This is a genomic window from Marinobacter sp., from assembly GCF_033722735.1.
In the GTDB taxonomy this organism is placed as follows: domain Bacteria; phylum Pseudomonadota; class Gammaproteobacteria; order Pseudomonadales; family Oleiphilaceae; genus Marinobacter.
Window position 1 is genome coordinate 1 of the sequence record NZ_JAWVYN010000010.1, and the last position, 57671, is coordinate 57671.

The following is a 57671-nucleotide window of genomic DNA, read 5'->3' on the forward strand; positions in this document are numbered from 1 at the left end:
AGGTGGTCGTTGGCCTGGATATGGCCGAGGCGGTCGTTCTCCACCGTCAGGTGGCTGTCGTGCCTGATGACTTCGGTGCGGTCGTGCTCGGTGAGCAGGTCCAGGTCTTTCTGGGCGTGTACGTAGATCTGTTCCTGGCCGGCCTCGTCCTCGAAGCGAAGTTCGTTGCTGCCTTCGCCCTTGTGGGTCTGGGTTTTCAGCACGGTGCGGGTCTTATGCTCCGGCAGCGCGTAGGGCGGTGTGTTGGTGGCGTGGTAGGTGCGGCCGGTGATGATGGGCTGGTCCGGGTCGCCGTCGAGGAAGCTGACGATGACCTCGTGGCCGATGCGCGGCAGAGCCATGAAGCCGTACTGGCCACCGGCCCAGCCCTGGCTGACTCTTAACCAGGCACTGCTGTGTTCATCGTTCTGGCTGTAGCGATCCCAGGGAAAGCGAACTTTTACTCGTCCATGCTCGTCGCAGTGGATCTCTTCGCCGGCAGGGCCGGTGACGGTGGCCATCTGCGGGCCGTCCATCATTGGCCGTTCCACCGAGGCTGGGTGGGGCCGCCAGGTGCGATCCGCTGGGATGGCCTCGAAGGTGTTGCTGTAGCTGGTGGGCTCGGAGCCGCCCTCCTCTTCCAGGGCCTGGGGCTGTTTGCCAGTGTGGACGATGCCGGTGAGCAGCCAATCGCGGTTGAGCGGATCTTGCTGGTGGCCGGTCAGGGGCAGCTTGGCGCCGGCGGCGAGGTCCGGACGGTTGCTCTTGCCATGGGCCTCGCTGGCGTCGTTGCGCAGGGCGTCCAGCCGGGCCTGGGTGAAGGCGGTGCCGCTGGCATCGGCCTTGAAGCGGCCGGGGTAGTCGTAGTGCTGGTAGTCGTCGCGCTGGTGGTCGATGCCGGACGCGGCCTGTTCGTGCATCAGGGCGTAGGCGGGGTTCTTGAAGGTGTAGTCCTTCATCGCCACCGAGGCGGCGCGGACCCGCTCCCGATAGCTGAACTCGAGCACCGCCGGTTGCCGGCTGCTGCCGCCGGCGGTGGCGTTGTAGGTGGCCTCCGGCAGGGTCACGGTGTCGCCGTGGTGGTCTGAGATCACCAACGGCTGGCTGTCCTGTTCGGTATCAAACCGGTAATGCCAGCCTTCCTCGGCGGCGAGGCGCTGCAGGAAGCCAAGGTCGCTCTCCCGGTGCTGGACGCAGTACTCCCGCTCCTGCGGGGTGCGCCTGAGGTCGAACACCGTGTCGGCGATGCCGCGCTCCTCCAGCAGGGTCTTGAGGATGGTGTCCGGGGTCCGGGTCTGGAAGATGCGGCTGTTGCGCATCAGCCCCAGGCGCCACAGCGGTGGCTCCACCACCAGCTCGTAGCGGGTGCGGCGGTGGCCGGTGTCGCCGCGGGCGAATTCGGAGACCACGCCGGTGAAGCGGCGCAGCAGCTGGCCGTCCTGCCAGACGGCCAGTTCCACCGGTTGTTCGAGGACCTCGGAAACGCCGATCCCCGGATCGGTGCTGGCCAGTTCCAGCTTGCCGCGGAACAGCTCAGAGAGGGCTTCAGTGAATTCGAACCCGACCACGGAGAACAAATCGTCGGGAAGGCTGCCCACACGGGCAGTGAACTGCAGTCCCGCTGCAGCGGGGCGATTGGCCTCGGGCATGTCTTCGATCCTTGAAGTTCGATGTACGCGTGATCCCAAGGACAGACATTAAACCTATCGCTATCGCTGGGACCGACTTACTCATCCTGAGCAGCCCCTGATTATACCGCTGAAAAGAGGGTTTGAAACCCAGCAGGGGGAAGCTTGGTCAAATTTCGACCAGCTCGGTCGTAGAAAACCCTTCCCTTATAAATATTGTGTAAGCTGAGTTAGATGCCCCGCATATTGAGCAAGAGTCATTTGGTCAGGAACGCAGTCGAGAGAAGGTGATATCACCAGTTAAATGCTCCCCCGGTAAGCGTTAGTACACAGGCCCCGGGGTGCCTGGCTTCCCGGGCTAGGCCCCTTATCCCTTCAAAACCAACGGCAACCCCGCCACACTCATCAACACCCGATCACACCGCTGCGCCAGCGCCTGGTTGAGCCAGCCCAGCTCGTCGCAGAACCGGCGGGTCAACGAATCCATGCCGATCGTCCCCAGCCCCACCTCGTTGCTGACGATGATCAACCCGCCCGGGTAGGCAGTCACCGTTTCCAGGAAGGCCGTGCGCTCCCGCTCGAACACCGCGTCCCCGGCGTGCAGCAGATTGCTCACCCACAGGCTCATGCAGTCGATCAGCAAACACGGCGGCTCGTCCCGCATTGCCTCATCCGCCAACACCTCTGCCAGGGCCAGCGGCGCTTCCCGTAAGCCCCAATGCCCGGGACGGGCCTGTTGGTGCCGACGGATCCGCGCCGCCATCTCCTCATCGCCCGCCGTCGCCGTGGCCACATAGACCACCTCACCCTCATGGGCCTGCGCCGTGCGCTCGGCCATGCCGGTCTTGCCCGACCGGATGCCTCCCAGAACCAAGGTACGAACTGCCAAATCCATCACTCCTGCACAGTGCGACAGCCCACCGGACCACGCTGATTAAAATCTGGCCCAATGTGACGCAGCTCACACAACGCCATTATGCTACAAACTGTCACGTATTAAATGGAACCTCGTGAGAGTTTCTCACGTTTAGTCCAGACAACAACAAAAACCGAGGCACCAATGACACACTCAAACCATCCCTGTTTCAAGGCGTGGCTGCTCGGCAGTGCGTTAACCCTGTCCGGCTGTCTGGGTGGCGGAGGCTCCTCCGATCAATCCGACACCGAAACAACGCCAACCGACACCTCCTCCCCCGCTACCGTGGCTGCCGATCCGCCGGGACAAGTGGGTGGCGACCGGGTTGAGCGGCAGCAGCCCTATGGTCGCTACCAGTTTGCCAATCGCTGTTACCTGATCCAGCAGGGCAGTCACTACCTCGCCACCAGCCCGGCCAATGACGGTTATCGAACCACCACCGACGCCAGCCAGGCTGCGTCCTTTTACTTCAAGCCCACCGGGCTGGGCAGCTACCTGCTGCTGTCGGACTACCAGCGTGGCGAAGGCGAGCAGGGTCTCAAGTCGCTGCTGGGCATCACCGATCCGATGGGCGAGTTCCTCGACGATTCCGGCAACTTCATTGGCGAAGTCAGCTATCTGGTGGCGGGCCTGGGGGATATGGCCAACTTCTTCCTGGACCCGGTGTCGCCACTCGGCGATGCCGTCCGGGCCCTGGGTGAGAGCCTGGAAGACAGCGGCGACCAGCTCGCCGAGATCTCGGTCAACCCGGCACTGGGGCTGGTCACCGAGGCCAGCGACCTGGCCGTCTGGGATGCGCTCCCCGCCAGCGACGACCGTTTCCAGCTTGCCGCCAGGGTCACCGGCTTGCTGCTGACGGCCTCGGACCAGGGCCTGGGGCTGTCATCGCCCACCATTGCCGGCGCCGACAGCGAGTTCACCATGGTGCCTGCCAGTGATTGTGCCGCCTACCCCGAGGCAGAGCTGAACGCCACCGTCGCTTCCCAGGGGCCGGCCATCTACCTGAAAGACGTGGACCGCTTCCGTGGCATTCGCGGCATCGACAAAAACGACCTGTACGGTTATGTGGACGTGCACAGCCACATCTCCGCCTACGAGTTCATTGGTGGACGGGTGAACTACGGCGATCCGTTCCACAAGTTTGGCATCGACCATGCCCTGCACGACTGTGAAGCGAACCACGGGCCCCAGGGCATGACCGGCATCGTGGAGCATGTCACCAGCACCCTCGGCCCTCACGAGACCCAGGGTTGGCCTACCTTCAATTACTGGCCCCGCAACGACTCCCTGCAGCACCACCAGAGCTACTACCGCTGGCTGGAACGGGCGCATCTCTCTGGCCTGAAGATTCTGGTCAATGACCTGGTGCACAACGAGATTCTCTGCCAGCTCAATCCGCAGAAACAGAACGACTGTGACACCATGCCCGCCATCGAAATGCAGGCACGACTGATGCAGGACATGCAGGACTACATCGACGCCCAACACGGCGGCCCCGGCCTGGGGTGGTTCCGGCTGGTGACCAGCCCCGCCGAGGCCCGGGAGGTGATCGAAGCCGGCAAGATGGCAGTGATCCTGGGGGTCGAGACCTCCAAGGTGTTCAACTGCGGCGAGTTCCAGGATCAGCCGGAGTGTACCCGGGAGCAGATCGTCGAGCGCCTGGACCGGCTCTACGACCTGGGCGTGCGCAACGTCTTCCCGGTGCACAAGTTCGACAACGCCTTCGCCGGCCACCTGCCCGATCTGGGGGTGGGCTTCGGCATCGGGCCCATTCTGTACGCGGGCAACCTGGCCGAGACCGGCCACCCCATCGAGTTCGAGACCTGCCCGGCCGAACTGCAGGAATACACCGGACAGGAACCGGACCAGAACCCGGAGCCACTGGGACCGTTCGGCTTGATGGAACAGTTGCTGTTCCAGCTCGACTACCTGGGCGACCGCTTCCCGGAAAGCCCCGAGGAGTTTGCCGAGTACGATCCCCGCGCAGGCACCGAACACCTGTGCAACCGGCGTGGCCTCACCGACCTGGGCCACTTCCTGATCGAGGAGCTGATGAAGCGGGGCATGCTGATCGAAACCGATCACATCAGCCGCAAGGCCTCCGCCCGCATCCTGGAGATCACCCAGGAACACGGTTACCCGGTGATCAACAGCCACGGTGGCTGGGGCGGCACCGAGCGGCTGCGGGATCGCATCGCCGCCCAGGGGGGCGTCACCGGTTCCTTCGCCTCGGTCCGTGACCACTGGGTGCGCCAGTTGACCCGGGACGGCGGCCGCCCCCGGGACGATGCCTACCGGGTTGGCCCTTTCGGTGGCGCCGGCATGGCCTCGGACGTCAATGGCATCGCGGCCCTGGCCGGCAACCCCGGCAGCCCGGAGCTGGCAGACCAGCTCTATCCGTTCAGCTCGGTGGACGGCCGGGTGACCTTCGACGTCCAGCGCACCGGCGACCGGTCATTCAGCCTGTACGACGGCCGCGGCGTGGCCCACTACGGCCTCTACCCGGACCAGATCGAGGACATGATCCGCTTCAGCGACGCCCCCCGCGAGCAGGTCGACGAGGCGGTGAACCAGCTGTTCACCTCCGCCGAGGCCTACCTGCGCATGTGGGAACGGGCGGAACAGGCGGCGCGTTGATCCGGCCGTTCACCAACCTTTCCAGCGGCCCCCGGGAGGGGGCCGACAACCTCAGGCATCACCCACAAACACAGTGCACAACACAACAAAGAGAACGAGACGATGAGACACTACCCGACAACCTCCGGTCTGGCGGCGGCCCTGTCCGCCGTCCTGCTGGCCGGCTGCTTCGGCGGCGGGGGCGGCAGTGACAGCGATGCTCCCCGGCCACCGGCCACCGACAACGTCGTCGCCGGCGACCAGGTCAACCGCGGCAAGCCCGACCGTTTCTCCGAGGGCCGCACCTTTATGATCAACCCCGGCCCCGACGCCACCACCGACATGGTGTCGGCGATGATCCAGATGCGGCCGGGCGATGTCATGGAGTTCGGCTGTGGTTTCTTTGAGCTGGACCAGGGCCTGCTGCTGCAGGCCACCGAGGACATCCGCATCGAAGGCTGCGGCAAGGACGAGACCGTTCTCTCTTTCCGGGACAGCGTGAATGTCACCGGCCTGGAAGCGCTGAACGTTCGGGGCATCACCGTGGAGGGCCTGACCATCCTCGACTCCCCGGGCGACGCCTTCAAGCTCAAGGGGGTCAAGTGGGGCACCCTGCGGGACGTGCGGGCCCTCTGGTCCGGCGGTGGCGAGCCGATCACCGCCGACAACTACCCCAGCCGGCTGCACGTGGCCTGTACCGCGCCGCCCTACAACGAGGGCGACCCCACCCCGGATTACGTGCCCAGCTCCGCCAGCGGCCGCTACGGCATCTACCCGGTGGAGTCGGAAAACATCCTGGTGGAAAACTCCGAATCCGTGGGCGCCTCGGATGCCGGCATCTACGTGGGCCAGACCAACACCGCCATCATCCGCGACAGCCGCGCGGTGTACAACGTCATGGGGTTCGAGATCGAGAACGTCCAGGGTGGCGAGTACGACAACAACCTGGCCGAGTGCAACACCGGCGGCTTCCTGATCTACGACCTGGAGAACATCACCCAGTACGGCGACACCTCGGTGATGCTCAACAACCTCGCCCGCAACAACAACACCTACAACTTCGCTCACAGCGGCCTGGTGTCGGCGGTGCCCCGGGGCACCGGTTTCATCACCCTGGGCTACGACAACATCGAGGTCTACAACAACACCTTCGAGGACCACAGCACCGCCGCGGTGATCTACACCAGCTATGAGCTGATCGACGGCGAGGGCAAGACCTCGGACAAGAAGCTGGACCCCTACACCGAGGGCCTGCACATCCATCACAACGTGATGCGCAACTCCGGTTACGATCTGCCGCCGCCGGACTTTGAGGCGGTGATGGAAGGCCAGGTGGAGACGGTGCTGCCCACCCTGATCGGCCTGAAGAACGTCACCAACCCGGGCAAGGGCGCCCACATTGTCTGGGACGGCCTGCTGGACGAGCTGGACGAGGAGTGCCCCTACCCGGTGGATGCCAACGGCGAGCCGGTGCCCCGGGATGAGAATGGCAAGCCGATCCACACCAACGAGCACCCAAACCCGTCGTGTCACTACAACGCCTACAAGTTCGATGCCGCCGGCAACCGCAAGCTGCCCCAGTGGGGCTCCTGCTTCAACAACAACGACCTGGGCGGCGAGAGCCAGGCTTACATGAACTTCCACGGTACCGAGGGCATGGAACTGGTGCTGGCCGCCGCCGATCAGGATGCCAGCATCCTCAGCCCGGAAGGCGTACGGTCCATCCTGGAAGGGCTGCCGGGGGCGGTGGCGGACACCGACAAGTCCGTCCACGACTGCCAGGCCCGCTTCGGCAAGCTGCTGGAACCGCTGCCGCGGGTGGTGATCCCACCCTTCGAGCGCAGTGGCGAGATCGATCCGGCGCCAACCGAGGAGTACGTCAACCGACTCTGTGGCCGCAATGTCGGCCCCAACCAGGTCAACCGCCGCGCGCTGGCGGTGAACTGTCCGCGTTTGGATCAGTACAATCTGTTCGCCGATCCCCACGACCCGCGCAGCACGCCCAATGAAGGCGGTGTGCCGTTCGTGCTCAACAGCAAGCTGTTCTCCGACTACGCTACCAAGTACCGGGTTGCCTTCATCCCCCCCGGCACCAAGGCCATCTATTACGACGGCCAGGACGGCGGCAACCTCAACGGCGCCCTGCATTTCCCCAACGGCACCGTGATCAGCAAGACGTTCACCTTCACCAATGAGGCCGAGGGCACCGAGGAGCTGGTGGAGACCCGCCTGCTGATCCGCCGGACCGGCAAGAGTGGCAAGCCGTTCTGGGACGGCCTGACCTACATCTGGGAGACCGGCAGCGACGGCAAGCCGGTGGCCAAACTGGCCATGGGCGGCGGCACCCGCGCGGTGAGCTGGCACTATCAGGACAGCCGCACCGGCAACCTGCTGGCCGGCTCCACCGACAGCTACGCCATTCCCAACGCCAACCAGTGCATTACCTGCCACAGCAACGACGATGTGGCCTCCGGCAGCGCCCCCATCGGGCCCAAGCCCCGTAACCTGAACCGTCGTTACGCGCCGGAGTCCAGCTTCATGGGCAGCCGGGGCCAGGGCGGTTTCCCGCGGGTGAACCAGCTCCAGTACTGGGTGGACCAGGGTATCCTCACCGGCACTCCGGCCCTGAACATCGACGGTCATGGCGTGGCCACCAACATCGAGCGCCTGCCCCACTGGAACCTGCCGGGAGACAGCGGCGAGGTGGCCGGCTCGGAGGCCGACATCGAGCAACGCCTGCGCGCCTACCTGGAGGTCAACTGCCAGCACTGCCACAACGACCGCGGCGCCGCCTCCAACACCGGCTACTACCTGGACCACTTCCGCGAAGTGGACGCCAGCTACGGCATCTGCAAGAAACCCACCGCTACCGGCGGCGGTTCCTGCGGCCGCCAGCACATCGTGGTACCGGGGGATCCGGACGCCTCCATCGTGTCCTGCCGCCTGGGGGCCGAGCACGATCCGCAGCGGATGATGCCGCCCATCGCCCGCAGCGTGACCCACACCGAGGCGGTGACGCTGCTCAATGACTGGATCGCCAACGTGGTCACCACCGATTACGAAAACGGCGATGCCTGCGGCGGCGGCTCCATCTTCCAGTCCCTGGTTCAGTAGGGGCATTCGGACCATGCGGGCAACCCGCATGGTCCATCCTTTTCCCCACCTGCTATATTGCCTCTGAACAGCGTACTTCCAAGGACGACCGCCAGAGGCCCTGCATGCAAGCCGAACTGATCGAAATTCGCAATCACCTGGCCCAACACCCGCCCTTCGACGAGATGGCCGAAGAGACCCTGGACCAGGTGGTCGCACAGATAGAAGTGGCCTACTACCGGGCCGGCAGTTCGATCGTCCAGCAGGGTGACCCCAGCAGCCGTCTGTACTACGTGCGCAGCGGGGCGGTGGAGATCTACCGGCGATCCGGCGAGCTCTACAACCGCCTCGGCGAAGGTGAGGTGTTTGGCCAGTTCGGGCTGATGATGAACAAGACCGTGCGGTTCCCGGCCACGGCCCTGGAAGACACCCTGCTCTACCTGATCCCGGCGGAGGTCTTCCAGCACCTGTGGGAGACCGACGAACAGTTTGCCGACTACGTCGAGATCGAGGATCGCACCCGCCTGCGGGCGGCAGTGTCCCGACGGGAGAAGAGCAACACGCTGATGACGGCACGGGTAACCCGGCTGATCTCCCGCAAGCCGGTCACCGCCCCCACCACGGTTCGCCTGCAGGAAGCCGCCCGCATCATGACCGAAGAAGGGGTCTCCTCCTTGTTGCTGATGGACGAGAGCGGGGACAAACCGACCCTGGCCGGCATCATCACCGACCGGGACCTGCGTACCCGGGCCCTGACCGAAGCCCTGCCCTCGGAGACCCCGATCCAGGACATCATGTCCACGGGACTGATCACCCTCCGCGCCCGGGCGTTCATCTTCGAGGCCATGCTGACGATGCTGCACAACAACGTCCATCACCTGCCGGTGATGGACAAGGATGAGCCCCGCGGGGTGATCTCACTGGCGGACGTGATCAAGTACGAGAGCCAGAGCAGTCTGTTCCTGGTCAGTAACATCTTCCACCAGCAAACGGTGAAAGGGCTCAAGAAGGTCAGTCAGGACGTGGCGCCCACCTTTGTCCGCATGGTCAACGAAGACGCCAATTCCCACATGATCGGCAGCGCCATGGCCGGCATCGGACGCAGCTTCACCCAGCGGCTGTTGGAACTGGGGGAAGAAAAGCTGGGCCCGCCGCCCATCCCCTACTGCTTCATGGCGCTGGGCTCCATGGCCCGGGACGAACAGTTGGTGGTGACCGACCAGGACAACGCCATGATTCTGGATGACAGTTTTGATCCGGAACAGCACGACGAGTACTTCCTGGAACTGGCCCGGTTTGTCTCCGACGGCCTGGCCGCCTGCGGTTACAAGTACTGCACCGGCGACATCATGGCCACCAACGAGAAGTGGCGTCAGCCGCTGCGGGTGTGGAAGGGCTACTTCACCGACTGGATCGAGAACCCCAAGGCCGAGGCCCTGCTCAACAGCAACATCTTCTTCGACCTGGACGGCATCTACGGCGACACCCAGATGGCCGAGGAGCTGAAGACCCTGATTGCCCACAAGGCCAGCCAGAGCCAGCGCTTCCTGGCCTACCTGGCCAAGAACGCCCTGAATCGAACACCGCCGCTGGGTTTCTTCCGCACCTTCGTGATGGAGGAGGACGGCAAGCAGAAGAACACCTTTAACCTCAAACGGCGGGGCACCGCTCCTATCTCCGACCTGATCCGGATTCACGCCCTGGCTTGCGGCTCACGGGCGCAAAACTCCTTTGAGCGGCTCAGGGCCATTGGCGAGACCCACCTGCTGCCGGACAGAGGCGTGGAGAACCTGCGGGACGCGCTGGAATTCATCGCCATCGTCCGCATCCGTCACCAGGCCCTGGCCATCGAGGATGGCCGGGAGCCGGACAACAACGTTCGCCCCGAGGACCTGTCGCCGTTCGAGCGCAATCACCTCAAGGACGCCTTCCAGGTGGTCAGCAATGCCCAGAAGTTCCTGCGCTACCGCTACCAGGCCTCCGTCGGCCGTACCCTGCCCTGACCGCAACGTTTACGGGACATCCATGGTTCATCGCAAACAACCCAACCCGCCGCAACCCCAGATGGCCGACTTGCCCTGGCCCGAGCGACTCGCCCATTACGCCGCGCGGGCCCGGGACCCCCGGCTGAAGGCCTTTTTTGAGGCCGGCTGCCCGGCACCGGACACCCCCATCGGCGAGGTGCCCATGGTGGCCGTGGATTTCGAGACCACCGGCCTGGACCCGGACAGGCACTCCATCGTCAGCATCGGCCTGGTGCCCTTCACCCTGTCCCGCATTCACTGCCGCGACGCCCGCCACTGGGTGGTCCACCCCCACCTGCCGCTGAGCCAGGACTCGGTGACCATCCATGGCATTACCCACTCGGACATCGATCACGCCCCGGACCTGGGCGAGATCCTGACCGAGCTGCTGCAAGCATTGGCGGGGCGTATCGTGGTGGTGCACTACCGGGAGATCGAACGCCCCTTCCTGAACGTGGCGCTGCAATGGCGGCTGAAGGAGGGCATCACCTTCCCGGTGATCGACACCATGGCCATCGAGGCGCACCTGCACCCCAAGCGCCGGCCCAACTGGCTGCAGCGTTTGAAAGGCGAGCGCTCGGTCTCCATCCGCCTGGCCGACAGTCGCACCCGCTACAACCTGCCCCATTACGCCCCCCATCATGCCCTCACCGACGCCCTGGCCACGGCGGAACTGCTGCAGGCGCAGATTCAGCATCATTTTGGGCCGGAGACGCCGGTCAAGGATCTGTGGTTGTGAAACGTAACGCAGCAGCGTCACCACAAAGAATGAACGCCTCTACAATCAATTCCTACAATTGAATTCCCCGCTTTTCGCTATATGCAAACCAACGAACAGGCACTGGAAGCCAGCATCGAGAAATAACTCACCGGCACCAGCCTGGAGGAGCAACGGGGCATTCAGGAGCAGGTGCCCTTCAGCCAGCACCATGGTTACCGGCAGGGTCTGGCGGCTGACTTCAATGCCCGTTATGCCATCGACCTTCGCTTCCTGTGGCAGTTCCTGGAAACCGCTCAGGGCGAGCAACTGGACCGGCCGAAAGAACGTTATGAGCAATGGCAGCCCCGAATCCTCGACCGTTTTGACCGGTTGGCGAAAAAACACGGCATCCTGCACCTGATGTACCCGGCGCCCCTGGCCAGCAGTTCCGACAAGGCCAAACGCCAACAGCTGCGCTTCGTCAAGACGCCCGGCGGTGGCTATCGAGTCATCAACCACGACAGAATTGGGTGCCTGATCGACTCTCATGGCGCTACCTCTCGGCGAAGAAATGCCCACACTCACCGAGCTGCCCCCAACCCCACGGCCAGCCGATCCTTCTCAGGATAGCCCAGCCGCGGCCACCCTCGGGGGCCACGGCAAAGTCAACGCATGCCGGGGGATGCGTTCCCCAAACTTTGAACAGCTTCGTGGTTTACAGGCTCTCCCCCCAATCCGACAGTACATAAATCGGGGAAGTTGCTAGACTTAGGGAGCTTCTGGCAACAAAACAAGAAACCGAAAATCGACGACGGGGTTAGCTGTCCGTGAACCATCACCTGGCGTTGCGAATTGTCCTGGCCGCTCTCCTTGTGTGGGCCTGCATGCCTGCCCACGCCGGAACCCCACAGGTTCTGGTTAACCCTGGGGCGCCCATCCAGGCCCATTTCGAGTATTGGGAAGAACCCACGGCGCAGGCCAGTATTGATGAGGTAACGGCGCTACCCCAGGACCAGTGGCAACTGCAGGCCGAGGGCGAAGGCACCTTCGGCATTACCTCCTCGGCCTATTGGCTGCGTTTTTCCGTCAGCAACCGCACCGACGACCGGCAGAACCTGATTGCAGAACTGGCCTATTCCCAGCTCGACGACGTCGTGTTCTACGTCTATTCCGGCGACACCCTTGTTCGCCAGGTCCGCACCGGGGACACCCGGCCCTTCTATCCCCGGGATGTGGATCACCCCAACATGCTGGCCCGCTTCACACTGGCGCCGAACGACGCCCGGACCGTGTATATCCGGATCGAGACCGCCGGCTCGATGATCCTGCCGCTGCGTGTCTGGCGTGAGCACGCCTTTTACGAAGCGGCCGCCGATGAACAGAAACTGCATTTCTTTTTCTACGGTTGTCTGACGGTCATTATCCTGATCAACCTCGCGGTGTTCCTGAGCCTGCGGGAGCGGCTCTACCTCTATTACGCGCTGGCGATATCGGGCTACCTGTTGTTCTTCACGTCCATCACCGGGTTCAGTTTCCAGCACTTCTACCCCCGGGCGCCCGTGTTGCATGGCAACGTGTTACTGCTGTCCATGCCCACCCTGGCGCTGTTCTCGATCCTGTTCTGCCTGGAGTTCCTCCGCATCAAGGCCCATAGCCCAAGGCTGTACAAGGCGCTGCTGGCGATGCTGGGGTTCGAGCTGGTCTACTTCGCGACCATCCTGTTGGTGAGCTACAACACCGCCATCCTGTTGGGCGCGGTGTCGGCCTTCGTGTTTTTCTCACTGCTGTTTATCGCCGGCCCCATCAGCTGGGCCGAAGGTATCCGCGCCGGTGCGTTTTTCACCGTTGCCTGGATACCGCTCACGGTGGGCGTGCTGGCCACGGCCGGTCGTGCCCTTGGCTTTTTCCCCGAGAACTTCTTCACCGAGCACGCCATGCAGATTGGCTCCGGACTGGAAGCCTTTATCCTCACCCTGGCCCTGGCGGATCGGCTCTACCGGGAGCGGGAGCAGAAATTCCGGGCGCAGGCCGACACCCTGCGCGAAGAAAAGGCCCGCAGCGAGGCCCAGAACCGGCTGAACGACGCCATGACCCACGATCCGGTGACCTGCCTGCCGAACCGCAACCGCTTCGAATGGATGATCGACCGCCAACTGGCCGAAGACCCCGACGGCCACTACATGGTGGGCGTCGCCCGCATTACCCGGCTGGATGAAATCAACCGCACGCTGGGCCTGTCCCGCAGCGAACGACTATTAAAAACGATTGCCCAGCAGATGATGGAGCTGGCGGCCAAACTGCCCATCACCCACGCCATTCACGACAGCCAGGGCCGGATAGAACGGGTCTACCAGTTGTCCGGCGACAGCTTCGGCATACTGGTGGATGTCCGCAAGGCCAGCGGCGACTTCACCGCCCTGGACAAAGCCCTCAAGCAGTTGTCCGATCCGGTGCAACTGGACAACCTGGCCATCGAGACGCACCCCCGATTCGGCGCCGCCAGCTACCCCCAGCACGGCGACACCGCCGCGCTGCTGATCCGCAATGCCCATGTCGGCATGGAAATGACGCCTCACGGCCGCTTTCGCACCGGGATCTACTCCCCGGATCATGACATTTACAACGAGAGCCGGCTGACGCTGCTGACCGACCTGCGGGAAGCGCTGAACCAGAACCAGACACAGCTGCATTACCAACCCAAAGTGAACCTGACCAGCGGGGAGGTCGTCGGGCTGGAAGCGCTGGTGCGCTGGCATCACCCCGAACGGGGCTGGGTCCCCCCCGGCGAGTTTATTCCCCTGGCGGAGGAGACCGGCGGCATCACCGAACTGACGCAATGGGTGGTGGCACAGGCCCTGGCGGACCTGGCCGAGCTGCATCGCGACCATCCGACGCTGACCATGTCGGTGAACGTCTCGGCCCGGGACCTGGTCTCCTCGAATCTCGAGAACCTGTTCGAAACCCAGTTACGGCGCCACGGCGTGCCGGCCGACCGGATCACCGTTGAATTGACTGAAACCGCCGCCCTGGAAGACCCGGAGCGGGGCCTGAAAGTGCTCCAGGCCTTAAACGGGCTTGGCCTCAGGATATCCATCGACGACTTCGGCAATGGCTACTCCTCGCTCTCTTACCTGAAGCAGTTGCCGGCCACGGAAATCAAGCTGGACCGGTCACTGATCCTGGATATCGACGCCAGCGAAGGCTCCCGGATGATCGTGGCAACGGCCATCCGGATGGCCAAGGGCCTGGGCTATCAGGTGGTCGGCGAAGGCGTGGAAACCCCGGACACCGCCAACCTGCTGCGGGAGATGGGGTGCGACATGCTGCAGGGATACTGGGTGTGTAGCCCCCAGCCCCTGCCAATGATGCGAACCTGGTTAGCGGCAGGGTTTTACGCCGCAGTGGATCGGGTATACCTGGCGCAGAAGAGATGACGCCGCCCCGAACCGTCGGCCAACGGCCCGGGCCTTCTCCTTGGCCGACATTCCCCGTTACATCTCAACGGCCTTCGGCGTCACCCGGTCCAGGTACTCGCCGTACCCCTCGGCCACCATCCGCTCCCTGGGAATGAAGCGCAGCGCGGCGGAGTTCATGCAGTAGCGCAGGCCGGTGGGCGGTGGGCCGTCCTCGAACACGTGGCCGAGGTGGGAGTCGGCGTACTTGCTGCGGATTTCCACCCGGGTCATGAACAGGCTGCGGTCTTCCCGCTCCACCACCACACCCGGCTCGATGGGCCTGGTGAAACTGGGCCAGCCGGTGCCGGACTTGTACTTGTCATCGGAGGAGAACAGCGGTTCGCCGGAGACCACGTCCACATAGAGGCCGGCCCGCTTTTCATTCCAGTAGGTGTTGTTGAACGCCCGCTCGGTGCCGTCCTCCTGCGTCACCTGGTACTGCAGCGGAGTCAGGCGTTGCTTCAGTTCGTCGTCGCTGGGCTTGACGAAATCGGCCGGATTGAAGCCGGCGGCCCCGCCCATGGGCTCGGGCCGGAACTGGCTGTAGTCGATCTCCCGGTCTTCGCCCCAGACCTCGTCGACGAACTGGTAGCGGCCGGAGTTGAAGGTGTAGAACTTGTAGCGGATCGGATTCTTCTTGTAGTAGTCCTGATGGTACTCCTCGGCGTCATAGAACACCTGGAACGGCGCGATCTCGATGATCACCGGCTTGTCGTAGCGGCCGGATTCAGCCAACACCTGCTTCGCGGTCTCGGCGGCCTGGCGCTGGGCCTCGTTGTGGTAGAAGATACCCGGGCGGTACTGGCGTCCGCGGTCAACAAACTGACCGTTGGGATCGGTGGGGTTCATGGTCCGCCACAAGGCCTGTAACAGTCCCTCGTAGGTGATCACATCCGGGTCGTAGTAGACCTGGACCGCCTCGGTATGGCCGGTGCTGCCGGAGGATACCTGCTTGTAGGTGGGATTGGCCTCAACGCCACCGGTGTAGCCGGAGACGGCCTCCACCACACCCGGCAGTTTCTCGTAGGCCGCTTCCACACACCAGAAACAGCCGCCGGCAAAGGTGGCTACCGCCAGGCTGGGATCGTCCGGTGCATACAGCGATGGCTCCGCGACCGGGTCCCGGTCGCCCAGGGTCCAGCCAATAACCGCCAACCCCATTACCAGGGCCGCACTTTGCACATATCGCTTCATATTTGTTGCCTCCTGTACCCAACCAACCGGTGGGTTCCTCTGTGTTTATGGACACCAGTGTGTACGCAAAATTTCACGGGACGGTCGGGGATTTCTTACGAATCTATAACGATGGGCAACGTGATGGTGAAGGCGGTGCCCCGGGGCTGAAGGTTGCGCACCTCGATCCCGCCCTGCTGCAGGGTCATGATGCGCTTGGCGATGGCCAGGCCCAGGCCGGCGTGGCCGCCGGCGTTGCCGGATTCACCCCGGTAGAAGGCGTCGAAGATGTGGGGCAGGTCCTGCTCGGCGATACCCGGTCCCGCATCCCTGACGGTTACGCGAAGCCACTCATCCTGCCGGTCCATGTCCAGAACCACCTCGCTGCCCTCAGGGCTGTACTCGATGGCGTTGCCGATCAGGTTGTCCAGCACCCGTTCGGTCATGGCCAGGTCGCCATGGGCCAGGGGCAGGCTGGGGGTTCTCGCAACCCTCAGTCGCACCGCTTTTGCCCCAGCCCGCGGGCTGTGTTTCTGCACCACGTCGTGGACCAACTCCGCCAGCGGGAAGGGTTCCGGCCGGGGCTGTTTTTCCCGTGCCTCCAGCGCCGCCAGTTCGAACAGCTCGTCCACTTGGCGGCTCAACCGCCGGCCTTCCGCCAGGGCAATATCCAGGAACTGTTCCTGCTCCCCCGCACTGAGGGTAGCCCGCTTCATCCGCAGGCTCTCGATGTAGCCCTGCATGGACGCCAGGGGCGTACGCAGGTCGTGGGACACCTGGGCCACCAGGCGCCGGCGCAGGGCGTCTTTCTCCTGCAGCTGTTCGATCTGGCTGGCGATACGCTCGGCCATCCGGTCGAAGGCCACCCCCAGGTAATCAATCTCATCCCGCACCAACGGGCGCTGCTGTTGCCAGGTCTGTTGCGGTGGCTGGCTCATGTCGCCGGTTTCAAAGCGTTCCACCAGCTGGGTGAGCTGGCTCAGGCGTCGGGTCAGCAGGCGAAACACCGCCAGCCCTGCCAGCATGCCCACCACCAGACTGATCAGCACGGCCCAGGCACTCATCTCGATGAACTGGCTGCTGCGGGCCATCTGTTCCGCCATGTCGAACTCCTCGCCCCGCAGGACCACGTAGAGGTAGCCATCCGGATTGACGGCGGAAGGGATGGGGGTGACCGAGAACACTTTCTGGCGATCGTGGCTGCGAGGGTCATCCCCCAGCACCGGGTAGGCGCTCATGTCCGCCAGCAGACGGCGCACCGGGGCCAGGTCAACGTGGTTGCGCTTGATCTTGGCCGGGTCCGCAGAGTACGCGAGGATCTTGCCCTTGGGGTCCAGCAGGTAGATCTCGATGCTGGGATTGATGGTCATGTACAGGTCGAACAGCTCTTTGAGAGCCGCCTCATCCAGCCGGCCCTCATCCACCAGGTTACGGTCCTGCACCAGCTTTTCCGCCAGGTCCCGGTGCAGTTCCTGGTTGACCGAGGCGGTGTACTCCCGCAGGGAATAGAAGCTGATGAAGGAATACAGCAGGCCCACACTGACCAGCAGCAGGAACAGCCAGAACGCCAGGCGGGTGTAGAGGGTTTTCAGCATGGTTCAGTCCCGGAAGCGATAGCCCACCCCCCACACGGTCTGGATGAAGTCCGGGTTGGCCGGATCGGCCTCAATCTTGTTGCGCAGCCGGTTGATGTGGGTGTTGACGGTGTGTTCGTAGCCTTCGTGATTGTAGCCCCAGACGGCGTCCAGCAACTGGGTGCGGCTGAACACCCGTCCGGGGTGGCTGGCAAAGTGCCACAGCAGGTCAAACTCCCGGGCGGTAAGCTCCGCTTCCTTGCCATGGACCGTCACCTTGCGGCGGGTGGGGTCGATGTGCAGCCCCTCGCACTCGATCACTTCGCTGTCGGGTGCGACCTCGGCTGCCGGAGCCGCCATGGCATCGACGCGACGGAACAGCGCCTTGATCCGGGCGGCCAGCTCGGCCACGCTGAAGGGTTTGGTGAGGTAGTCGTCAGCGCCCATTTCCAACCCTAGCACCCGGTCCAGCTCGGTGGATTTGGCGGTCAGCATCAGCACCGGCACGTAACCGGGGCCGCTGCGGATTTCCCGGCACACCGACAGGCCATCCAGACCCGGTAGCATCAGGTCCAGGACCACCAGGTCAATGCCCCCCTGGCGGTAGCGCTCAAGCCCGGTGTCACCCCGGTCGCAATGAATCGCGGTCAGCCCCAGGTCTTCCACGTGCATGCGGACCAGCTGGGCAATGCCCGGATTGTCTTCGATGATCAGTACCGTGCGTGTCATGGGCTCCTGAATCTCAATACGGTGGCAGCAGCCGGGGCCTGCTGTTTCGACAGGTCATCTCGCCAACCTGCTGGACCCGGCCCGCCACTGGTGCTGCCTAGTTCATGGTGTCGGACCCGGACATACCGTGGTCTTCCATCATGGGCTCGTCCATCATCCCGCCGTCCATGGTGTCGCCTTTCATGGTGTCAGGCTTCATACCATCACCCATGCCGTCGGCCATGTCATTGGACATCATGGCGCCGTCCGCCATTTCATTGTGGCCACTTTCTGCCATGGAACCGTGGCTGGCCATGCCGTCATCCATCATCTTGTCGTCGTCCATCATATCGCCAGCCTGGGCTACGCCCGCCATCAGGACCAGCGGTACTGCCAATGCCAACATTCGTGCTGTGCCAATGGTTTTCATCATGCTCTCCTCAAGTTGTGGACCTGCAACCTTGCAGATCTCAAGGCACAGCTTGCGGAGTTGCCATCACGTCATCGTCACACAGCTTTAAACAGTCTATAGCGGAAACTTCACAAAACCATAACGCCAGCAACAGGATAGCCATGAGATCACGACGGCCGAGCGCTTCGTGGATAGACACCGGCATTGTGGTTAGAATGTGGCGAAGCTGCGAATTGAGGTTTCAGTGTCCAATAACAACAACACCATCAAGGCCACGCCGGCGGAAGCCCTGCGCCGCGCCCGCCGTCACTGGCTCAAGGGCGAGCGCATCCACCTGGCCACCCTCGCCGCCGAGCTCAGCATCGGCCGGGCCACGCTGTTCCGATGGGTGGGTAACAAGGACCTGTTGATCGGCGAAGTGCTGTGGTCGCTCTATGAGTCCCTGCGCCAGGAAGCCATTACGGCAACGCCGGGGGAAGGGGTCGAGTTCGTGGTGGGGGTGTACCGCTACATCAACTCGACCCTGTTGCATGCCGAACCCTTGCGGCGATTCATCAACCAGGCCCCGGAGTATGCCCTGCGCATTCTCACCTCCTCCCAGTCCACCCTCCACAGCCGGACGGTAGAAGCCAACAGGCGCACGCTGACCGAGCAGATCGATCGGGGCTGCCTCCAGCCGCCACTGAACATCGACAGCCTGGCCTACTTCATGGTGCGACTGGCGGAATCCTGCCTCTACAGCGACGTCATCTGTGGCCGAGAGCCACGAAGAGAGGAACTGGAGGACGCCTGTATCGCCGTGCGCATCATGCTGGGCGGCAAGCCCTGAAGCCACCGCCCGGACTCCCGCACCGGCCCATAGCGGGACACCGACGTCCTGACCTGGAGCCTCCTGCGCGGTTGACGAGGCGGACGATACCGTGAACGCTTATAGTATTGGCTTGTTCATCAGAAACGACACTTTCAGAGCCCCTTATAAAGACCCGCCAGCGCAGCTGTCCACCCGATCAACGGCCGGGGACCGGCCCGCTCGGCAGGTCCCTCTTGATCAGGAGAATGTCTATGGCTGCCGCACCCTGGGATGATCTGCTGCAATTCGACCAGCAGCTTGACGAAACCGAACGCCAGGTTCAGGACAGCACCCGCGCCTTCTGTGACCGGCAACTGATGCCGGGCATTACCAAGGCCAATCGTCAGGAAACCTTTGACCCCGCCATCTACCCAGCCATGGGCGAGCAGGGCCTGCTCGGCGCCACCCTGCCGGAGGAGTATGGCGGCCCCGGTCTGAATCACGTCTGCTACGGCCTGATCGCCCGGGAAGTGGAGCGGGTGGACTCCGCCTACCGCTCTGCCCTCTCGGTGCAATCGTCCCTGGTGATGTACCCGATCTTTGCCTACGGCAACGAAGCCCTGAAGCAACGGCTCCTTCCCAGGCTGGCCGCCGGTGAACTGGTGGGCTGCTTTGGTCTGACCGAGCCCAACCACGGTTCCGATCCGGGCGGCATGGAAACCCGGGCCAGGAAAGTGGACGGCGGCTATCTGCTGAGCGGCGCCAAGACGTGGATCACCAACTCGCCGATTGCCGATCTCTGCGTGGTCTGGGGCAAGCTCGACGGCAAGGTCAACGGCTTCGTCATCGAGCGTGACGGCAGCAGCGGTCTAGACACGCCAAAGATCGAGGGCAAGTTCTCCCTTCGCGCGTCCGTCACTGGCTCCATCTTTATGGACGAGGTGTTCGTGCCGGAGGAGAATCGCCTCGAGATCGAAGGCCTGAAGGGGCCACTGAGCTGTCTGTCCAAGGCACGCTTCGGCATCAGCTGGGGCGCCCTGGGTGCCGCCGAGTTCTGCTGGCACGCCGCCCGTAGCTACACCCTGGAACGCCAGCAGTTCGGTCGCCCGCTGGCTGCGAACCAGCTGATCCAGAAGAAACTGGTGGACATGCAGACGGAGATCACCCTGGGCCTGCAGGCGGTTCTGCAGCTGGCCCGCCTGATGGACGCGGGGGAGGCCTCCGCGGATGCGGTATCCCTACTGAAGCGCAATAACTGCGGCAAGGCCCTGGACATTGCCCGCGTTGCCCGGGACATGCATGGCGGCAACGGCGTCTCCGATGAATACCATGTCATTCGCCACATGATGAACCTGGAAGCCGTCAACACCTACGAAGGCACCCACGATGTCCATGCCCTGATCCTGGGCCGAGGCCAGACCGGAATACAGGCCTTCAGCTAGGAGAGCAACCCCATGACCAACCACGTCAGAATTCACTATTGCACCCAGTGCGGCTGGCTGTTGCGCGCCGCCTGGATGGCCCAGGAACTGTTGACGACCTTTGTCGACGAGATCGGTGAGCTGTCCCTGAGGCCGGGCACCGGCGGCATCTTCGAAGTGAGTGTCAACGACAGGGTCATCTGGTCCCGTAAAGAGGCCAGGCGCTTCCCGGAGATCACCGAACTCAAACGCCTGGTGCGGGATGAAGTGGCCCCCGACCGGGATCTTGGGCACATAGACAGGCAGAAGCCTTAGCAGCCGGCAAGCTCTGGATTCCGCCAACAGTGTGTCGGCCTACAGCCATGTGACACCTCACAAGACAGCAAAGGAATTCAAGGATGAACTCCCTCGCATACTACGAAATTCAGGCGGACGACCCCGAGCGGGCCATCCGATTCTACGAGACCGTGTTCGGATGGCAGTTCCAGCGACAGGAAGGCCTGCCGGTAGACTACTGGCGAATCCGGAGTGAGGGCATCCAGGGTGGCCTGCTACAACGACCCGCCGCCACACCGCCCCCGGAGTGCGGGACCAACGGCTATGTCTGTTCCCTGCAGGTGGCCGATTTCGACACCACCGCACGGCGCATCGAGCAGGCCGGGGGCCAGATCGCCCTGCCCAGGTTTCCCGTCCCCGGAGTCTGCTGGCAGGGTTACTTCATCGATCCGGAAGGCAACACCTTTGGCATTTTTCAGGTCGACACCGAGGCCGGCTAAGCCGCCAGCTCGTCGAGAATGTAACGTTCCCACAGGGCCCGGTAACGGTTCTTGTGCCAGCCGATATGACCAATTCGCTTCTGGCCGATATCGGCGGGCTCGATGGTCACCATCTTCTTGGGTGCGCCGGTGAAGAAACCGTGCAGCGTCTCGATACTGCGCCGGGACATCATCTCGTCGTCGCTGAACCGCAGGGCGGTGATGGGGATGTCGACACTGGCGAATCGCTGCGCGAGCGCCTCGCCTTCCACCCCCACCACGTACCGGGGATGCAGGCACCATTTCCGCCATTGCATCATCACCCCCTTGGGCAGGTCGCACATGATGTTCAGGCGGTCACCGGGAAAGTAACCCGCCACCGGCACCACGGTGGGAACCAGCAGGTACCAGATCAGCCAGGCCACCCGCTTGGTGGGCGGGGAATTGTGCAGCCAGTAACCGCTGCCGGCGGCCACGGTAATGGCCCGATCAATCCGGTCGGTGCTGTCCATCATGCCCAACAGATGGCCTCCCACACTGTGGCCCAGCCATATGCGGCGCTGCTGCGGGAAAGTCTGCGCCACATAGTCCAGCACCGCGGGGCAGTCGTACCTGGCCCAGCTCAGCATAGTGGCCTGACTGCGTTTGACGTGGCGGTCGACGGACTCGCCAATGCCGTCGTAGTCGAAGGTGACCGCGGTATAGCCCTGACAGCTCAGCCAGCGGGCAAAATCCTCGTAATGGCGCTGTGCCACACCTGTGGCACTGGCGATGATGACCACTGCCTGGCTCTCGGCCTGGGGCAGGTAGAGGCGGGCGGTGATCTTGTGGCCACCGGCGGTCGGTAGCACCTGGGTCAAATAAGTCATTGCTCTCTCCTTGAAATCGCTCAAGCCATCCCCTGAAGGCACTCAGCCTATCCACCTGGAAATGCTCAAGGTTGTCCCCTCAGAAGCGCTCGAGCAGGGCGTTCAGGAAGCGGAATACCACCTCCATTTCCTCATCACTGAAGCCATCCATCATTTTCTGGTTCAGCTCGTGAATGAAGGGCGGCAATTCCTCCAGCTTTTGCCGCCCCTCCTCCGTGAGTTGCAGGCGGGTCACCCGGCCATCCTCGGGACACGGCTCTCGCTGCACCAGGCCACTGAGCTCCATCCGGCTGACCAGCCCGGTCACCGCCGGGTTATTCAACCCCAGGGCCTGGGACAACGTCTTTTGCTGGGCCCCCGGATGTTTGCCCAGGTACATCAATACCCCCAGGCGGGTCACGGACGTGCCGAAATGGTCTTCGGCCCGGCGGTCCACATAGCGGAAGACCCGGTGCTGGGCCTGGTTGAGCAGGAAAAACAGTCGGCGATCCATCCGGGAGACACCCTCATTTAGTTCACGTGCGAACCAATATAATTCATATGCGAAGTAGTTTGCAAACCGCCTCCTCTGTCGATCCTGGGCTAACCTGCAAGAGGAAACGGAAAAGCAGACATCGTTATTCTGCGTGGGAATGGTTATGTGTGGACGCTACAACGTCATCGATGATCCGGACATCCGGCGGCTGATGGACAGCCTCGGGCTGCCGCTGTACCCGGAAACCCGGCTCAATATCGCCCCCGGCGGCTGGGGACAGATCGTCTTCGATGCCGGCCAGGGCCGGGTGCTGGAGGACGCCGTCTGGTCGCTGCTGATCGAGCGCAAGCCCGACGGCGAGGGTTATCGGCCGTCCCCCAAATACAGCACCTTCAACGCCCGGGCCGGCAAGCTGGGCTCTAGCCCGCTTTGGAAACGCCGTTTCCCCAGGCAGCGGGCCATCGTCCCGGCCAGCGGCTTTCACGAATGGACCGGCCCCAAGGGCAGCAAGCAGTGCCATAACATCCGTGCCGCCCGCGGTGCGATCGCGTTTGCGGGACTGTACGAGATCTGGGATTTCCAGGGCGAACGGGTGCCCTCATTCTCAATCATCACCCTGCCTCCCCACCCCCGATTCCACCACATCCACGACAAGAGCTTTCCGCTGATGCTGACCCCGGAGGACTTTGACATGTGGCTGGATCCGGATCTTCACAACACCGACCCGTTCCAGCATCTGTTCACACCCCATCTCCCGGTCGCGATCGAGATCACACCGGTCCGTTCCCCGGATACGCTGACCGCGGTCGGCGACACCGAGACCCTTCCCGCCGACGACAGCCGGAGCACTGATTGACAGTGCTCCCCGCCCCGATAGAATTCGCTCATGACCATTCAACACGCCCTGCTCACCTCCCTGCTCGAAAAGCCCTCCACCGGCTACCAACTGGCCAATCGTTTCAACCGTTCCATCGGCTATTTCTGGCAGGCCAGCCACCAGCAAATCTACCGGGAACTCAAACGCATGGCCGCCGCGGGTTGGCTGGAAGCCGAGGAGGACGGCGAGCCGGGTGGACGCCAACGCAAGACCTACCACGTCTTGCCCGCAGGCCGGGAGGAGCTGGTTCGCTGGGTGTCGGAACCGGAAAGCTCGGGCCCCTGCACCTCAGCGTTGCTGGTCAAACTGAGGGCCGAAGCCATCCTGGGGCCGCTGGGGGTCAGACAGGAAATGCAGCGATTGTGGGCCTACCACGAAGAACGGCTGGCCACCTATCGGCAGATCGAACAGCGGGACTTTGCCGGCGAACATCTGACCGTCGCCCAGCAACTGCAACACCGGGTGCTGCGCATGGGGATCATGAAGGAAGAGAACTGGCTGGCCTGGGCGGGGGAAACACTGACGCTGCTGGAAACCATCGCAGGGGACGGCTCCACCAGCGCCTGAGTAGCGGCATAGCAGCGGGGACCTTTTAGTCTACCGACTCTGGCTGCCGATCGAGCGACCATTCCGCCAGACCCAACCGGGCGCAGGCGTCCCGGTACTCGGCGCGCAACCGGTTAACCAGGTCTGCCGCCCGCTCGACCCGCTTGACCGCGCCGATGCCTTGGCCGGCGCCCCAGATGTCCCGCCAGGCCTTGCTCTTGGAGCTGCCACCGGAGCCAAAACTCATCCTGGAGGGATCGGATTCCGGCAGGTCGTCCGGATCCAGGCCGCTGTTGACGATGCTCTGGCGCAGGTAGTTGCCGTGCACGCCGGTAAACAGGTTGGAGTACACAATGTCCTCGGCACCACTGTCCACCACCATCTGTTTGTAGGCGTCGACCGCATTGGCCTCTTCCGTGGCGATGAAGGCGGAGCCGATGTAGGCCAGGTCAGCCCCAGCGGCTTGGGCCGCCAGCACGGCATTGCCGTTGGCGATGGAGCCGGAGAGCAGCAACGGACCATCGAACCATTCGCGGATTTCCTGCACCAGGGCAAACGGTGACTGGGTACCGGCATGGCCCCCGGCACCGGCCGCCACCGCGATCAGGCCATCGGCGCCCTTGTCGATGGCCTTGCGGGCAAACCGGTTGTTGATCACGTCGTGGAGCACGATCCCGCCATAGTCGTGGACCCGCTGGTTCAGGTCTTCCCGCGCCCCCAGAGAGGTGATGATGATCGGCACCTCGTACTTCGCGCACAGTTCCAGGTCATGCTCCAGGCGGTCATTGGACTTGTGCACGATCTGGTTGACGGCAAAGGGCGCCGCCGGACGGTCCGGGTTCTCGGCGTTGTACTCCGCCAGCTCGCGGGTGATCCGCTCCAGCCACTCGTCAAGCACATGGGCCGGGCGCGCGTTCAGCGCCGGAAACGACCCCACGACACCGGCCTTGCACTGGGCAATGACCAGATCCGGGGTGGACAGAATAAACATGGGGGAACACACTGCGGGCAATGACAGCCGTCCGCGCAAAACCTCGGGCAGGGACATGACAACTCCGTTCAATGAACTGTTGGGTCAGGGTATCGATTAATATGCAACCAGTTGCATAAAGTTATCAGCGACACGGGCTTTGTGCAATTGGTTGCATATTCACATTTCGATTACCCGTCAGGCCAAAGCTCTCCGGTTGTGACGGACACTCGATCCGATGTCACACCAATCCGCTAGAATTCGTCCAGGATTCAGGAATTACGCCATCGCTCCAACGAACGCCGTTGGCCTTATCAACCAGGGACCCGGAAACCATGACCAGACGCATTCTTTTCGCCTTTGCTCTCCTGTTAGTGTTGATCCTGCTGGCTGGAACCGGCGGCTTCTTCCATATTCAGGCCAAGGTCAATGAGAGCGCCAACCTGCTGCATCCCGCCCGCCAACCCAGCAACCGCTTGCTGATTACCCGGGTTCGGGTCTTTGACGACGCGAGCGGCGGGTTGAAACCGGTCGAGGCGGTGGAGATCCGCGAAGGCCGGATCACGGCCATCCATGGCGCCAACGCTGGCGCGCCATCGACGTTCGAAGGCGATATTCTGGCGGGAGAGAACCGGGTGCTGGTGCCCGGCCTGATCGATTTCCACGTTCACTACGGTTCCTCCGATGGCCGCCCACCCTGGGCGATGGAGGGCGTCAGCCTGTTTTCCGTGGCCGCCCAGCGCGAGGCGTTCCTCTACAGCGGTGTCACCGCTACCGTGGAAGGCTCACCCAATGCACTGGCCAACCTGGACCGTCAGCAGGGGCCTTCCCCCCGGATCTTCTCCGCCAGCCGAATGATCACCGCCGCCGACGGTCACCCGGTGCCCATGTTCCGGGAGTTTGTGCCCTGGCCGCTCACAGACTCGGTGATTGCGGAACAGGTGATGCCGGTTCGGTCCGCCGACGCTGACCAGGCCGCTATCGAGGGCCTGCTGGCTGAGGACAGCCATCACATCAAGCTGGTGTTCGATGCGGCCATCCCCTGGGATTCCCCTCGGCTCACCGAAGCCGACATCCGCCAGGTGGTGAGCCTGGCCCACAGCGCCGGCAAACCGGTGTATGTGCATGTCGGCACCACGCAGGAAGCGGTGATCGCCGCCGAAGCCGGTGCCGACGTGCTGATGCACACCCCCTATGTGGATCGATTCAGCGAGTCCGACCTGGAACGGCTCAAACGCAGCGGTACCAAGGTGGTGACCACCGGACAGATCTGGGAATGGTATGTCCGGGGTCTGAACAAGACCTCCGGGCTGACTCCGCTGGAACGACAGCTGGCGTCAGACGCCATGGTGGCGGCCTTCGAAGAGGACTGGAACGACGCCCTGGCGGATTACCAGTCCACGACCTTCTCGCCAGAGTACCGGGCCAGGATTCCGGGCTTTGCCGCCAACCAGGCGTATAACCTCAAGGCGCTGTACCGGGCGGGAGTGCCACAACTGGCGGGCACCGATTTCGGCATCCCAGGCCTGACGCCCGGTGCGTCGCTGATCCGCGAACTGACCCTCTTGCAGTCGTACGGTTACGAGCCTGTCGACCTGCTGCGTATGGCCACCAGTGCTCCCGGCGAGCTACTGGCTACTCCGGACCAATCGCTGGGCATCATCAAGGCCGGCGCCCAGGCCGACCTGTTGCTGCTGGACGGTGACCCCACCGCCGATATCGGCGCCCTTGCGGAGCTGGCTTACGTGATCCGGGATGGCAGGGTGTATAGCCGGTAAGCGCGAGCCTGGCGGGCGGGAGGCCCGAGCAAGCCACCCGGACCTCCCGCCGGTTTCTAGCCCGATACCGGCAAAGCAACCTTGCGGCGAGGCAGGTAACGGTGGAGGATCTCGCGGCTCACCAGGGCCGGCAGACGACGGCGCTCGGCCCAGTAGAACCACCAGTACTGGGGGCCTTTCGGTGTCTCCACCAATCCTTCATGGAACACGTTGGGGATGACCCGGCTGTGGGTGCGGTAGACCTTCTCGATGCGGGTGCCGGCCAGGACATAGTCGCTGCCACCGCGCCAGCATTCCAGGGCAATGATCAGACCGGCCACGGAACTGAGCATCGGCGATTTCTCGGTGAGGAAGTAGCAGGTGATCTCCACCACCTTGTCCAGTTCAAACGGCAGTTTGTCGCTGTGGTGTTGCAGCATGTTGGCGTAACGCAGATTGGGGCCATTCTTCAGCACAAAACCGCCAATCATCCGCCCTCGCCGGAACAACCCGATCACCCGCGCCTCTTCAAGATAGCCCATGGCCACGGCATTGCCGGACGCCTGTTCAAAGGCCTGTTGGTACTCCTGCAACCGGTCTGCACCGGACAGCAACCGATAGTACATACGACTTCTCCTTTGCATGTGATTTGAGTGCCGATGGGCACGTCAGGGACTTGCAAAGGAGAATTTACGGGATAACGTTAGCTATTGTCGCGTTTTATTCAACAACAACAATGGCTTACGACGAACGCAATAAGGTCTTTCTGGTTAATTCAGCGTTCGATCAGTTCACGCCAACTGATTCGGCCCCGCAGGCTGGAGGCGCCGAAATCCACCACGTTTTCGTTGGTCTCCTGGCCGAGCGCCGGATTATTCCCGGCCATGTTGTCGAACATCACGTTACCGAGGAAGGCCGACAGGGTCAGGATGCCGGGGCTGTGGTAGAAACCGGCGATGATGGTGTCGTCGTTGTTGACCGCCCGGTCACCATTAAGGTCGAAGACCGCATGATCCGGATCGGTGCCATCCAGATCCACAAACATGCGGAAACTGCTGCCGGCGGAGCCGCAGGGGTCGTCCTCGGCCGGGATGGTGGTGTTGAAGATAATGGTCCGGTTACGCACCTGGGGAGTCTGGATCACCCGCTCGCCGGCCTTGGTGTCGAAATCGATGTACCAGCCCATGTGTTCGCCGTTACCGCTGCCCCAGATCAGCTCGTCCTTCGGCAGGTTACGAATCAGCCCGAACTCGGTGCTGGATTCGGTGATCTCCCGTTCCAGCAGGTCGTCTTCAACGCTCAGCTCCTTGCTGCCGTTGTCCCAGACGCCGTAGAACGACTGGGTGGTGGTATCCACAAGGTCGGCGGTGGTCAGGTACTGGCCGGTACCGAACAGCACCAGCAGGTTGGGCGATGCACCATCTTCGGCATAGGTATTGCGCACCACCATCGGCGGCGCGGTGATGGCCTGGCCACTGGCCGCCGTGAACAGCGGCGCGGGATCGCTGCCGCTCTTGTAGGCACTTTGCCAGTTGTCATTCTTGGTGTTCAGCACCCAGAGGTTGCCATCCAGGTCCCCGGCGTAGATGCGGTCGATCACCCGGTCCTGGTCCAGGTCCACCAACCGTAGATCGGAGGTCAGGCCATGGCTGCCGCTACCGGCCAGCTCGATGTACTGGAAGTCGGTACCCTCGGTCCAGCTGCCGTCCAGTCCCCCTTCCAGCTTCAGCATGAACAGGCCGGTGGTTTCGGTGGTGGCGTTATAGCCGTTACCGAAAATGGCCACCCACTCGTAGTTGTTGCTGCCCCAGGGCACCAGGGCGATGTTGACCGGCTCGGTGGTGTAACCCAGGCGATCATCGGTGAACTCCCACATCGCCATGTCCGAGGCGCTGATGCCCTGGAGGTCCTCCGGGGTGGTGATGTCCAGGGCGAACAGCCCCTTACCACCGGCCCGCAGGCCGCCGATCAATACAGTATGCCAGGCGTCGCCATCTCCAGAATCAATGTAGGCATCGGACACGGCCGGGGACAGATCGACATAATAGCGATGCTCGTAGCCCGGTTCCGTCAGGTAACTGAGGCCGGCGTTGGTGGCTTCGTCGAACACCAGCCCCGGAATGTAGGCGAAACGCTCCTGACCGCCGGTGTTGGGTTCCAGGGTGGCGTCGAAGGCGTGCAGCATGCCGTCGTTGGCACCCACGTACACAGTAGGCGCGCGGTCCACCTTGTCCGCACGGAAGTGGGAGTAGCGCTCACCAATGCCGCCAAACGGATCCACGTCCGGCCAGCCCATGCGGGGCCGGGACACCAGCACCGGTGCGGAATACACGATATCCCCCAGCAACGAGGCCCGGGTGCGGTACTTGCTGCCCTCCAGGGTCCGCACGCCCTGGTGGTAGGCCAGCCGTTCCTGCCCCTCGGCCTCGGTGCCACCGGCCTTCAGGTCATTCTGCTGGCTGGTGGTCAGGTTGTCCCAGGTGAAATCGACACCGGTGCTGCCATTCCAGGTGACCAGGTGGCGGTCGGAAACCGTCATGTCGTCGGTCAGCACCTCACCGGCCTCCCAGTCGATGGCTTCCAGAAAGGAACCGTCGTCCCCTGCCACCAGGCGACCATTGGAAGAATTCAGCCGCCGGGCGATGAGCCGGCCACTCCAGTTGGAGGCGTTGAACGAGGCGCTGAACATCAGCGAATCGGCACTCACGCTGGCGCTGTTGAAGGCCACCGCCGCGGCGGATCCCTGCTGCACGCTGGCATCCTGCAGTGAGGCATTGATGTAGCTGGAGATGGTCTCCGGCAAATAGCTGGAGAAGATTTCCCCCAGCCCATCCACCGTGGCGTGATAGAGGTCATCGTATTGGAGGGTGGTCGAGGCCGTCTCGTCATTGACGTCCGGCCAGGTGGGCGGCGAGTCGAAGGCCTCATCCACCGAACTGTGCGACTCCCCGAACACCGAGCCGCTGCCACCCAAGTGAACGGCCAGGGTGTTGAGGTGGGGATTGATGTCATCGCAGCCCAGTTTGAGACGGTCCATGCCGGTCACCGAGTCATCGCTACAGGCGGTCGAAATGCTCACCTGGCCTGCCGGCAGGTCCGAACGCAGGTTGGTGGTGCGCAGGCCATAGGCAACGTCCGCCAGGGTACTGGAATAGGAATCCCCAAACGGTTCCGGGGCGGCATTGTCCGAGCTGCCCGTCCAGGTGTAATCCAGGTCGCTGGTAAAGCCGTCGGTGTACAACAGCGCGTAGTTCTTCTGGCACTCGTACTGGATGGGGGCGTTGTCGTCGGTACGCTGCAACTGGTCACCGATATCCGCCAGTGCCGCGCGCATGGGGGATTCGTTGCTGGCCGGGGTGTCGTCGTAACCGTGGTAGATTTCCTCCAGCAGGACATCGAACTCGCCGGCGGCCGTCCGGTCCGTGGTGTCCTTCATCACCGCATCGCTCACCCCGTCGTTGGGCAGCGTATTCGAAGCGGCATCGTTCACCGTGACGTAGTCCGCGTATATGCCGTTCAGGTTGTGGGCCGCCTGCCCCATGGAGTACCGCACGGACTGATGGCGGCGACGGTGGTACTGGAACCAGTTGGAGAAGTTCTGCAGCTCTTCCTCGAAGCTGCGGCCGCTGGGGTAGGTGGTGCGGTCAGGCTCCACTTCCACCCGTTCAAGGCAGCGGCCGTCTGGGGCCAGGGCGCCGTCGAATTTCGATCCGTCCGGGTGACGAAAGTCCAGCAGGTTTGTCGTCGACCACTGCTGCACCAGGGTCTGGTAGTGTTCCGGATTCGGCTCGGCACAATTGCCGCCGCTGCCGCCCAGCAAGGAGATGTCGTTGCTGGCATCAAACAGGTCGTACGCGCCCTCATCCACCGGCACAAAGTAGGTGGCCGCCCGGTGGGCAACGCATTGGTAGAATACGTCCTGGACGCCGTCATCCAGGAAGTCCCCCATATTGGCGAGCAAGCTGTCTGAGCTGCACCCCAAGGAGTCAAACGTAACCTCCGTCAAGCTGTTATCCAGCTCCGAGACTTCGTCCAGCACGGTCCCGACACTGTCCAGCGCGGTGGTGGCGCTTTCCAGTGCGGTGCTGATCCCCCCGGAAAAAGCGAACGGCAGGATTCGCAGTTCGGACAATGGGTAATCGGAGTCTGCGCAGTATCCCGGCGGATCACCCAAGAGGCCCAGGAAATCAACGTCCCACAAACCGCACCAGGTGTCCAAAATGACCTCGGTGAGCGACCCGGTCAGCGACTGCGCGGCGGTCTGTGCAGCTTCGTCATAGGTCACGGCGTAGTTGGGGTCCAACAACGGGTTGCCGAGTTCGGCCTCCGCGTAATCGAGCCCCTCCCAGGGCGCATAGTCCTTGGCGGGGTCGTAGTACTGGGAGTTGTAGTCATGGGACCGCATAAAGCCGAAGGCCTTGATCGGCGGCACCACCTGGTAGGTTTCGTTCAGGCGGCGGCCATCGTAATCGCGAACCCCGTCGCCATTTCCACCCGCCAACCCGACTTCGAACAGATATCCGTACTGAACGTCGCCGATCAGACTGTCGGCGATGTTCTGAAGGACGGGGACACCGGTGCCATCGATCAGTTCCCCCATCCAGGTGGTCAGGGTCTCATTGTCCAGCCGGCCATAGTCAGTGCCCGCCAGGAACAGCTCCAGGTCCATGTGCCAGGAGTCGTCTCCCACCACCATCAGGTTGTGCTTCACCGGATCGTTCAGGAACAGTGGCGACTGGCTCAACTCCCCCGGCTGGGCATAGCCGCCGAGCGGCAACAGCAGCAGAAGCGGGAACAGCAGGTGGCCGAACTGCCGGATGCGGCCAGACATCCCGTTAAATCTCTGCGGCATAGTAAACCTCCACGATGCGCTCCGAGGTACCACTGACGCCCGTTGACCGGGCCACAATACGGAAGCCCTGGGGACGGTAGTCCCCCAGGGCCATGTCCTGGCGGCCACTGACCACAACATCGGTGACTGCCGACTCTCCGGCGGTATCGCCAATCAGTTCAATGAAATAGCGCGGAGCCGGGACCCCGCCGCCCAGCTCTTCGGTCCAGGCGCTCTGGGTTGCGGTGGCCGCAAAACTGTTGTCCTCGGTCCAGGCGCTGTCGGCGTGGATATCCGGCGCTGATCCGGCCTCGTACAAAGGGCCATCGGCGTCGAAATCCGACAACACCACCGTACCGCCCTCGATGTAGGCTTCCGCCTCCCGCAGGGCGTCCTCCACGATTTCCAGCGACAGATCCCCCTGGCGCTGGGCACTGACCATCTTCTCCTGAAGTGTGACCCGTTCCATGCTGCTCATCGCCAGCAACGTCATCACCAGCAACATCAACAGGGTCATAATCAGGGCGGCGCCCCGCTCGGTCTTAGCCATCGTTACCCATCTCCATAGATCCGGTTACGAATGCTCGCGGTAAAGGTGTAGGACCGGTACAGCGCCCGGTCGGTCGGCGTTTGCAGGCCGGTGCTGGCATCGGTGCAGGTCTGCCAGCCCGGGAAGCAGTAATCACCGGGGCTGTCGCCGGCAAACTGGTCCTGGGATCTGATCAGCAGACTCACCCGCACCGCCAACACCTGGGCCAGGGTGGCCGCAGCATTGACATCGTCCTCGGCCGGTGGCGCCCGCCAATCGTCCACAATCTGGTCCGAAGGAATGGTGGTATCCAGGCCGATTTGCGTGCGTAGATCCCGCACGTCGCCAACCAGCTCAACCGGGTCTCCCAGTGTGGTGGCATTGGTCCCGTTGTTGTTGAGCTGGAGACGCTCCATCACCAGGGCCCGCCGGCCATCATCGTCGAACTGCACCGAGTAACGCACGATTGCAGGACGGAAAATATTGGCGTTGCCGGCATATTGCTTGGGCATACCCTGCTTGGCATTCCCAGGGGTTACCGTATTCCCGGTGTTATGCACCAGCTGTACCGAGTTGTTCTGCTGAGGGTTATTGGTGACCTGGAAGATGGTGGCAAATTCACAGTCCGACACCATCAGAATGTCACCTTGAAAGAAAGACGCGGCATCGGTCACTGCAAGGGTCGCGGCCTGGTTCGACGGCACATTGCTCACCCTCACCGGATTGCTGCCATCGATACCTCTGAGCACGATGACGTGGGAGCCGTCGACAATGCTGTTGGTGGTGTCCGTATCCGGGTAGATCTGAACTCCCATCAGCATATTGTCGAGCAGCTCGGATCCTGAATCGCCATCGACGTTATTGATCACGTCCGTCACCTGACTGATACACCCCCAGTAATCCGCATTGCGAATTTCCCGCGCCAGCATCGCCGCGCCCTCACGTCCGGATTCCTGCACATAGGCCAACGACTGGCTGAGGGTGAAGGACCGTTTGTTGGAGACAAAGATCTGGGTGAGTCCCGCCATCAGGATCAGGCCCAGGGTCATGGCCACCATCAACTCAACCAGGGACAACCCCCGCTGGTACGACAAAGTCCTGGCCATCATTGCAACCTCGCCCGCAAGGCAAATTCGCTGGTGCTCCATTCGCCGCCGGTGCCTTTACCGTCCGCGTCGGTCAGTTCACGCCCTTCGCGCTCCTGCCACTGTATGGTGACAACGGCCGCGCCATTGCTATAGGCCACAGAGCCCTGTGCCCCGGGAAGCTCCCGCGCCACCCGGGCGCACCAGGACTTTCTGTCTTCAGAAATTACATTGGAGGCAGATCCGGTGATCGCCTCCGCGCACTGGTCATAGGACATGACGTAGTCGTCCCACTGGCTGGGGTCGTTGATGGCCCGCATCCGCTCCACAATGTCCCCCGCCAGCAACGACGCCCGGGTACGAACATCGGCGTTGTTGTTCATCTTCAGGGTGAACATCTGCAGGCTGGCGACGCCGAGCAGACCCACCGAAAAGATGACGATGGTGACCAGCACTTCCACCATGCTGATGCCACGCTGCTTAGTGTTCATGCGCCGCCCCCACAATCTTCGTTCTCGGTGCGAATCTGACCACCGCCATTGATCTCGATCCGCTGGCCCCGGGCGGGTACCGCGTCGCTGCAGAGCGTGAGGGTGTAAGCCTGGTCGGCAATGGCGTAACCGGCGCCATCAAAGCCAAAGGGCGCGACCGTCAGGCTGGTGGCGGAGCCTGAGACCGTGATATCGGAATGGTCGATCCAGATTTCCCGCACACTCTCACTGGCGGCGCGGCTGCCATCGCCATTGCCATCCACCCAGATCACTGCCCCCAGGGACCAGGATGCGGCACCTTCGCCGTCGGTCATCGGCGACACCCAGACCCGGCCAGCGGTTTTGAGGGCCTCACTGCGAGCATGGTGCACCAGCCCCACCAACTGGTTGGTGGTCGCGGTCATACGGTTCTGGCTGATCAGGGTAACCATGGAAGGAATGGCCCAGCCGACAACAATGCCCAGCACAGCCACGGCAACAATCAGCTCCACCAGGGTAAAACCCGACACACGCCGGTCGGCGAACTTTGTTGCAAATTTCCGCGATTTCAATGGAACCATTGTTGTTATTCCAGCGTTTACTACGTGTCGGCCGGAGTTTCCCGAGCCAACTCAATAAGCTCAGGGATTAACCCAAGCTCATTAGAACACCAAAGCTGCACGCCTGTACCCAGTTTGCGGGCAGGGGCGCCTTGAATTCACAAAAGTTTACAATTCCCTGTGCAGCACACTAACCAACAGCACCGCCGTTCCCGTGCTGAGGAACAATTCCCTACCTTTCAAAGTATCAGAAAAGTGCGCGGGCGAAGCTGGCCGCCACGCCCTGAACCGCCGGCCCTAGCAGCCGCAGACTTGCTGGAGGGCAACGACAGGACTACTGTTCGGCATTAAATTCGCCAATAAATCATTAGGTTGGCTAACTTAAAGGCACTCGCAGGACTGCGGGAAAACCTGGCTTTGGTACGAATGTTTAAAATTGAAAAGAAAATTAGACTTTCGTCCAAAAAGTTGGAACCAAACATAACCAACCGTCGTGTTACCTCCAGTATCCCGTCTTAGAGACGGCATAGCAGGCAGCGACCTGAAGAATAACAACACTAATCAACACCGCCGCGGGGCCCGATAACCGCGAAACTGGGGATGGATTGCACAACGCTCCGGTTTTGCACCAACAAGAAGGGGCACACGGCACTTACTTGGCGCCTGGATCGGCGCAACCGGAGGAGCCTTTACCTGGATGAAGGCTCCTTTTCCGTTTTCTCCCAACCGCTTTGCTTCTTATCCACAAGCTCCGTGAGAGCGTCCCGGCACCGCGCCTCGGCGTTATCCAGTTCCAGGTTCGCCATGGCGATATCGCTCAGTTGTTGCCGCAGACCTTCCCGCTTCTGCTCGATGATCTCCAGCATCAGCTTCAACTGCTGTTCGCTGCCCTGGCTGGTGTTGTCCCACAGGTCGAACAGCTCCTTGGTTTCCGCCAGTGAAAACCCCAACCGCTTGCCCCGCAGGATCAGCTTCAACCTGACCCGGTCCTTACGGGAATAGATCCGGGTCTGCCCGCGACGACTGGGACTCAATAGCCCGGAATCCTCATAGAAACGGATACTGCGGACGGTGATATCGAATTCGTTGGCCAACTCGCTGATGGTGTAGGTCTTGGTCATGGCATCGGGTTCTGAAGGGTTGATGATCAATCTAGCCAAAGCTTACGTTAGCGTAAAGAAAAGACGCCATGGTTGACTGATTTTCTCATTTGATTTCTTTGTAGGCTCCGGTTTTTGCTCGAAAACAGTGCACCGATTGAGCGTAATTCGACCAAAGTCGGACTTGTCCCGGTCTCAAAGGGGTTGCTACGTTGAATACCAGCTTACGTAAGCGTAAGCCTCTTCAGCTTCGCGGCTGAGCCTCAACGACAACAACAACAACGAGATTGGGTGCTCCCATGAGTACAGATTACGTTCTCGAATCCCGAAACCTGGTCAAATCGTTCAAGGGTTTTACCGCGGTGGACGACGTCAACCTCAAGGTGACCCGGGGCCACATCCACGCCCTGATTGGACCCAACGGCGCGGGCAAGACCACGGTGTTCAACCTGCTGACCAAATTCCTCAGCCCCACCTCCGGGCAGATCCTGTTCAACGGCAAGGACATAACAGCCATGAAACCGGCGGCCATTGCCCGCGCCGGTGTCGTGCGCTCGTTCCAGATTTCCGCGGTCTTTCCCCAGCTCACGGTACTGGAAAACGTGCGGGTGGCGCTGCAGCGCAAGGAGGGCAACAGCTTCCATTTCTGGCGCCCCCAGAAAGTGCTGGACCGGCTCAACGGCCGCGCCCTGGAACTGCTCACCTCCGTGGGCCTGGAAGACTTTGCCGATGCCCAGACCGTCGATTTGTCCTACGGCCGCAAGCGCGCCCTGGAAATCGCCACCACCCTGGCGCTGGATCCGGAGCTGATGCTGCTGGACGAGCCCACCCAGGGCATGGGTCACGAAGACGTCGGCCGGGTGGCCGACCTGATCAAACAGGTCTCCGTCGGCCGCACCATCCTGATGGTGGAACACAATCTCCACGTGGTGTCGAAACTGGCAGACCGGATCACCGTGCTGCAACGGGGCGCGATCCTGACCGAAGGCGACTACCCCACGGTCTCACGGGACCCGCGGGTGCAGGAAGCCTACCTGGGCACCGCCGCCTCGGCCGACATCAACGCCGACGAGGAGGTCGAGGCATGAGTTCCCATCGCGAGAAGCTACGCCTGGACGATGTCCACGCCTTCTACGGCGAATCTCATATCCTCCATGGCATCGACCTGCACCTGAACCAGGGCGAACTGGTCACCCTGCTGGGGCGCAATGGCTCCGGCCGCAGCACCACCCTGCGGGCCATCATGAACCTGGTGGGCCGCCGCAGTGGCTCCATCACCGTCAACGGCACCGAAACCATCAACCTGGCCGCCCACCGCATCGCCCACCTGGGCCTGGGCTACTGCCCGGAAGAACGGGGCATTTTCGCCAGCCTCAATGTCGAGGAAAACCTGATGCTGCCGCCGGCGGTGCGATCCGACGGCATGACCGTGGACGAACTCTACGACATGTTCCCCAACCTCTACGAACGTCGCCACAGCCAGGGTACCCGCCTGTCCGGCGGCGAACAGCAGATGCTGGCCCTCGCCCGCATCCTGCGCACCGGCGCCAATATCCTGCTGCTGGACGAGATCACCGAAGGACTGGCCCCAGTGATCGTGCAGAAACTGGGGGAGGTGCTCACCAGGCTCAAGGAGCGGGGCCTGACCATCCTGCTGGTGGAGCAGAACTTCCGCTTCGCCGCACCCATCGCCGACCGTCACTACGTGATGGAGCACGGCCACATTGTGGAGGAAGTCCACGCCGGAGAACTGCAGCAGAAGGAAAGCCTGCTGAATACCTACCTGGGGGTCTGAGGCGGTCTTCCCGCCCCCCTCTCTCGAGAAACAAAAACAATTTGCTCAACTGGAGAGTCACAATGAAAGCATTGACCAACACCGTTGCCGCGGTGGCCCTGACGGCTGCCGCTTCCACCCCGGCCCTGGCCAACATATCCGACGGCAAGATCAAGATCGGCGTACTCGCCGACATGGGCGGGGTCTATTCCGATCTGTGTGGCCCGGGGTGCGTGACCGCCCTGAAAATGGCGGCCGAAGACGTTGGCGGTGAAATCCTCGGCGCCCCCATCGAGATTGTCAGTGCCGACGACCAGCTCAAGGCGGATGTCGGTTCCGCCATCGTCCGCAAGTGGGTCGAGAATGAACAGGTCGATGCCGTGGGAGGCCTGGTCTCCTCTGCGGTGGTGGGCGCGGCCACCAAGGTGCTCACCGACACCAAAAAGATCGCCATGATCTCCACCGCCGCCTCCAACGCCTTCACCACCAGCGCCTGCTCCCCCTACAACGTGCATTGGACCTACAACGTCACCGCCATGGCCAACGGCACCGTCAAGCCGATGGTGGACGCCGGCAAGAAGAAATGGTTCTTCATCACCGCCGACTACGCCTTCGGCCACGCCCTGGAATCGGTGGCCACCGAGGTGATCGAAGCCAACGGCGGCGAAGTGGTGGGCGTGGTACGCGCGCCGCTGGCCACCACCGACTTCTCCTCCTACGTGCTGCAGGCCCAGGCCTCCGGCGCCGATGTGGTGGCCCTGGCCAACGCCGGAGCCGACACCGTCAATGCCCTGAAAGCCGCCACCGAGTTCGGCCTCACCGAGATGGTGGACGTCGCCGGGCTGCTGGTATTCACCCCCGCTGCCCAGGCCATGGACCCGGACACCGCCGGCGGTATGCGTCTGACCACCGGTTTCTACTGGGACTACGACGACCAGACCCGGGAGTGGAGCGAGCGCTTCCGCGAACGCACCGGCAGCATTCCGGCGATGGGCCACGCCGGCGCCTACTCCATGGCCATGCATTACTTCCGCGCCATCGAGGCCGCCGGCACCGACGAGTCCGACGCGGTAATGGCCAAGATGCGGGAGCTCAAGCCCGACGACTTCTTTGCCCGCAACGCCCACCTCCGAGCCGACGGCCGCATGGTGCATGACATGTACTACGCCGAGATCAAGCCGGCCGCCGCACGGGCCAGCGATGACGACATCTTCAAGATCCTCAGCGTCATTCCCGGCGACGAAGCCTTCGCCCCAATGCTGCCCGAGTGCAACTTCAACTAAGGCGATCCGGCCTGCGCGGGTGGCGCTCCTGCCGCCGGTGCAGGCCATTGGCCAGGAGTCACTGAAGCTATGGCGACGTTTCTCGGAATCAACCTGTTTGCCCTGTTCGGGCAATTGCTGGTGGGGCTGATCAACGGCTCCTTCTATGCCCTGCTCAGTCTGGGGCTGGCGATCATCTTCGGTCTGCTGAAAATCATCAACTTCGCCCAGGGGGCGATGTACATGCTGGGCGCCTTCTTTGCCTGGATGGCACTGAGCTATTTCGGCATGAATTACTGGGTGGCGCTGATCGTGGTGCCCCTGGTGGTGGGCTTCCTGGGCATTTTGATGGAGCGCTTCCTGGTACGGCCCATCGCCCATGAAGACCATCTCTACAGTCTGCTGCTGACGTTCGGCGTGGCGCTGATGCTTCAGGGCATCTTCACCCATGTCTACGGCTCGTCCGGGCTGGCCTACGCCATTCCGGAGGCGTTGCAGGGCGGCACCAAACTGCCGTTCATGTACCTACCCAACTACCGGGCCTGGATCATTGTCGCCTCCCTCGTGGTGTGCGGGGCCACCTGGTGGCTGGTGGAGAAGACCCGGCTCGGCGCCTACCTGCGCGCCGGCACCGAGAACCCGCAACTGCTGCAGGCGTTCGGTATCAACGTGCCGCTGATCGTCACCCTGACCTTCGGCTTCGGCGTGGCCCTGGCGGGCTTTGCCGGTGTGATGGCTGCCCCGGTGTATTCGGTGTCCCCGGAAATGGGCTCCAACCTGCTGATCGTGGTGTTCGCCATCGTGGTGATCGGCGGCATGGGCTCCATCGGCGGCGCCATCCTCACCGGCCTGGCCATGGGAGTGATCGAGGGGCTGACCAAGTACCTCTACCCGGAAGCCTCCACCACGGTGATCTTCCTGGTGATGGTGATCGTGCTGCTGCTCAAGCCCGCCGGCCTGTTCGGCAAAGAAGCGTGAGGATGCCCTTATGAAGCCCTTCAGAACCAACCTGTCCAAACCGACCCTGATCCTGCTGGTCGCTGCCCTGGTGGCGCCGTTTGTGCTCTACCCGGTGTTCCTGGCGAAGATTCTCTGCTTCGCCCTGTTCGCCGCGGCCTTCAATCTGTTGCTGGGCTATGTCGGCCTGCTGTCGTTTGGCCATGCCGCCTTCCTCGGCACCGGCGGCTACATCACCGGCTGGCTGATGATGAACGCCGGCATCACCCCGGAGCTGGCGATCCTGCTGGGCACCGGCGCCGCCGGCCTGCTCGGGGCCCTCTACGGCAAGCTGGCGGTGAAACGGGAAGGCATCTATTTCGCCATGGTGACCCTGGCGCTGGCGCAGCTGGTCTTCTTCGTCTACCTGCAGGCGCCCTTCACCGGCGGCGAGGATGGCATGCAGGGGATCCCCCGGGGCGAGCTGTTCGGGTTCATCGACCTGTCCGACAACCTGAACATGTACTACTTCGTGCTGGCGATCTTCCTGTTCGGCTACTGGCTGATCCACCGCACCGTCCACTCGCCGTTTGGCCAGATCCTCAAGGCCATCCGGGAGAACGAACCGCGGGCGGTGTCCCTGGGCTACAACGTCAGCGACTACAAGTGGGTGGCGTTCATGATCTCGGCGGCCCTGGCGGGGCTGGCCGGCTCCACCAAGAGCCTGGTGTTCCAGCTCACCTCCCTCACCGATGCCCACTGGCACATGTCCGGCGAGGTGGTGCTGATGACCCTGGTGGGGGGCGTCGGCACGGTGTTCGGACCGCTGGTGGGTGCCGGCACCATCGTCACCATGCAGAATTACCTGTCCGGCGGCGAACTGGGCAACTATGTCCACATCATCATGGGGGCCATCTTCGTGATCTGCGTGCTGGCCTTCCGTAGCGGACTGGTGGGCGAGTTCCAGAAGCTGGTGAAACGGAATTTCGGTTAGTGAGCCCGGGCGCCAGCCCCCCTGGCGCCCATTTATCCGGTTGGCCTCCTTGTAGCACTTGCCCAGCCCTGGCCCCCGCCCTATGGTGGAAGGAGCCCGGCAGTCCGGCCGGGCCGACACCAACACTAGGGAGAGTAAGCTATGAGACTACTATGGGGGTCCGGCCCAGTGCTGCTGATCTGGCTCATCTGCCTGGCCAGCCAGGCTTCGGCCCAGTCGCTGTCCGACAGCCAGATCCAGAACTTCATCGCCAGCCTGGTGGAACTCAATGCCATGGAGGACGAGTTCGCCGATCTGAAACTGGAAATGGAGCAGGAGCAGGGTCGGCAGGAAATGCCGGATTTCGAGCACCCCATTTCCGACTCGATCCATCGAATCGAAGGGCACCCGGAGTTCGATACCTTCAAGGACGTCATTGAGGGCCACGGCTTCGACAGCCCCGCCGAGTGGGGCGCGACCGGCGATCGGATCTTCCGCGCCTGGATGGCCATCGAGATGGAAAGCCAGGGTGCGACCGTGGATCAGGACGTGGCGAAGGCGTTGGCGGAGATCGACAACAATCCCCACATGACGCAGGCCCAGAAGGACCAGATGAGGGCGATGATGGGCGGGGCCATGGCGGCGATGGAGCAGGCCCGCAATGCGCCGGAGGAAGACATCCGGGCGCTACGGCCACACCTCGACGACCTACGGACTGCCACCGAGTCTGGCGGCAACGACTGATTTCAGTGAACGGGAAACAGATCACCAGCCACCCGCACCCGCGCCGGTGGCTGGCTGGAGGCCGATATCAGGCCATCAGGTTATAGACGAACACCACCACCACCGCCACCGGCGTGACGAACCGCAGCAGGTTCAGCCACAGCGACATGGCGCCGGCGCTGAGGTTCATGTCCTCTTCCAGGGTCTCCCGGGCCACATACCAGCCGACAAACAGGGCGGTCAGCAGGCCTGACAGCGGCAACATGACGTTGGCGGTGAAATAGTCCAGCAGGTCGAAGATGGTCTTGCCCTCGAAGCGCTCGAACATCGCCAGCGGGGCGAAGTCGGACCATTCGTTCAGCGACAGGATGGAGGCAATGCCCAGCAGCCAGCAGGCCACCCCCACCAGCACGGCGCTGCCGCCGCGGCCGAGCACCACCTTCTCTTCCACCCATTCCACCACCGGCTCGAGCAGGGAAATGGCGGAGGTCCAGGCGGCGAACACCAGCAGGACAAAGAACAGTGCGCCAAACAGGCTGCCCAGCGGCATCTGGCCGAACGCCAGGGGCAGGGTCTGGAAGATCAGGCCCGGGCCGGCACCGGCTTCCAGATTGTTGGCGAAGACCACCGGGAAAATGGCCAGACCGGCCAGCAGGGCGACCCCGGTGTCCATCACCGAGACCGTCACCGCTGTGCGGCCGATGGAGACATCCCGCCCCAGGTAGGAGCCGTAGGCCATCATGATGGCCATGCCCAGGCTCAGGGTGAAGAAGGCGTGCCCCATCGCAATCAGCACCGCGTCCATGGTCAGGGCGTTGAAGTTTGGCCGGAACAGGAAACTCACCGCCTGGCCGAAGTGACCGGTGGTGGTGGCGTAGCCCACGGCCACCAGCAGCAACACGAACAGGGCCGGCATCAGGATGTTCACCGCTCGCTCCAGGCCCGACTTGAGGCCTTGGGAGACCACCAGGATCACCAGCGCCATGAACACGCTGTGCCAGAGCAAGAGCTTGGTCGGACTGGCCAGCAGGTCACCGAAGATCTTGCCCACGGTGTCCGCATCCTGGCCGGTGAAATCCCCCATGGCCGCATGGCCCACGTAGGACGCGGCCCAGCCGCCAATCACCGAATAGAACGACAGGATCACGAAGGCCGCAATCACGCCAATGATTGCCGACGCCCGCCACAACGGCGCCCGGCGGTTGCGCTCGGCCATCAGGCGCATACTGGCGATGGGGTTGTGGCGACCACTGCGGCCGATCAGCACCTCCGCCATCATGATGGGGATGCCAATCACCGCAATACAGAGCAGGTAGACCAGTACGAAGGCGCCACCGCCGTTTTCGCCGGTAATGTAGGGGAACTTCCAGACGTTGCCGAGGCCCACCGCGGAGCCGGTGGCGGCGAGAATGAAGGCGAGCCGGGAGGACCACTGGCCACGGGGGGCCGGCGCGCCCGACGCCATGTTGGAGTCAGTCATATTATTATCCTGTGTGAAAATCGGGTTTGCCGCGCAACCGACCCCAATAATAGCTGGATAAGAACGTTTGCGCTCGCCGATCCGGCGACAAAACGTTTTTTCACCGCTTCCAATTGTGGGCGCCATTGCCCGGCAATTGGAGCGGAATTCTGCCAGCCCCGATCACAGGATGCCAGTACTCGGTCACAGCCATGAACACCAGTTCACTATTTTTGGACGTTGAACCGGGCCACCAGGTCCTTGAGCCCCGCGGACATGTTGCTGAGCTGATCGCTGAACGACTTGGCCGAGCCGGCCTTCTCTGTGCTGTGATCCGCCAGCTCGGCGATGCTCACCACTTGCTGGTTGATTTCCTCGGACACCTGGCTCTGCTCCTCGAACGCCGCCGACATGCTGAGGAAGCTGTCGGAAATACGAGCAATGGAACCCACGATGTCCTGCAACGCCTGCTCGGCGGCCTGGACTTTCTCCAGCCCCTGACCGGCCACCTGCTCGCCTTCGCCGGTGGCCGCCACGGCCTCGGCCACCTGGTCCTGGAACTGCTGGATCACGTCCTGGATCTGCACCGTCGATTCCCGGGTCCGGGCGGCCAGTGAGCGGACCTCGTCCGCCACCACCGCGAAGCCACGGCCCTGCTCTCCGGCCCGGGCCGCCTCGATGGCGGCATTGAGCGCCAGCAGATTGGTCTGCTCGGCAATGTCGGAAATCAGCTTGGTGGCCGCCCCAATACTTTCCGTGGATTCCCCCAACCGGCTGATGGCCTGGCCAATAGAACCCACCTGGCCCACCAACTGCTCGATGGCGGCCAGGGCCTCGGCGCTCAGCCGGCTGCCGGAGGCCGCATACTGGTTGGCTTCTTCCGCCACCCGGGCGTTGCTGGTAGCGGTCTCCGTCACTTCCTGGATCGACACCGTCATCTCATTGATGGCCGATGCGGTCTGGTCGGTCTCGGCCCGCTGCCGGGCAATGGCCTCCGCGCCCTCGGTAATCAGCCGGTGGCTGTACCGGGCCTTTTCCAGCAGCTGTTCGGACTGGTCCTCGATCCGCGACAGCGCGGTGTTGATCCGGGCCTGCTCACTCAGCAGTACCATCGCGAGTTGCGAGAACAACCCACTCTCATCGGAATAGGTCAGAGCGACCACCGGATCCTTGAAGGCATCCGGCCGCAGGTTGATCAGACGCTTCAGACGGCCGGTGATCGAACCGAGCAACAGCCCCGCCGCCGCCACATGAGCCACCGCCACCAGGGCCACGGCCAAGGCCGGCTGCTCAAGCTGCAACGCCGCCAGGCTCAACACCAGCGACAGCAGGAACGGCCAGCCGGATTTCACGATGGAGCCCAGGCGACTGAACACCCCGACCGACTGTTTCCCCGCGTTGACTCGTTGATAAAGCGCCTCCGCGCGCCGGACCTGGTCCCGGCTTGGGGCGGTGCGTACCGATTCGTACCCCACCATCTGCCCCCCTTCCCAGATCGGGGTCACATAGGCGCTCACCCAGTAGTGGTCGCCGTTCTTGGCCCGGTTCTTGACCACCCCCATCCAGGGCTTGCCGGCGGAAATGGTGTCCCACATGCCCTTGAACACCGCCGGGGGCATGTCCGGGTGGCGGATGATGTTGTGGGCCTGGCCCACCAGTTCGTCACGGGTGAAGCCGCTGATCTCGACAAACTCGTCGTTGCAGTAGGTGATCACGCCCTTGGGATTGGTGGTGGTGATCAGCCGACCGTCCTCCCGCATTCGGACTTCGTGCTGGGTAACCGGTAGGTTCTTGCGCATGGTCGCTTTTCCTGGACGTTCAGCCAGCGCTCCCGGGCGGAGAGCGCCATTTGCTGAGAGACTGTTTTATTTTCTGCTATCGGGATTATCGGCAACCGGGAACAAACCTTGAACGGATACCGGCGTACGCGATTACCCTTACCCCGCCACCCTCCGCACAGCCAGCCGGGCCGCCGGGTGGCAACGGGCATTGAGCCAGAGCGAGGCGGCAATCACCCCACCCCCGAGTACCAACCGCAGCAGGTCGGCGTCCCGGTTCCAGGTCAACAGGTTGACCAGCAACCCAGCCGGCACCAGGGCGTTGTTCATCACCGCCAGGGTGCCGGCATCCACCTGGCAGGCACCGCGATTCCACAGGAACAGGCCCAGGCCGGAGGCCATCAGCCCCAGCCAGGCCAGGATGCCCCACTGCAGGGACGTCGTGGGCAGGCGATCCGCATCGCCAAAGATCAGGAACGAAGGCAGGGCAATGAGCAACGCCCCCAGGAAGAAATAGCCGAAGGTGGAGCGGGCCGCGAACTGGCCGGCGTAACGCAGCATCAGGTGCTTGTAGCCCACCTGTCCGGCGGCGAAGGTGAAGTTGGCCACCTGCAGCAGGGCGAAGCCCAGCAGGTAGTCCTCGCTGAGCCCATCGTAGCGGATAATGCCGGCGCCCAGGGTGGCAACCGCGGCAGCCAGCAGCGCCACCGGCGAGAAGCGACGATAGAAGCCGTCGTCGATCAGGGTTACGTACAGGGGCGTGAAGATGGTGAACAGCAGCACCTCCGGCACGCTGAGGTAACTGAACGACCGGTAAAGGCACAGGTAGGTAATACCGAACTGCAGGGCACCCACCGCCAGGGTGCCGACACGAAGCCCGGCCGGCACGCCGCGCCAGCGCAGCAGGGGCAGGAACACCAGAGTACCCAGCAGCACCCGGCTGAGCACGGCGAATTCGCTGTCCACCCGTCCGGCCAGAAACTCACCGATCAGACTGAAGGAGAACGCCCACAACAGGGTGACCAGAACCAATAGCGCCATGCCATCTTCCCCGCACTCAAAAGGCGGGCACGGTACCACACCGGACCCGGCCCCGGCCCCGGTTAGCCGGCCAGGAACTCTCGCCGCCGGTCGCGGTCGCTCTTGAACACCCCACCCAGGGCCATGGTCTCGGTGTCGGAACCCACGTCCATGACCCCACGGGCCTTGACGCAGTAATGGGTGGCCTGGATCTGCACCGCCACGTCCTCCACCCCGAGTAAGGTCTGCAGGGCCACCAGGATCTGGTGGGTCAGGCGCTCCTGCACCTGCGGCCGCTGGGCAAAGAAACGCACGATGCGGTTGATCTTCGACAGCCCGATCACCTTGTCGGCGGGCAGGTAGGCCACCCGCGCCAGGCCGTCGATGGTGACGAAATGGTGCTCGCAGGTGCTGAGCACCGCGATGTCCCGGACCCGCACCATTTCATCCACGCCCATTTTGTTGTCAATCTGGGAGATCTTGGGGAAATGGCGGTAGTCCAGGCCGGAGAAGACCTCATCCACGTACATACGGGCAATGCGCTCCGGCGTTTCCCGCAGGCTGTCGTCGTTCAGGTCCAGCCCCAAGGTGGCCACCACTTCCGCCATCAGGCCACTAATCCGCTCGACCTTCTGGTCGCGACTCAGGACATTCTCGTTCAGCGGGGTTTCCAGTCCGCGCTCAATCAGGGCAGTCTGCACCGCCAGGGCTTCGGGGCTCAACATGATCGTTTCCGCTTGTGACAACCGGTTCCGGACAGATACGCGCATCGTCCCGTTTTCGATCACGGGCTCTTTACCAATGGATGTCCGGAGTGTGACAAGCCGCCTATTATCCACAAGCATCTTCCCTTATGCACGTAGGTAGCCTCCACGGGTTACCATTTGTGCCCACGATTACCTGTTTCAGCCGCGAATAATCGGACCCGATACCCCGTGCAGACTCTGGACGAAACCCATCAGCCCCTGCCCGAGGGCCGCCAGCCCCTGGTGCAACGCACCCTGACGGAATGGAAAACCCTGGCCTTGCTGGGGGGACCGATCCTGGTGGCGCAGCTGGCCCAGATGGCCAACGGCGTCATCGATACCGTGATGGCGGGCCACGCCAGCGCCGAGGACCTGGCGGCGGTGGGCATCGGCAGCAGCCTGTGGATGCCGCTGTTCTTGCTGTTCATGGGGCTGCTGAGCGCTCTGCAGCCAATCATTTCCGGTTACCGGGGGGAAGGCGCCGTCGGCCGCATCATGCCGGTAACCTGGCAGGGGTTGTACATTGCGGCAGTCTCCACCACGATCATGATCCTGCTGCTGACCCACGTCCATCCGGTGCTGGAACTGCTCAACCTGGACAGCCATACCGCCGGCATCACCCAGGGCTACCTCGACGCCTTCGCCTGGGGCATTCCCGCCCTGCTGTTGATGACCGCCCTGAGAGGGCTCACCGATGGCCTGGGGCACACCCAGGTGATCATGGCCTTCGCCGTGTTGAGCACCCTGCTCAACCTGCCGCTGAATTATATCTTCATCTACGGCAAGCTCGGCCTGCCCGCCATGGGTGGCGTGGGTTGCGGCTGGGCCACCGCACTGTCCAACAGTGTGGCGGCTGTCGCCCTGTTGCTCTACCTTAACCAAAGCCCCCGCTACCGCCGCTTCCACCTGCTGGGTGACTGGAGCCGGCCAGACCCGGTGGACATCCGTTACATCCTGCGCCTCGGCCTCCCGATCGGCTTCACCATCTTTGTCGAGGCCAGCCTGTTTTCGGTAATCGCCCTGTTCCTTGCGCCACTGGGGCCGGTGGTGGTGGCCGGGCACCAGATTGCCCTCAACGTGGTGTCCCTGCTGTTCATGCTGCCGCTGAGCCTGGGCATGGCACTAACCCTGCGGGTCAGCTTCCTGGTGGGGGCCAGGGCGCCGGACACCGCCCGGCTGATCGCCCGCAGTGCGTTGATCCTGGCCGGCGCCATCGCCCTGGTGTTTGCCTCCCTGCTGTTCCTGACCACCGACGCCATCGCCCGGCTGTATACCGGCGATACTGAGGTGCAGGCGGTCACCGTCTCGCTGCTGCTGTACGCCGCCGTGTTCCAGGTAGCCGACGTGATCCAGGTGACCTGCATCAGTGCTTTGCGGGGCTACAAGGACACCCGCATTCCGATGGTGATCATGCTGTTCTCGTTCTGGGGCGTGGGACTGCCCCTGGGCTATGTGCTGACCTTTACCGACTGGCTGGTGCCCGCGATGGGGGCGGCCGGCTTCTGGGTGGGGCTGACCGCCGGACTCACCTCCGCCAGCGTACTGCTGGGCACCCGGCTGTTGGTGTTTGCGCCGCCCCAGCGTGGGGGACACGACGTCAGCCCGCAGACCGGGCCTCACCCGGTGACGGCGCATAAATAATGCAGTCGCGGCCGCTGGCCTTGGCCTGGTAGAGCGCCTCGTCGGCACGGTCCAGCCAACTGGCGGCGTCGTCGCCGTCGTGCAGGAGCGCGATGCCGTAGGACACGGTGACGATCCCTGCCGGGCTCTTGAGGGAGCGCCGCAGGAAACTCTGCAGATTGGTCATCACCAGCTGCAGCCCGGTCTGGTCCACCCCGGGTAGCAGCAGCACGAATTCCTCGCCACCGAAGCGGAACAACTGATCGCTGCGGCGGGTGTGGGCCTGCAACAACCCGACAAACTCCACCAGTACGTCATCGCCGACGCTATGGCCGAAGGCGTCGTTGATCCGCTTGAAATAGTCCAGATCCATCAGTACCAGGGCGAAGGATTGTCCGTTGCGGGCGTGGGTTGCCACCGCCGCCTTCAACTCCTGGTCCATGGAGCGGCGGTTCTTCACCCCGGTCAGCGGATCCAGGGTTGCCAGATGCTCCAGCCGTTCACGCTGGCTCTCGTTACGAAGGGCAAAGACATAGGCACAGCAGCTGACCACAACGGCGGTGGTGACAAACGACCACATCTGCTCAGCGGACCCGAAGGCCGCCCCGTGGAGCATCAACACCACCAGGGAAGACAGGTTGATCAGGACGGCAATCACCGCTGCGGTCAGGAAGAAGGTGGTAATCAGCGACGGGAACAGCCAGAACAGGCCGGATTCCCCCAGCACCGTCGCCACCGCCACGCCACCGCCGCACGCCACCAACGCCAGCACGAAGCCGCTGCGCCGGGTATCACCGGTCCGCCAGGCGTAGACGACCGTGACGCAAATACTGACCAGTATCAGCGCATCGATGGCCCCGGCCACTGTCGCCCCCTGCCAGAAGCGGAACACCGCAAACGGCGTAATCCCCACCACCGCACAGGCCCCGAGCAAGGTGATGATGGAGAGGCGAAAGTTATTGCGAAGCCGATAAACCATGCCAAACGCCCATGATCCCACTGTTATTAGACTGCCGAACCAACAACAAAGCGAAAACAGAATAGCGGATTGGGCCAGACCAAAAAGCCCCATTACACAAAAAATGACAATTTGTTCGCTTAGTTTTCGACCTGCGTCGCAGGCGCTATCGACGACCGGAATAATCGGGTAGAGTAACTCAGTAACTGATAACAATAATCAGCCTGCAACAGCGCCAAATCCATCACAGGCGAAAGAGAGTCGTGCCCAATCTTGTTCGTGTCGCGCCCGGTGCGCTGGTAGTTGGAAAACCCCTTCCCTGGACGGTCTACGATCACCGCGGCAACGTCCTGTTGCGCCAGGGCTATGTCATCCAGAACGAATCCCAGCTGGAGCAGCTGTTCGAACGGGGCCTGTTTCAACCACGCAAGGCCAGCCGCAAGGAAGAGCAGGAAGTCTTCGACGACACCCGCGAGCGCAACCCCTTCACCGACTATCCCCTGTTGCTGAAAACGCTGGAAACCACCCTCTCTGCCATTGGCGACGGCAGGGACAACGCTCCCGAGCGGCTGCAGGGGCTGGTGCGCCTGGTCGACCGGATCTGCCGCGAGGCTCCGGACCCCTGCCTGGCCCTGGTCCACCTGTACTCGGTGGAGCCCACGGCTTACGAGCAGACCCTGTTCTACGCCATCATCTGCCAGTTGGTCGCCAACCGGCTGGCACTGGAAGCAAGCCGCGCCCACCTTCTGATTGCGGCGGCACTGACCGCCAACATCGCCCTGATCCCCTTTCTCGACAAGCTCAATGCTTCACGCCGCGGCCTGTCCCCGGAACAACGCACGGTCATCCAGAAACACCCGGAACTCAGTGTGCAGGCCCTGCAGCAGGCCGGTATCCAGGATCCGCCATTACACGACATTGTCCTGCAGCATCACGAGCGCAGCGACGGCAATGGCTACCCACGGGGACTGGGGGGCATCGACATCCTGCAGGAAGCCCAGATCCTGTCCTATGCCGAGCACTATGTGGCGCTGATCACCCGTCGCGCCTATCGCGAGCGCCGGAGCGTCAGCGACGCCATGAAGGCGATCCGGGCCAGCCTGAGCGAGAACCCGCGCCCGCGTATTGGCCAGGCCCTACTGGAGGTGCTGACCGACTACCCGCCGGGTTGCCTGGTCAGACTGGCCAACAACGAGGTGGCGGTGGTCACCCATCGACCGGTGCGCCACCTGGGGCCCATGGCGCAGGCGATCATCGGCGCCAAGGGGGACCGCTATCCCGGCTCCTTCCAGCGTGACTGCAGCGAACTGGACTTCAATATCCGCGCCGTCGAACAGCCGGAAATCATGCCGTCCATGGACTTTGGACTACTTTGGGGATTTCACTGAGCGCCGGTTCAGGGCGAGGTCGGTCAGTCGATGGGCCACCGGGGCCACGATGGAAACCAGTGGAAAGGCCACCGCCCAGGCCACCAGAAAAGCACCCATCCAACGGGCGGGAAAACCGGCATCCATCCCGGTATTAAAGAAAGTCACCACGCCGGACATGCACAGGGACATCAGCCCCGACATGAAGAACGCAAACACCAGATTACGGAGTCTGCCGCGACGGCTCACGGTAGTGGTCATGGTCTCCCCCTGTGTGGTGGTAACCCGACTCAGGCAGCGACGCCGGGCAGTTAGTTAGGAGACTATGTTTTAACAGATCCCCCCCCGCAGGGAGATACGGGCAACTACGGCCTTTCCTTACCGACTCATTCGGTTTCCGCGAATTTCGGCAGGTCCATGGCGCAACCGGCCTTCGCCAACTGAGCCAGAATCGCAGTCCGGGTAACGATGCCCACCAGGCGTTCATGATCCACCACCGGGTACACCTTGGGCTTGCCCGCGCCCAGGTTCTGGGCCAGGTCGACTATGGCCATCTCCGGGGTCACGGTGACCGGCGCACGAAACATCACATCGTCGACGATGGGATCTCCCTCACAGTGATAGCTGCTGACCAGCAGGGAATGAATGCAGTCCTGTTCGGACACAAAACCCAGCACCCTGCGGTGGTCGTCCACCACCGGCAGGCCGGAGACATGATTGGCCAGCAGGGCCTTCACCACCTTGGTCAACGGCGTGCCGCACCGAATCGGCTCGATGTGATTCCACATGACATCGGATACTTTCAGCGAACGCATCTTGCGCAACCTCCCATCCAGTTGCCACGCGCCGATGGCATGCGTCCCGGCGCATGGATATAAGTCTTCCCGAGCCTTAAGGAGCCCTTGGGAGCCGTTGGAGCCGTTTAGCAGCCCCTTGCTTTAACCTTAGCAATTCCCGGCCAATCCGGTAGTGAATCTTGGCGAACCGTAATCATTCAACCCGCCTTTCCCACAACACTTAGATGCACTCTGCAACAAAAATATCACACGAATCAGGGTGCCTACGTATTGTTGCTCAGTGATCACTTAATATACAGTGGCGGTGTGTGGCGGGGATCCTCCCTGTCCGCTCCTGAAGGCCCTTCAGGAAGACGCCATCGGTCCCCGAAGGCGTCTCATTGACACTGAGAAAGGAAACTGAGCCACAACCCGCCACAGGATCCCATCGGGGACACCTGGCTTGACTAGTGCAAACCGGAGGTGAACATGCGCTTGAACGATCTGACCATTCGCTTGCGCCGCAGCCGCGCAGTAAATGTTGACTCCACAGCGCCGGCCCACAACCTGGAACTTGGACGCCGCCAGTCCATGAGCCTGGAGTCGCTGAACCGTGCAGCCCACAGTCGCAGCCTTAAATCGGCTCCACGCGCCCGTTAAGCGACGAAGACACGGATAAAAACAACCAACACGGAGGATTTTCCCCGTGGAAACACAGCGTTGATGACCAGCCCGACTCAGGTCCGGCTGGTCATTTTCGTTTTAACGGGAAGGAAAAGCCCGCTACCGGCGCGAACTGGCCAACTCCATGCCAATCTGGGCAAACTTCGCCAGCAGAGGTTCGGGTAAATCGTGGCCCATGCCTTCGATCATCTCCAGGCGGGCATGGGGAATCAGGTATTTCAACTGCTGAGCCGCGACAGGCCGTACCAGGGGATCCTGGTTACCATGGATTATGGCCGTGGGTACGCGGATCTGACGGGTCTGGGCTGACAGGCTTCCGGTAGCCAGAATGGCCCGGGTCTGGCGCAGGATACCCGCTGGACGGTAGCTGCGACGGTAGTCCCTCACCAGACGATCGCGAACGTCCTGCTCCCTGGGTGGGTAGCCGGGGCTCTGGATCGCACGCCAGAAATTCAGGGATCGGGAAACCACCGCCGCCTCATCGTGTCCCTTGGCGCCAACACCGGCCAACTTCCAGATCAGCTTGGGGTGGGGCATCGGCAAGCGGGGGCTGTTGGTCGAGGTCATGATCAAGGTGGCACTGAGTGTCCGTTCCGGCCACCGGGCAGCCACCAACTGGCTGATCATCCCGCCCATCGACACGCCCACCAGATGAGCCTGCCCAATGCCCAGGGCATCCATCAGGCTGCGGACATCCACGGCCATATCCTGCAGGGTATAGGGGCCTTCCACTGGCATCCCCAGCCGATGCCGGGCCATCACCGCCAGCGGGTGTCCTTCGAGGCGATCGCGGAGCAGGGTCGACAGCCCAATGTCCCGGTTGTCGAAGCGGATGACCCGATAGCCTTCCTCGACATAGGCATCCAATAGCGCCTCCGGCCACAGGGTCATCTGGGCGCCCAGCCCCATGATGAAAATGACCGGTTCGCCATCCGGCCGACCACGGCTTTCCACACAGAGATTCAGGCCATTGGCCTCGACCTGACGGGTTTCAAGGGTAGGGATCGAGTTCATAGTTTCACTTCAGCAATTGAATCAGTGGTCAGAGTACCGGAACGGCAGAAAATTCCATTCACCCTATCGACGCACCTGACGCATGCTGCCCGGTTAATGCGCGAATCCACCACAAAGACCATTCGGAACAAATCCGCAAATCCGTAATTGGGCGCATTTACAGCCCCAAGATCGTGTCTAAACTCAATAAGTTACCCTATATTGCCAACCCGGCAACGATCCCAACAGTCAGGAGCGACACATGGAAGCCATTGAAAGCTTTGTCGGACAGATCAATTCACTGGCCTGGGGCCCGCCCATGCTGGTGCTGATCCTCGGGGTGGGCCTGTTTCTCAGCATCGGCCTCAAGTTCATGCCCATCCTCAAGCTCAGCGCGGGTTTCCGGCTGATGTGGCAGGGCCGCACCGGTACCGCGGAGGACGGTGAGATCCCGCCCTTCCAGGCGCTGATGACGGCCCTGTCGGCCACCGTGGGTACCGGGAACATCGCCGGGGTGGCCACGGCGGTCTTCCTCGGTGGCCCGGGGGCGCTGTTCTGGATGTGGCTGACGGCACTGGTGGGGATGGCCACCAAGTACTCCGAGGCGGTGCTGGCGGTGCGTTTCCGGGAAGTGGACGAGCGTGGCGCCCACGTTGGCGGGCCGATGTACTACATCCGCAACGGCCTGGGGGCCAAGTGGGCCTGGCTGGGCGTACTGTTCGCCATCTTCGGCGCCGTGGCCGGCTTCGGCATCGGTAACACGGTTCAAGCCAACTCGGTGGCGGACGTACTGGCCACCAACTTTGGCCTGGCCCATTGGCTGTCCGGTGTGATCCTGATGGTCCTGGTGGGGCTGGTGCTGATCGGCGGCATCAAGCGGATCGGGCATGTAGCCAGTGCGCTGGTGCCGTTTATGGCCGTTTCCTATTTGGTGGCGGGCCTGCTGGTGCTGGCCATCAACGCCAGCCAGATTCCCATGGCGCTGGAGCTGGTGTTTACCCACGCCTTCAGTCCCATCGCCGCCCAGGGCGGTTTTGCCGGTGCCGCCATCTGGGCCGCCATCCGCTTCGGCGTGGCCCGCGGCATCTTCTCCAATGAGGCGGGACTGGGCTCGGCACCCATCGCCCACGCTGCCGCCCAGACCAAAAACCCGGTGACCCAGGGCATGGTGGCGATGCTTGGCACCTTTATCGACACCATCATCATCTGCTCCATTACCGGCCTGGTGATCATCACCTCCGGCACCTGGACCTCCGGGACCGAAGGCGCCTCGCTGACCTCGCTGGCGTTCGCCGAAGCCCTGCCCAATGTCGGCAACTACCTGGTGGCCATAGCCCTGGCGATCTTCGCCTTTACCACCATCCTCGGCTGGTCCTTTTACGGCGAGCGCTGCATTGAGTTCCTGTTCGGGGTCAAGGCCATCGTGCCCTACCGGGTGCTGTGGGTGGCGGCGATCTACTTCGGCGCCACCTCGGACCTGGGTTTCATCTGGCTGCTGGCCGACACCCTCAACGCGCTGATGGCGGTGCCCAACCTGATTGCCCTGGCTCTGCTAAGCCCGGTGGTGTTCAAGCTCACCCGCGATCACTTCGAGCAACTGCGTCAGCCCGGCGCGTAGCAGCGAACCGCCGGGCCCAATCCGGGTCCGGCGGCCGGCGTCCTCAGAAGGGCGTTGACCAGCCTTCCGGCACGTAGCCCTCGCGAATACGCTGGGGGTGGTCACCCACATCCACCCGGGCCACTTCCTCGCCGGTACGATAGGCGATCACCGACATCTGGTCGGTGCCGCTCCAGGAGATGTAGCAGTGCTGGCCAGCGGCATCGCTGGTGACCCAATAAGGTTTTTCACCCAGCCCCGTCAGCAGCTCAAAGGCAAAGGTCTCCCGGTCCACGATCGCCACGTAATCGCTCATGGTACCCGCCACACAGAGAGTATCGCCTTTGCCGTTCATGGCAATGCCATGATGGGCGGAGTCGTTGACGTACTGCTCCCGGGGCACATCCGGAATCAGGTTGGGCAGGCTGGCGCGGCGGGTGATGCGACCGGTCTCCATGTCGTACTCGACAAAACCGTGGAAGAACGACAGCTGGAAGTAGAAGAAGCGTTCATCCGGGGTATGGGCCATCGGCCGGATCGCCGGGCTCAGGTCCTGGTAACCAGCCTCCGCCAGCTTGTCGGCGAAGTCGAAACGCTCGAGGACTTCCAGCGACTCGGCATCCACCACCTGGAACAGCCGCTCGCCCTTGGTGAAGTCTGCCAGGTTGTCGTCCAGGGGGGTAAACACATGGCCGATGCTGGCGTGGTAGATTTTTGAGCCATCCCTGGAGTAGACATTTTCATGGGGCGAATCGCCGGTGGGGAAACGACCCAACTCCTCACCGCTCGCCACGTCCAGGATGTGCACCACCTTGCCGGTGGAGGCGGACACTGCCACCTGGCTGCCGTCCGGCGACAGTGCCATGTGGTCGGAGCGATGGCCCTCCACCGGGAAGCGCCACCGGATCTCGCCACTGGCGATCTCGATGGCCACCACATCGGCAAAACTGGGCCGGGACACAATCAGCAGGCGACCATCGCGGGTACTGTACATGTCGTCCACGTACTGGTCATTACCCTCGCCGATGAGGTTACGGATGGCCTGGAAGTAGATCAGCTTGACCGGGTTGAGGAAGATTTCGGTCATTCGTTCCTGACGGTCCGGAATCCCGTCAATACGACCCAGCCGTTCATAGGTTTTGGCATCGATCACATCGATCATGCCTTCCCAGTTGTTGCCGACGAATATCACCGACCGCGTCCGGTTTTGGCCTGGAGCTTCACCCAACAGCCAGCCGGCCTGTAGCGGCGACGCGGGCATCAGAACCAGCAGGCAGAACGCGAACGGAACCAGCCAGGGCCGGCCCCGGGTGAGATTGACTTGAGGTGTCATAGGAGTGTCCCTTGTTGTTATTGGAGGGGCTCCCGTTATAAGCCTGACATCCTGTCACGTTCCATGACGTTTGCGACGACGCCCCCGTCAGTTCAGCCAATCACCGCTATCTCACCAGAATTCGACAAGCCGACTACACTTAAAGTGAAGACCGCTATTATCAGGCCGGAACATTCAGCACCGGCGCCTTTGAGAAGGAGGTACGCGAATGAGCTTACGTCTGGGAGATATCGCACCGGATTTCGAACAGGACTCCACGGAAGGCAAGATCCGCTTCCATGAGTGGTTGGGGGGCAGTTGGGGCGTGCTGTTCTCCCACCCCGCTGATTTTACCCCGGTGTGCACCACCGAACTGGGGCTGACTGCCAAGTTGCACAAGGAATTTGCCCGCCGCAACGTGAAGCCCATTGCCCTCAGTGTGGACTCCCTGGAGTCCCACAAGGAATGGGTGCACGACATCAACGAAACCCAGCACTGCACGGTGACCTTCCCGATCATCGCCGATCCGGATCGCAAGGTCGCCAAGCTGTACGACATGATTCACCCCAATGCCGACGAAACCCACACGGTCCGATCGCTGTTCATCATCGATCCGGACTGCAAGGTTCGCGCAATGATCACCTACCCGGCCAGCACCGGCCGTAACTTCAACGAGATCCTGCGGGTGATCGACTCCCTGCAGCTGACCGATGAGCACAAGGTGGCCACGCCGGGTAACTGGAGAAAAGGTGAGGATGTGGTGATCGTGCCGTCCCTACAGGACGAGGGCGAGATTACCGAGCGTTTCCCGCAGGGCTACCGGGCCGTGCGTCACTACCTGCGCATCACTCCGGACCCGGACAGCAACTGGAGCGGCGACTGATCCCAGACCCCCAAAAAAAACCGGCCGTGCCCCAGGGCGCGACCGGTTCTGTTGTGTTCGGACAGGGGCCGTGATCAGAAGGCCGGCACCACGGCGCCTTCGTATTGCTCGTTGATAAACGCCCTGACCGCCTCCGAGGTCAACACCCGGGCGAGCTTCTGCATGGCCTCGGAATCCTTGTTGTCCTCCCGCGACACCAGGATGTTGACGTAGGGGGACTCGGAACCCTCGATCACCAGGGCGTCCTCCGCCGGGTTGAGGCCGGCTTCCAGGGCGTAGTTGGTGTTGATCAGGGCCAGCTCCACCTGGTTCAGTACCCGCGGCAGGGTGGCCGCTTCCAGCTCGTAGAACTCCAGGTTCTTGGGGTTGTCGGCAATGTCCCGCGGCGTGGCGGTGATCTTGCTGCTGTCCTCCAGGGTGATCAGCCCGGCTTTCTGCAACAGCAACAGGGCACGACCGCCGTTGGTGGGGTCGTTGGGAATCGCCACGGTGGCGCCGTCCGCCAGCGCATCCAGGGATTCGATCTTGCTGGAGTAGGCGCCGAACGGCTCGACGTGAACCCCCACCACGCTCACCAGGCTGGTGCCCTTGCCGGCGTTGAACTCGGTCAGGTAGGGCTGGTGCTGGAAGAAGTTCGCGTCCATCCTCTCCTGGGCCACCTGGATGTTGGGCTGCACATAGTCGGTAAACACCTTGATCTGCAGGTCGACCCCGTCTTCCATCAGTTGCGGCTTCACAAACTCCAGAATCTCGGCGTGGGGCACCGCAGTGGCGGCAATGCTGAGTTTGTCGGCGGCCTGGGCGACGGACACCGCCGCCAGGGTGGTCAGTGCCACCAGAAGCTTCTTCAGTTTCATATCCTTACCTCGTTGCTTGGATGGGTGTTGGTTGCCGCCGCCACGGTCAGCGGCGGCTGAAATACAGCACCAGCCGGTCGCCGGCCATTTGCAGTAACTGGACGAAGATCACCAGCAATGCCACGGTAATCACCATGACGTCGGTCTGGAAGCGTTGATAGCCGAAGCGGATGGCCAGGTCCCCCAGGCCACCACCACCCACCACACCGGACATGGCGGCGTAGGAGACCAGGGTAATGGCGGTCACGGTGACGCCGGCGATGATCCCCGGCAGCGCCTCCGGCAACAGCGCGCCGAAGATGATCTGGCGGATGTTCGCCCCCATGGCCTGGGTCGCCTCGATGATGCCCCGGTCCACTTCCCGCAGGGAAGTTTCCACCAGCCGGGCAAAGAACGGCGCGCCCCCGGCCACCAGCGGTGGTATGGCCCCGGCCACACCCAGGGAGGTGCCGATGATCATCACCGTCACCGGAATCATCACGATCAGCAGGATGATGAACGGCACCGACCGCAACACGTTAACCACAAACGACAGGATCGCATAGGCCGCCGGCTGCTCCAGCAGCTGGCGTTTACCGGTGAGGAACAGCAATACCCCCAGGGGCAGACCGATCACTACGCTGAACAGCAGCGACAGCCC

At 62.7% G+C, this 57671-nt stretch carries 50 protein-coding genes (1 of these 50 running past the window's edge); 23 read left to right on the plus strand and 27 right to left on the minus strand.

Annotated features, from left to right (window positions below; genetic code table 11):
• Positions 1-1628: type VI secretion system tip protein VgrG (locus R3175_RS09110; RefSeq protein ID WP_318943956.1), on the minus strand; the 1628-nt coding region annotated here is incomplete at its 3' end.
• Between the two features lie 346 nt (positions 1629-1974).
• On the minus strand, positions 1975-2496 hold the full coding sequence (gene cobU, locus R3175_RS09115) for a bifunctional adenosylcobinamide kinase/adenosylcobinamide-phosphate guanylyltransferase (RefSeq protein ID WP_318943957.1): 522 nt from the start codon (positions 2494-2496) through the stop codon (positions 1975-1977).
• A gap of 171 nt (positions 2497-2667) precedes the next feature.
• On the opposite strand from cobU, the gene R3175_RS09120 reads away from it, so the two are divergent.
• The 6 genes from R3175_RS09120 to R3175_RS09145 all read left to right on the plus strand — a co-directional run bounded on the left by R3175_RS09120 (position 2668) and on the right by R3175_RS09145 (position 14390).
• On the plus strand, positions 2668-5160 hold the full coding sequence (locus R3175_RS09120; protein ID WP_318943958.1) for a hypothetical protein: 2493 nt from the start codon (positions 2668-2670) through the stop codon (positions 5158-5160).
• 102 nt (positions 5161-5262) lie between these two features.
• Complete coding sequence (locus tag R3175_RS09125; RefSeq protein WP_318943959.1) at positions 5263-8253, plus strand: parallel beta-helix domain-containing protein; 2991 nt, start codon at positions 5263-5265, stop codon at positions 8251-8253.
• Between the two features lie 104 nt (positions 8254-8357).
• Positions 8358-10235, plus strand: a complete 1878-nt coding sequence (locus R3175_RS09130; RefSeq protein ID WP_318943960.1) for a putative nucleotidyltransferase substrate binding domain-containing protein — start codon at positions 8358-8360, stop codon at positions 10233-10235.
• A gap of 22 nt (positions 10236-10257) precedes the next feature.
• On the plus strand, positions 10258-10995 hold the full coding sequence (locus R3175_RS09135) for a 3'-5' exonuclease (protein ID WP_413231752.1): 738 nt from the start codon (positions 10258-10260) through the stop codon (positions 10993-10995).
• Positions 10996-11166: 171 nt separating this feature from the next.
• On the plus strand, positions 11167-11586 hold the full coding sequence (locus tag R3175_RS09140; RefSeq protein ID WP_318943961.1) for a hypothetical protein: 420 nt from the start codon (positions 11167-11169) through the stop codon (positions 11584-11586).
• Between the two features lie 254 nt (positions 11587-11840).
• Positions 11841-14390, plus strand: a complete 2550-nt coding sequence (locus R3175_RS09145; protein ID WP_318943962.1) for an EAL domain-containing protein — start codon at positions 11841-11843, stop codon at positions 14388-14390.
• A 57-nt stretch (positions 14391-14447) separates the two neighbouring features.
• Here R3175_RS09145 and msrB read toward each other — a convergent pair whose 3' ends face one another.
• From msrB to R3175_RS09165, 4 genes are all read right to left on the minus strand, one after another.
• Entirely contained in the window at positions 14448-15605 is a 1158-nt protein-coding gene (msrB, locus tag R3175_RS09150; protein ID WP_318943963.1) for a peptide-methionine (R)-S-oxide reductase MsrB, read from the minus strand.
• Between the two features lie 95 nt (positions 15606-15700).
• A complete protein-coding gene (locus R3175_RS09155; RefSeq protein ID WP_318943964.1) occupies positions 15701-17179 on the minus strand; it encodes a sensor histidine kinase in 1479 nt (492 codons plus the stop codon).
• A 3-nt stretch (positions 17180-17182) separates the two neighbouring features.
• Positions 17183-17887 (minus strand): response regulator transcription factor, encoded by a 705-nt coding sequence (locus tag R3175_RS09160; protein ID WP_318943965.1) that lies wholly within the window; start codon positions 17885-17887, stop codon positions 17183-17185.
• 97 nt (positions 17888-17984) lie between these two features.
• The gene (locus tag R3175_RS09165) at positions 17985-18299 is read right to left on the minus strand and encodes a hypothetical protein (RefSeq protein ID WP_318943966.1); all 315 of its coding nucleotides are present in this window, start codon (positions 18297-18299) and stop codon (positions 17985-17987) included.
• 223 nt (positions 18300-18522) lie between these two features.
• On the opposite strand from R3175_RS09165, the gene R3175_RS09170 reads away from it, so the two are divergent.
• The 4 genes from R3175_RS09170 to R3175_RS09185 all read left to right on the plus strand — a co-directional run bounded on the left by R3175_RS09170 (position 18523) and on the right by R3175_RS09185 (position 21265).
• Positions 18523-19107 (plus strand): QsdR family transcriptional regulator, encoded by a 585-nt coding sequence (locus tag R3175_RS09170; RefSeq protein ID WP_318943967.1) that lies wholly within the window; start codon positions 18523-18525, stop codon positions 19105-19107.
• Between the two features lie 233 nt (positions 19108-19340).
• Positions 19341-20510, plus strand: coding sequence for an acyl-CoA dehydrogenase (locus R3175_RS09175; protein WP_318943968.1), 1170 nt, complete (start codon positions 19341-19343; stop codon positions 20508-20510).
• A 12-nt stretch (positions 20511-20522) separates the two neighbouring features.
• Positions 20523-20804, plus strand: coding sequence for a SelT/SelW/SelH family protein (locus R3175_RS09180; protein WP_318943969.1), 282 nt, complete (start codon positions 20523-20525; stop codon positions 20802-20804).
• 83 nt (positions 20805-20887) lie between these two features.
• The gene (locus R3175_RS09185) at positions 20888-21265 is read left to right on the plus strand and encodes a VOC family protein (protein WP_318943970.1); all 378 of its coding nucleotides are present in this window, start codon (positions 20888-20890) and stop codon (positions 21263-21265) included.
• On the opposite strand, the gene R3175_RS09190 is transcribed toward R3175_RS09185, so the two are convergent.
• Both R3175_RS09190 and R3175_RS09195 read right to left on the minus strand, forming a co-directional pair.
• On the minus strand, positions 21262-22113 hold the full coding sequence (locus R3175_RS09190) for a serine aminopeptidase domain-containing protein (protein WP_318943971.1): 852 nt from the start codon (positions 22111-22113) through the stop codon (positions 21262-21264). The genes R3175_RS09185 and R3175_RS09190 overlap by 4 nt on opposite strands.
• 79 nt (positions 22114-22192) lie before the next feature.
• Positions 22193-22606: a MarR family transcriptional regulator gene (locus tag R3175_RS09195; RefSeq protein WP_318943972.1), complete on the minus strand. Its 414-nt coding sequence runs from the start codon at positions 22604-22606 to the stop codon at positions 22193-22195.
• A gap of 145 nt (positions 22607-22751) precedes the next feature.
• Between R3175_RS09195 and R3175_RS09200 the strand changes: the two genes are divergently transcribed.
• Both R3175_RS09200 and R3175_RS09205 read left to right on the plus strand, forming a co-directional pair.
• A complete protein-coding gene (locus tag R3175_RS09200; RefSeq protein ID WP_318943973.1) occupies positions 22752-23444 on the plus strand; it encodes an SOS response-associated peptidase in 693 nt (230 codons plus the stop codon).
• A 30-nt stretch (positions 23445-23474) separates the two neighbouring features.
• A complete protein-coding gene (locus R3175_RS09205; protein ID WP_318943974.1) occupies positions 23475-24032 on the plus strand; it encodes a PadR family transcriptional regulator in 558 nt (185 codons plus the stop codon).
• A gap of 25 nt (positions 24033-24057) precedes the next feature.
• Here R3175_RS09205 and R3175_RS09210 read toward each other — a convergent pair whose 3' ends face one another.
• On the minus strand, positions 24058-25059 hold the full coding sequence (locus tag R3175_RS09210; RefSeq protein ID WP_318943975.1) for a nitronate monooxygenase family protein: 1002 nt from the start codon (positions 25057-25059) through the stop codon (positions 24058-24060).
• 257 nt (positions 25060-25316) lie between these two features.
• On the opposite strand from R3175_RS09210, the gene R3175_RS09215 reads away from it, so the two are divergent.
• Positions 25317-26759, plus strand: a complete 1443-nt coding sequence (locus tag R3175_RS09215) for an amidohydrolase family protein (RefSeq protein WP_318943976.1) — start codon at positions 25317-25319, stop codon at positions 26757-26759.
• Between the two features lie 56 nt (positions 26760-26815).
• Here the strand turns inward: R3175_RS09215 and R3175_RS09220 are convergent, their stop codons facing one another.
• From R3175_RS09220 to R3175_RS09250, 7 genes are all read right to left on the minus strand, one after another.
• A complete protein-coding gene (locus tag R3175_RS09220; protein WP_318943977.1) occupies positions 26816-27364 on the minus strand; it encodes a hypothetical protein in 549 nt (182 codons plus the stop codon).
• Positions 27365-27513: 149 nt separating this feature from the next.
• The gene (locus R3175_RS09225; protein ID WP_318943978.1) at positions 27514-31590 is read right to left on the minus strand and encodes a pilus assembly protein; all 4077 of its coding nucleotides are present in this window, start codon (positions 31588-31590) and stop codon (positions 27514-27516) included.
• Entirely contained in the window at positions 31574-32119 is a 546-nt protein-coding gene (locus tag R3175_RS09230) for a pilus assembly protein (protein ID WP_318943979.1), read from the minus strand. The genes R3175_RS09225 and R3175_RS09230 overlap by 17 nt, the downstream gene beginning before the upstream one ends.
• Before the next feature lie 2 nt (positions 32120-32121).
• The gene (locus R3175_RS09235) at positions 32122-33207 is read right to left on the minus strand and encodes a PilW family protein (protein ID WP_318943980.1); all 1086 of its coding nucleotides are present in this window, start codon (positions 33205-33207) and stop codon (positions 32122-32124) included.
• Complete coding sequence (pilV, locus tag R3175_RS09240) at positions 33204-33674, minus strand: type IV pilus modification protein PilV (protein WP_318943981.1); 471 nt, start codon at positions 33672-33674, stop codon at positions 33204-33206. Before pilV ends, R3175_RS09235 begins: the two co-directional genes overlap by 4 nt.
• On the minus strand, positions 33671-34183 hold the full coding sequence (locus tag R3175_RS09245) for a GspH/FimT family pseudopilin (RefSeq protein WP_318943982.1): 513 nt from the start codon (positions 34181-34183) through the stop codon (positions 33671-33673). Before R3175_RS09245 ends, pilV begins: the two co-directional genes overlap by 4 nt.
• 719 nt (positions 34184-34902) lie before the next feature.
• Positions 34903-35334 carry a MerR family DNA-binding transcriptional regulator gene (locus R3175_RS09250; RefSeq protein WP_318943983.1) on the minus strand — a complete coding sequence of 144 codons (432 nt, stop codon included), beginning with the start codon at positions 35332-35334 and terminating at the stop codon, positions 34903-34905.
• 278 nt (positions 35335-35612) lie between these two features.
• Between R3175_RS09250 and R3175_RS09255 the strand changes: the two genes are divergently transcribed.
• The 6 genes from R3175_RS09255 to R3175_RS09280 all read left to right on the plus strand — a co-directional run bounded on the left by R3175_RS09255 (position 35613) and on the right by R3175_RS09280 (position 41002).
• The gene (locus R3175_RS09255) at positions 35613-36401 is read left to right on the plus strand and encodes an ABC transporter ATP-binding protein (protein WP_318943984.1); all 789 of its coding nucleotides are present in this window, start codon (positions 35613-35615) and stop codon (positions 36399-36401) included.
• Positions 36398-37108 (plus strand): ABC transporter ATP-binding protein, encoded by a 711-nt coding sequence (locus R3175_RS09260; protein ID WP_318943985.1) that lies wholly within the window; start codon positions 36398-36400, stop codon positions 37106-37108. Before R3175_RS09255 ends, R3175_RS09260 begins: the two co-directional genes overlap by 4 nt.
• 62 nt (positions 37109-37170) lie before the next feature.
• The gene (locus R3175_RS09265) at positions 37171-38370 is read left to right on the plus strand and encodes an ABC transporter substrate-binding protein (protein WP_318943986.1); all 1200 of its coding nucleotides are present in this window, start codon (positions 37171-37173) and stop codon (positions 38368-38370) included.
• 69 nt (positions 38371-38439) lie between these two features.
• The gene (locus R3175_RS09270; RefSeq protein WP_318943987.1) at positions 38440-39327 is read left to right on the plus strand and encodes a branched-chain amino acid ABC transporter permease; all 888 of its coding nucleotides are present in this window, start codon (positions 38440-38442) and stop codon (positions 39325-39327) included.
• A 10-nt stretch (positions 39328-39337) separates the two neighbouring features.
• A complete protein-coding gene (locus R3175_RS09275) occupies positions 39338-40279 on the plus strand; it encodes a branched-chain amino acid ABC transporter permease (protein ID WP_318943988.1) in 942 nt (313 codons plus the stop codon).
• A gap of 141 nt (positions 40280-40420) precedes the next feature.
• A complete protein-coding gene (locus tag R3175_RS09280) occupies positions 40421-41002 on the plus strand; it encodes a hypothetical protein (protein WP_318943989.1) in 582 nt (193 codons plus the stop codon).
• A 67-nt stretch (positions 41003-41069) separates the two neighbouring features.
• Here the strand turns inward: R3175_RS09280 and R3175_RS09285 are convergent, their stop codons facing one another.
• The 4 genes from R3175_RS09285 to folE all read right to left on the minus strand — a co-directional run bounded on the left by R3175_RS09285 (position 41070) and on the right by folE (position 45963).
• Positions 41070-42461, minus strand: coding sequence for a sodium-dependent transporter (locus R3175_RS09285; protein WP_318943990.1), 1392 nt, complete (start codon positions 42459-42461; stop codon positions 41070-41072).
• Positions 42462-42667: 206 nt separating this feature from the next.
• Positions 42668-44239: a PAS domain-containing methyl-accepting chemotaxis protein gene (locus R3175_RS09290; RefSeq protein WP_318943991.1), complete on the minus strand. Its 1572-nt coding sequence runs from the start codon at positions 44237-44239 to the stop codon at positions 42668-42670.
• Positions 44240-44377: 138 nt separating this feature from the next.
• Positions 44378-45259, minus strand: coding sequence for an EamA family transporter (locus R3175_RS09295; protein WP_318943992.1), 882 nt, complete (start codon positions 45257-45259; stop codon positions 44378-44380).
• Between the two features lie 62 nt (positions 45260-45321).
• Positions 45322-45963, minus strand: coding sequence for a GTP cyclohydrolase I FolE (gene folE, locus R3175_RS09300; RefSeq protein WP_318943993.1), 642 nt, complete (start codon positions 45961-45963; stop codon positions 45322-45324).
• A 219-nt stretch (positions 45964-46182) separates the two neighbouring features.
• Between folE and R3175_RS09305 the strand changes: the two genes are divergently transcribed.
• Positions 46183-47625, plus strand: coding sequence for an MATE family efflux transporter (locus tag R3175_RS09305; RefSeq protein ID WP_318944075.1), 1443 nt, complete (start codon positions 46183-46185; stop codon positions 47623-47625).
• Here the strand turns inward: R3175_RS09305 and R3175_RS09310 are convergent.
• Positions 47582-48583, minus strand: coding sequence for a diguanylate cyclase (locus R3175_RS09310; RefSeq protein ID WP_318943994.1), 1002 nt, complete (start codon positions 48581-48583; stop codon positions 47582-47584). The two genes, R3175_RS09305 and R3175_RS09310, sit on opposite strands and share 44 nt — an antisense overlap.
• Positions 48584-48825: 242 nt before the next feature.
• Between R3175_RS09310 and R3175_RS09315 the strand changes: the two genes are divergently transcribed.
• Positions 48826-49950: an HD-GYP domain-containing protein gene (locus R3175_RS09315; RefSeq protein ID WP_318943995.1), complete on the plus strand. Its 1125-nt coding sequence runs from the start codon at positions 48826-48828 to the stop codon at positions 49948-49950.
• Here the strand turns inward: R3175_RS09315 and R3175_RS09320 are convergent.
• The 3 genes from R3175_RS09320 to R3175_RS09330 all read right to left on the minus strand — a co-directional run bounded on the left by R3175_RS09320 (position 49930) and on the right by R3175_RS09330 (position 52403).
• Positions 49930-50190 (minus strand): DUF2798 domain-containing protein, encoded by a 261-nt coding sequence (locus R3175_RS09320; protein ID WP_318943996.1) that lies wholly within the window; start codon positions 50188-50190, stop codon positions 49930-49932. The genes R3175_RS09315 and R3175_RS09320 overlap by 21 nt on opposite strands.
• Positions 50191-50315: 125 nt before the next feature.
• Positions 50316-50744 carry a CBS domain-containing protein gene (locus R3175_RS09325; RefSeq protein WP_318943997.1) on the minus strand — a complete coding sequence of 143 codons (429 nt, stop codon included), beginning with the start codon at positions 50742-50744 and terminating at the stop codon, positions 50316-50318.
• 744 nt (positions 50745-51488) lie between these two features.
• Positions 51489-52403, minus strand: a complete 915-nt coding sequence (locus R3175_RS09330; RefSeq protein ID WP_318943998.1) for an alpha/beta hydrolase — start codon at positions 52401-52403, stop codon at positions 51489-51491.
• 241 nt (positions 52404-52644) lie between these two features.
• On the opposite strand from R3175_RS09330, the gene R3175_RS09335 reads away from it, so the two are divergent.
• Positions 52645-54000, plus strand: a complete 1356-nt coding sequence (locus R3175_RS09335; RefSeq protein WP_318943999.1) for a sodium:alanine symporter family protein — start codon at positions 52645-52647, stop codon at positions 53998-54000.
• 43 nt (positions 54001-54043) lie between these two features.
• On the opposite strand, the gene R3175_RS09340 is transcribed toward R3175_RS09335, so the two are convergent.
• Complete coding sequence (locus R3175_RS09340; protein ID WP_318944000.1) at positions 54044-55312, minus strand: hypothetical protein; 1269 nt, start codon at positions 55310-55312, stop codon at positions 54044-54046.
• Between the two features lie 208 nt (positions 55313-55520).
• On the opposite strand from R3175_RS09340, the gene R3175_RS09345 reads away from it, so the two are divergent.
• Positions 55521-56174 (plus strand): peroxiredoxin, encoded by a 654-nt coding sequence (locus R3175_RS09345; RefSeq protein ID WP_318944001.1) that lies wholly within the window; start codon positions 55521-55523, stop codon positions 56172-56174.
• A gap of 74 nt (positions 56175-56248) precedes the next feature.
• Here R3175_RS09345 and R3175_RS09350 read toward each other — a convergent pair whose 3' ends face one another.
• Complete coding sequence (locus R3175_RS09350; protein ID WP_318944002.1) at positions 56249-57031, minus strand: MetQ/NlpA family ABC transporter substrate-binding protein; 783 nt, start codon at positions 57029-57031, stop codon at positions 56249-56251.
• A gap of 46 nt (positions 57032-57077) precedes the next feature.
• Positions 57078-57671, minus strand: partial view of a methionine ABC transporter permease gene (locus R3175_RS09355; RefSeq protein WP_318944003.1) — the 3' portion only. It continues 72 nt past the right edge of the window; only the last 594 of its 666 coding nucleotides appear in the window; the start codon falls outside the window, past its right edge — the gene reads right to left on this strand; its stop codon occupies positions 57078-57080.

Coding starts and splice junctions, on each gene's coding strand:
- R3175_RS09215 (WP_318943976.1), top strand. CDS start 25,317: ATGACCAGACGCATTCTTTTCGCCTTTGCTCTCCTGTTAGTGTTGATC.
- R3175_RS09285 (WP_318943990.1), bottom strand. CDS start 42,461: ATGACTGACTCCAACATGGCGTCGGGCGCGCCGGCCCCCCGTGGCCAG.
- R3175_RS09160 (WP_318943965.1), bottom strand. CDS start 17,887: ATGACACGCACGGTACTGATCATCGAAGACAATCCGGGCATTGCCCAG.
- R3175_RS09250 (WP_318943983.1), bottom strand. CDS start 35,334: ATGACCAAGACCTACACCATCAGCGAGTTGGCCAACGAATTCGATATC.
- R3175_RS09220 (WP_318943977.1), bottom strand. CDS start 27,364: ATGTACTATCGGTTGCTGTCCGGTGCAGACCGGTTGCAGGAGTACCAA.
- R3175_RS09155 (WP_318943964.1), bottom strand. CDS start 17,179: ATGCTGAAAACCCTCTACACCCGCCTGGCGTTCTGGCTGTTCCTGCTG.
- R3175_RS09235 (WP_318943980.1), bottom strand. CDS start 33,207: ATGATGGCCAGGACTTTGTCGTACCAGCGGGGGTTGTCCCTGGTTGAG.
- R3175_RS09340 (WP_318944000.1), bottom strand. CDS start 55,312: ATGACACCTCAAGTCAATCTCACCCGGGGCCGGCCCTGGCTGGTTCCG.
- R3175_RS09290 (WP_318943991.1), bottom strand. CDS start 44,239: ATGCGCAAGAACCTACCGGTTACCCAGCACGAAGTCCGAATGCGGGAG.
- R3175_RS09145 (WP_318943962.1), top strand. CDS start 11,841: ATGCCTGCCCACGCCGGAACCCCACAGGTTCTGGTTAACCCTGGGGCG.
- R3175_RS09255 (WP_318943984.1), top strand. CDS start 35,613: ATGAGTACAGATTACGTTCTCGAATCCCGAAACCTGGTCAAATCGTTC.
- msrB (WP_318943963.1), bottom strand. CDS start 15,605: ATGAAGCGATATGTGCAAAGTGCGGCCCTGGTAATGGGGTTGGCGGTT.
- R3175_RS09225 (WP_318943978.1), bottom strand. CDS start 31,590: ATGCCGCAGAGATTTAACGGGATGTCTGGCCGCATCCGGCAGTTCGGC.
- R3175_RS09195 (WP_318943972.1), bottom strand. CDS start 22,606: ATGGATCGCCGACTGTTTTTCCTGCTCAACCAGGCCCAGCACCGGGTC.
- R3175_RS09205 (WP_318943974.1), top strand. CDS start 23,475: ATGACCATTCAACACGCCCTGCTCACCTCCCTGCTCGAAAAGCCCTCC.
- R3175_RS09260 (WP_318943985.1), top strand. CDS start 36,398: ATGAGTTCCCATCGCGAGAAGCTACGCCTGGACGATGTCCACGCCTTC.
- R3175_RS09320 (WP_318943996.1), bottom strand. CDS start 50,190: ATGACCACTACCGTGAGCCGTCGCGGCAGACTCCGTAATCTGGTGTTT.
- pilV (WP_318943981.1), bottom strand. CDS start 33,674: ATGAACACTAAGCAGCGTGGCATCAGCATGGTGGAAGTGCTGGTCACC.
- R3175_RS09185 (WP_318943970.1), top strand. CDS start 20,888: ATGAACTCCCTCGCATACTACGAAATTCAGGCGGACGACCCCGAGCGG.
- R3175_RS09330 (WP_318943998.1), bottom strand. CDS start 52,403: ATGAACTCGATCCCTACCCTTGAAACCCGTCAGGTCGAGGCCAATGGC.
- R3175_RS09200 (WP_318943973.1), top strand. CDS start 22,752: ATGTGTGGACGCTACAACGTCATCGATGATCCGGACATCCGGCGGCTG.
- R3175_RS09265 (WP_318943986.1), top strand. CDS start 37,171: ATGAAAGCATTGACCAACACCGTTGCCGCGGTGGCCCTGACGGCTGCC.
- folE (WP_318943993.1), bottom strand. CDS start 45,963: ATGTTGAGCCCCGAAGCCCTGGCGGTGCAGACTGCCCTGATTGAGCGC.
- R3175_RS09175 (WP_318943968.1), top strand. CDS start 19,341: ATGGCTGCCGCACCCTGGGATGATCTGCTGCAATTCGACCAGCAGCTT.
- R3175_RS09310 (WP_318943994.1), bottom strand. CDS start 48,583: ATGGTTTATCGGCTTCGCAATAACTTTCGCCTCTCCATCATCACCTTG.
- R3175_RS09345 (WP_318944001.1), top strand. CDS start 55,521: ATGAGCTTACGTCTGGGAGATATCGCACCGGATTTCGAACAGGACTCC.
- R3175_RS09135 (WP_413231752.1), top strand. CDS start 10,258: ATGGTTCATCGCAAACAACCCAACCCGCCGCAACCCCAGATGGCCGAC.
- R3175_RS09230 (WP_318943979.1), bottom strand. CDS start 32,119: ATGGCTAAGACCGAGCGGGGCGCCGCCCTGATTATGACCCTGTTGATG.
- R3175_RS09130 (WP_318943960.1), top strand. CDS start 8,358: ATGCAAGCCGAACTGATCGAAATTCGCAATCACCTGGCCCAACACCCG.
- R3175_RS09280 (WP_318943989.1), top strand. CDS start 40,421: ATGAGACTACTATGGGGGTCCGGCCCAGTGCTGCTGATCTGGCTCATC.
- R3175_RS09325 (WP_318943997.1), bottom strand. CDS start 50,744: ATGCGTTCGCTGAAAGTATCCGATGTCATGTGGAATCACATCGAGCCG.
- R3175_RS09165 (WP_318943966.1), bottom strand. CDS start 18,299: ATGATGAAAACCATTGGCACAGCACGAATGTTGGCATTGGCAGTACCG.
- R3175_RS09120 (WP_318943958.1), top strand. CDS start 2,668: ATGACACACTCAAACCATCCCTGTTTCAAGGCGTGGCTGCTCGGCAGT.
- R3175_RS09295 (WP_318943992.1), bottom strand. CDS start 45,259: ATGGCGCTATTGGTTCTGGTCACCCTGTTGTGGGCGTTCTCCTTCAGT.
- R3175_RS09190 (WP_318943971.1), bottom strand. CDS start 22,113: ATGACTTATTTGACCCAGGTGCTACCGACCGCCGGTGGCCACAAGATC.
- R3175_RS09270 (WP_318943987.1), top strand. CDS start 38,440: ATGGCGACGTTTCTCGGAATCAACCTGTTTGCCCTGTTCGGGCAATTG.
- R3175_RS09275 (WP_318943988.1), top strand. CDS start 39,338: ATGAAGCCCTTCAGAACCAACCTGTCCAAACCGACCCTGATCCTGCTG.
- R3175_RS09180 (WP_318943969.1), top strand. CDS start 20,523: ATGACCAACCACGTCAGAATTCACTATTGCACCCAGTGCGGCTGGCTG.
- R3175_RS09210 (WP_318943975.1), bottom strand. CDS start 25,059: ATGTCCCTGCCCGAGGTTTTGCGCGGACGGCTGTCATTGCCCGCAGTG.
- R3175_RS09125 (WP_318943959.1), top strand. CDS start 5,263: ATGAGACACTACCCGACAACCTCCGGTCTGGCGGCGGCCCTGTCCGCC.
- R3175_RS09350 (WP_318944002.1), bottom strand. CDS start 57,031: ATGAAACTGAAGAAGCTTCTGGTGGCACTGACCACCCTGGCGGCGGTG.
- R3175_RS09335 (WP_318943999.1), top strand. CDS start 52,645: ATGGAAGCCATTGAAAGCTTTGTCGGACAGATCAATTCACTGGCCTGG.